Genomic DNA, 57671 nt, shown 5'->3' with positions numbered 1-57671 from the left:
CCGTGCCGCTGCCCTTCACGGTGCCGCGCGACGGCGGCGAGGCCTGGCTGACGCTGCGGGTGACGACGGCCGAGGACCTGCCGTGGGCACCGCGCGGGACGGAGATGTGCGTGCCGCAGGTGCGGCTGCGCGGGCCCTCCGTGTCCTGGGACGTGCCGGTGGAGGGTGTCGTACGGGTCGACGACGAGGGCCTGCTGCTCCATCCCCTGCTGACCGCCGGCCCCACGCTCTGCCTGTGGCGGGCGCCCACCGACAACGACGAGCTCGGCGGCACGGCCCCGCGCTGGCGGGCGTGGGGGCTCGACGCCCTGGTCCGCAAGGCCGTCTCGGTACGACGGGACGGCGGCCGGGTCACCGTGGACGCCGAGTACGCCGGAGCGGCCGGTGTCGTACGGCACCGGCAGGTGCTCACCCCGGTCGAGGGCGGCATCCTGGTCGGCGAGGAGGCGGAGCTGCCCGAGGAGTTCGACGACGTGGCGCGGGTCGGCACGGTCTTCGAGACCGCGGCGGGCCTCGACCTGCTGGAGTGGTTCGGGCAGGGGCCCTGGGAGTCGTACCCCGACCGCGGCGCGGGCGCGCCCGTCGGCCATCACGCCCTGCCCGTCGACGCGTTGTTCACCCCCTATCTGCGCCCGCAGGAGAGCGGCGGCCGGCACGGCGTACGGCACTTCACGCTGTCCGCGCCGGACGCGACCGGGCTCGCGATCGAGCTGGACGAGCCGCGCCAGGTCTCGGTGACCCGGTTCCGCGCCGAGGACCTGACCGCCGCCGCGCACCACGACGAACTGGTGCCGCGCCCGGGGTGCGTCGTGCACCTCGACGCGGCGCACCGGGGCCTGGGCACGGCGTCCTGCGGCCCCGACACCTCCGCCGCGTACCTGATCCGCCCGGGCGTCCACCGCTGGAGCTGGACGCTGCGCGTGCTCTGAGTTTCCCTGTTCCGCTCGCCCGAAGTCCCTGACGAGTCCTCTTCTCGACGTCCCTCACGGAGCACACGTGTGTACTGCGCATGACCACAGCCAGGGTGAGGCCCCGCAGGCAGGTGCCGGACGGCGCGGCTTCCTGCGGGCCACCGCGCTGCTGGGTGCCGCCGCCACCGCCGGCGTCGCGCTGCCGGCCACCGCCCAGGCCGCCTCGGAGAACAGGCGGCGCCCCGACACGGAGAGCCGGCGCTTCACCCTCGCCGTGATGCCCGACACCCAGTACCTCTTCGACGGGCCCAGCATCGACCCCGCCCCCGTCGAGGCGTCCCTGCGGTATCTGCTCGAGCAGGGCGGCGCGTCCGCGGACAACATCGTCTTCCTGTCCCATCTCGGTGACCTCACCCAGAACGGGGCCGAGGAGGAGTTCGCCGCCATCAGCGAGGCGTTCGGGCTGCTCGACCGGCGGGGTGTCGGCTACAGCGTGCTGGCCGGCAACCACGACGTCAGGTCGTCGACGGACGACCGGCGCGGCCCGTCGCCGTACCTGGACGCGTTCGGCCCGCAGCGCTTCAAGGGCCTGCCCACGTTCGGGGGCGCCTCCCCGGATGGCTACCACACCTTCCATCTCTTCCGCGCCGCCGGGCGCGAGTGGCTGGTGCTGGCGCTGGACTGGCGGCCGTCGGCGCAGGGGTACGCCTGGGCGAAGGACGTGCTCGCGCGCCACCCGAAGACCCCGGTCATCCTCACCACGCACGAACTCGTCGTCGGGGAAGGCCAGTTGTCCGACCACGGGCAGCAGGTGTGGGACGAGCTGGTCGACGGCCACGACCAGATCTTCCTCACGCTCAACGGTCACTACTGGCCCGCAGGCCGGGCGACGCGCACCAACGCGGCCGGCAACACGGTCCACCTCCATCTCACCAACTACCAGAACCGCTACTTCGGCGGCGCGGCGATGATCCGCCTCTACCACTTCGACCTGGACCGCGACGTCATCGACGTGGAGACGGTCTCGCCGTGGATCCTCGGCCGGGCGAAGAAGGGGCTCAACGCGCTGGAGCGGCAGGAGCTGGAGCTCAGCGGCGACGCGGACCGCTTCTCCGTCGGCATCGACTTCGCGGAGCGCTTCTCCGGCTTCGACCCCGAGCCGGCCCGCCCGGCACGGCCCGCCTCCGCGGTGCTCGTGCGCGGCACGGCCGCCTACTGGCGCTTCGACTCGGCCGTCTCCGGCACCGTCCGCGACCTGTCCGGTCACGGCAACGACCTCACCGTGGTCTCCGTCGGCGGCGGCACGCTCGGCTGGTCGCCGGACCACCACCCCGACCAACCGGGCCACGGCAGCCTGGAGTTCACGGGGTACAAGTCGCCGCTGAAGGGCGCGTATCTGCGCACGGTCGACGCAGCCCCGCTCAACTCGGCGACCTTCAGGGGCGGTTACACCATCGAGGCGTTCTTCCGGCTGCCCGCCGACTGGGATCCGGCCCACCACGCCTGGGCCGGCATCCTCGGCCGCGGCGGCACGGGCGGCGACGCGGGCAAGACCGCCGACGACCCCGACGAGCCCCTGGCCACGCTGTCGCTGTCCGACGACCGCGAGCCCCAGTGGGCGATGCGCCCGCTCAACCAGGAGGGCATCGCCACCAATTGGGGCCAGGAGACACCGCTGGAGACCTGGCGGCACCTCGCCGTCGTCAACGACGGACGGCACACGATCCTCTACGTCGAGGGCTGTCCCGTCGTCCGCAATCCGAAGGCCGCCGCGATCGGCATCACCTCCACCGGCCTGCCCTGGCTGCTCGGCGGCTACATGTACGCCGACACCATCGACCAGATCCTGCACGGCCGCCTCGGCGACGTCCGGATCGTCTCGCGGGCGCTGCCCGTCGCCTCCTTCATGACCCGCTGACCCCCATGCCGAGGATCACCATGACCGAGCAGCAGCTGCCCGCCTGGGCCGACCCCGCCGTCCCTCCCGCCGAGCTCGACGCCCAGGGCATGTCGCGACGCGGACTCCTGCGCCGCGCGGGCCTGTTCGGCGCGGCGTTCGCGCTCGGCGGCGCGGCGGCCACACCCGCCCTCGCCGCCGACCGGCGCGGCCTCGGCGGCGAGGACCCGCGCCTGGCCTACCTGGTCGGCGACCACCATGTGCACTCCGTCTACAGCCATGACGCGAAGTACACCTTCTCCCAGCAGGCGCGCGCCGCCGCCAAGTACGGCCTGGACTGGATGGTGTTCAACGAGCACGCCAACTTCGGGCACGCGCAGTACGGCGCGCGGCTGGAGCACGCCGAGATCGCCAGGGCCCGCCGGGAGAACCCGCGCCAGCTCATCTTCCAGGGCCTGGAGTGGTACATCCCGGCCGCCGAGCACGGCACCGTGTTCGCCGCGCCCGGCCCGCACGAGACCGACCTGCTCACACGGTTCGAGCTCGCCTACGACGGCAAGCTGCTCGGCTACGACAAGGGCGGCGCCGCCGACGCCGACACCGCCCGCAACGAGGCGCACGCCGTCAAGGCGGTCAAGTGGCTGGCGGAGCAGCGCCGTTCGGGCTACGTCGACGACGTGCTCGTCCTCGCCAACCATCCCCTGCGCCTGGGCATCGACTCCCCGCACGAGATGCGCGACTGGCGCGACGCGGCCCCCGAGATCATGATCGGCATGGAGGGCGCGCCCGGCGCCCAGGGCTCGGCGATCCCCGGCTGGCGCGGCAACACCTCCATCCGCGGCGAGTACGAGAACAAGCCATCCGCGCAGTCCTGGCCGGGCTACCCGGCCGACGCGTACCTCACCTACGGCGGCTTCGACTGGGCGACCGCGACCGTCGGCGGCCTGTGGGACGCGATGCTGTCGGAGGGCCGCCTCTTCACGATCACCACCAACTCCGACAACCACCGCACGGTCTTCGACACCTGGAGGAACGGCGACTGGCCGGCCGGGCAGAACTTCGACAACACCGGCAGGCTGCCCGACCCGGTGAACACCGACACCCCGCAGCCGGGCAGCGACTTCTGGCCCGGCCAGTTCAGCCGCACCCACGTCGGTGTGACGCGCTACGGTCACCGCGCGGTGATGGCGGGGCTGCGCGCGGGCCGCGTCTGGCTCGACCACGGGCATCTGCTCGACGGGCTCGACGTCCGCCTGAAGCGCGAGCGCGACCACGGGCGCGGCGTCACTCTGGGCGGGCGGCTGCGCGTCCGCGGGGGCGAGAGGATCACCCTGTCCGTGACGGTGACGACGGCCTCCCGGGCCAACCCCCGGGGAATCCTGCCCCGGTTGGCGCACGTGGACGTGATCCGCGGCGCGGTGCGCGGCCCGGTGAGCGACCGGGACACCTGGCGGGCGCCCGACACCAGGGTCGTCGGCACGCAGGACGTGTCCGGCCGCCGGGGCACGTTCACCCTGCGCGTCCCGCTGACCGCGGGCGAGGAGTCCTTCTACGTCCGGCTGCGCGGCAGCGACGGCAACCGGCACGGCGCCGGCTACCTCGGTGCCTCGGTCGACCCGCACGGGCCGATTCCGCACGAGCCCGGCGACGGTGACCCGTGGGCCGATACGTGGTTCTATTCCAACCCCATCTTCGTAGACGTGACAGGTGCCTGATGAAGCGTCAGCTCGCTGCTCTGGCCGCATTGACCTCCGTCCTGGCGCTCGGCGCCCCGAGCGCCTTCGCCTCTGGGCAGCCCCACTGGGCGCCGGCCGGTACGTCGTACACCGACTCGCTGGGCGGCGGGCAGGGCCTGGCGAGCCGCGCCGACGGCTCGCTGCTGTACCGGGGTCTCGCGGACATCCCGCTGAGCCTCAGAATCAAGGGATGGAACCACGTCGGTGACCCGGACGTGGCGCGCGGCTACACCTTCGACGCCTACCAGGGCGCCGACACGGCCACGTCGAAGATGTTCGCGGTCACCACGCCGGCCGGGAGGCGCTACGAGTACGTGCACCCGCTGAACCCGGGCGAGAAGGTCAACAACTCCTTCGCGGCCGTCTCGCCGGACGGGCAGTGGCTGGTGTCGGGCGAGTGGGGCGACCAGAACCGGCTCCAGGTCTTCCCGGCCCCCCTGCTCAACCCGTCCACCCCGCAGCAGGGCGGCGAGCTGAAGGAGGCGTGGCAGATCACCCTGGACAGGCCGGTGCGCGACATCCAGGGCTGCGACTTCGTGACGGACACCCGCCTGGTGTGCGCCTCGGACGACGCGTCGGGTCAGCTCTTCCCCGTCAGCCGCCCCCTCCTCCAGGTCGACCTGCCGCACCAGCTGGACGGGCAGCCGGTCACCGGCTCGGTCACGGCGCTGTTCGGCCTGCCGCAGCAGAGCCTGTGCACGGACGGCACGTTCGAGGCGGAAGGCGTCGACTACGACGTGAACAGCGGCACGCTGCGCGCGGAGGTCGTCCCCCCGGGGGTGTGCGCCGTGGCCACGACGGTGTACGCGTACCGGCAGACGACGAGCTGACCGGGGACGACGTACGGTGGCCGCATGACAGGTGAGGAGTCGCTGCGGCCCCAGTCCCTGCTGCTGACGTTCCTGGGCGACCAGGTGCTCGGGCGGGACGTCTGCGTGTACTCGGGCAGCGTGATCGACGTGTTCGAGCGCGCCGGAGTCGGCGAGCAGGCGACCCGCTCGACCCTGACCCGGATGGTCAACCGCGGGCTGCTGCGCCGCCAGCGCGAGGGCCGCCGGATGTACTTCGGCCTGACGGAGCACGCGCGGGCCGTGCTGCGGGACGGGGAGCTGCGCATCTGGCACACCGGCGCGGTCAACCGCGACTGGGACGGCACCTGGACCCTGCTCGGCTTCTCGCTCCCCGAGTCCTGGCAGCGGCAGCGGCACGACCTGCGCTCCAAGCTCACCTGGAGCGGCTTCGGCCCGCTGTTCAGCGGTCTGTGGATCGCGCCGGGCGAGGTCGACGTGGCGGAGCTCGTCGCCGAGCTCGGCCTGTCCGCCCACGTGAAGGTCTTCCGCGCGCACGCCGACGTCGGCATGGACATCGGCGCGATGATCGAGGAGACTTGGCAGCTGCCCGAACTGGCCGCGCGCTACGAGGAGTTCACGCAACGCTGGCAGGGCCGGGAGAGCCCGCGGCCGCAGCCCGAGGACGCCCTCGTACTGCGGCTGCGGCTGCACACCGAGTGGCTGCGGATCATCCGCGGCGACCCGCGCCTGCCGGTCAAGCACCTGCCGGACGACTGGCCGGCGGAGCGGGCCGAGAAGACGTTCCGGACGGTGCACGACCGGCTCACCCCGCTCGCGCGCGAGGCCGCGCGGCGCCTTCTCGACCTGGTGCCGGTCCGCTCCGATCAGGCGTAGAAGCGCGACAGGCTCTGCAGCACGGCGGCCGGCTTGGTGCCGCCCTCGATCTCGATCGTGCCGTCCACGGTGATCTGCACCCCGCCCGGCACGTCCTCGACCGCGGCGAGCCTGCCGGTCAGCCGGATGCGGGAGCCGGCCTTCACCGGTGCGGGGAAACGGACCCTGTTCAGGCCGTAGTTGACCTTCGTCGTCACGCCCTGGACGTCGAGCAGTTCGGTGAACAGGGGGATGAACAGGGAGAGGGTCAGACAGCCGTGCGCGATGGGCGCGCCGAAGGGGCCCTCCTTCGCCCGCTCGGGGTCCACGTGGATCCACTGGTGGTCGCCGGTGGCGTCGGCGAAGGTGTCGATGCGCCGCTGGGTGACCTCGATCCACTCGCTGGTGCCGAGGTCGCTGCCGGCGAGCTTCTTCAGCTCGTCGATGCCGTTGACGGTGACGCTCATGAGCAGCCTTGTTCCTTACGGGAGTCGGGGAGTGCCGTAGCGCTTGCGCACCCGGGACTTCAGGAGCTTTCCGGAGGCGGTGCGCGGGAGTTCGTCCGCGAGCGCCACCGATTTGGGGATCTTGTACTTGGCGAGGCGGCCGGACAGGGAGGCCAGCACCTCGTCGGGGTCGAGCTCGGCGCCCTCGCGCGCGACGACGACCGCGCGCGGCACCTCGCCCCATGTGTCGTCCGGCACGCCGATGACCGCGCACTCGACGATGTCCGGGTGGGCGAGGAGCAGGTCCTCGATCTCGGCGGGGTAGATGTTTTCGCCGCCGGAGATGATCATGTCCTTGATGCGGTCGACGATGCGGACGTAGCCGTCCTCGTCGACCTGGGCCGCGTCCCCGCTGCGGAACCAGCCGTCGGTGAAGGTGCGGGCCGTCTCCTCGGGCAGCCCCCAGTAGCCGGGCATGACGTGCGGGCCGCGGACCACCACCTCGCCGGTCTCGCCGGCGCCGACCGGGGTGAAGTCCGGCCGGACGACGCGGACATCGCTGAAGAAGTGCGGGACGCCGGCCGAACCCGCCTTGCTCACCGCGTGCTCGGCGTCCAGGAAGAGCGTGCCGGGGGACGCCTCGGTCATGCCGTAGCCCTGGAGGAAGGTCAGGCCCCGTTCCTGGTAGGCGGCGATCAGCGGGGTGGACACCGGGGAGCCGCCGCAGGTGAGGATGCGCAGGCTGGACAGGTCCGCGTCCGGCCAGCGCGGGTGCCGGGCCACCTGCTCGAACATGGTCGGCACCCCGAACATGAAGGTGATCCGGTGCCGTTCGATCAGGTCGAAGGTCGCCTCGGGGTCGAAGGCCTCCACCAGGACGCAGGTGCCGCCCTTGAGCAGCACCGGCAGCGTCAGCATGTTCAGGCCGGCCGTGTGGAACAACGGCGCGCTGACCAGGGCGCGTTCGTCGGCGATCAGGTCGGTGTCGACGAGGACGTTCAGCGCGTTCCAGGTGAGGTTGCCGTGGGTGAGCATCGCGCCCTTGGCGCGGCCGGTGGTCCCCGAGGTGTACATGATGATGCAGGTGTCGTCGGGTGCGACCGGTTCGTCGATCGGCTCGTCCGCCGCCCTGGCCGTCAACTCCTCGTACTCAGGGCCGACCTCGACGTAGGTCCGCACGTCGGTGTCGCCCGGCAGCCCGGCGACGAGGCCGGTGTGCGCGGGGCCGTGGACGAGGGCCTTCGCCCCGGAGTCGGCGAGCTGGAAGGCGATCTCCGGACCCGCGAGACGGGTGTTGAGCGGGACGAAGACCGCGCCGAGCGTGCCCGCCGCGAACAGGGTCTCCAGGTACGAGGGGTGGTTGGGGCCGAGGTAGGCGATGCGGTCGCCGCGCCGGATGCCGCGGGCGCGCAGCGCGTGGGCGAGGCGGGTGGTGCGGTCGTACAGCCGCGCGTACGTGAGCGAGGTGCCGCCGTGGATCAGGGCGGTGCGGTGCGGGGTCTTGCGGGCCCGGCGTGCGGGCCACGACCCCAGTCCCTCATTGCGCATCTACGGCCCCTTACGGCTTGGCCAGCCCGAGCAGGCGGGCGGCGTTCTCCTTGAGGATCTTCGGCCTGACCTCGTCCTTGATCGGCAGTTGCTCGAAGTCCTTGAGCCAGCGGTCGGGGGTGAGGACGGGGAAGTCGGAGCCGAAGAGGACCTTGTCCTTGAGCAGCGTGTTGGCGTACTGCACGAGCTGCGGCGGGAAGTACTTCGGCGACCAGCCGGACAGGTCGATGTGCACGCCCGGCTTGTGAGTGGCGACGGCGAGCGCCTCGTCCTGCCAGGGGAAGGACGGATGCGCCAGGATGATCTTCAGGTGCGGGAAGTCGGCGGCCACGTCGTCGACATGGAGCGGGTTGGAGTACTTGAGGCGGATGCCGCCCCCGCCGGGGACGCCGGCGCCGATGCCGGTCTGGCCCGTGTGGAAGAGGGCGATCGTGCCGGTCTCCTCGATCACCTCGTAGAGGCCGTACGCCACCGCGCGGTCGTCGGGGAAGAAGCCCTGGATGCTGGGGTGGAACTTGAAGCCCTTGACCCCGTACTCCTCGACCAGGCGGCGGGCCTGCCGCACGCCCGCCTTGCCGCGGAAGGGGTCGATGGAGGCGAAGGGGACAAGGACGTCGGAGTTGGCGGCGGCCGCCTCGGCGACCTCCTCGTTCGGGACGGGCGCGGTGCCGGTCGCGGACTCGGCGTCCACCGTGAAGATCACGGCGGCCATCTTCCGCTCGCGGTAGTACGCGGCGGTCTCCTCCAGGGTCGGCTTCCGCTTGCCCTCGACCTTGAAGTAGGCGGAGGAGGCGTCGTGCAGGTCGTCGTCCAGGGAGGAGTGGCCCTTGGAGGAGACCTCCGCGTGGGTGTGGACGTCGATCGCCACCAGGTCCTGGATGTCCATCACGCCACCGGGAGCTTGGGCGCGGGGATGCCGACCGTCTGGAGCTCGGCGCCCACGGACGTCGGGAAGGCGTCGGCCAGGGCGTCCGGAGTCCAGCCGCCGTCGGCGTACGCCGCCTTGACCTCCTGCGGATGGGACCAGAGTGCCACCTTGTCGCCGCCGATGCCGATGGCCTGGCCGGTGATGCCCCGGGCGGCCTCGGAGGCGAGGAAGGGAACCAGGGCCGCGCAGTCCTCGGGCGTGCCGAAGCCCTCGCCCTTGCGCAGGAAGTCCGGGAAGGGCTGCCCGTTCTTCAGTGCCTCGACGTACGGCGCGAAGGCGGGGATCGTCTCGGTCATCGCGGTCGCCGCGACCGGCACGATCGCGTTGACGGTGATGTTCGCGCGGCCCAGCTCCATCGACCAGGTACGGGCCATGGCGGCGATGCCTGCCTTGGCGGCGGCGTAGTTGGTCTGCCCGAAGTTGCCGCGCTGGCCGGCCGGGGAGCCGACCAGGATCAGCGTGCCGCCCTCGCCCTGCTCGCGCATACGGACGGCGGCGGCCCGGGCGCAGGTGAAGGTGCCCTTGAGGTGGGTGGTGATCACCGCGTCGAAGTCCTCGTCCGACATCTTCCACAGCACCTTGTCGCGCAGGATGCCGGCGTTGGTGACCAGGACGTCGAGCCGCCCGAACGCCTCGACGGCACGGGCCACCAGCCGGTCGGCGGCCTCGCTCGTGCCGACCGGGACCACCTCGGCCACGGCGCTGCCGCCCGCCTCGGTGATGGACTTCACGGCCGCCTCGGCCACGGCCTCGTCGACGTCGTTGACGACCACGGACGCGCCGTGGGCGGCCAGGGCGTGCGCGTAGGCGAGGCCGAGGCCCCGGCCGCTGCCGGTGACGACGGCGGCCTTGCCGGTGAGATCGATGCTGGGCACGGGTGGGTCCCTTCACTTCGACGTGCGGGTGCGGGGTGCGACTGCGAGATCGAAGCTAAGAGCAATAATTGTTGACGTCAATAGTTGTTGGCGACCCATGGGTGCGGCATGCTGGAATCTCGACCACGCACCGAGCCCAGGGAGCCCGCCATCACACGCCAGCACGCCGCCCCGCAGCCCATCGACGCGGACGAGCCGTGGATGCGCGGGCTCCACGCGGACACGGGCTACCTCCTGTACCGCCTGGGCCTGCGCTCCGGCCAGCTGTTCAACACGTTCCTCCAGGAGTCCGGACTGCGCCTGCGCCACTACGCGGTGCTGCGCTTCCTGGCCACCTCCGAGGGCGCGCTGCAGCGCGAGCTGAGCGCCCGGCTCGGGTACGACCCGAGCGCGATCGTCGGCCTGGTCGACGACCTGGAGAAGCTGGGCTTCGCCGAGCGCCGCCCCTCCCCCGACGACCGCCGCAGCCGCATCGTCGTCCTCACCGACGAGGGCCGCGCCTTCCTGCGCGACACCGACGAGGCGGGCCTGCGCGTGACGAACGACCTGCTCGGCCCGCTGGAGCCGGCCGAGCGTGCGGCGCTGCACGCGCTGCTGCTGCGCATCGCGGAGGACGGTCTGGCCTGAGGCCGCTGTCCCCGGCCCGCCGTCCCCGCCCGTCCCTGCCCCCTACGACCCGGCCCGCCGGAAGGACGCCCGCCCATGAACGCCCCCACCGCGCCCGATCGGTTGCTGGCCGTGCTCGCCGCCTTCGACCACGAGCATCCGGCGCTGTCCCTGACGGACATCAGCCGGCGGGCCGGGCTGAGCCTCACCACCGCGCACCGGCTGGTGGGGGCGCTCACCGACTGGGGCGCCCTGGAGCGGGACGAGTCGGGCGTCTACCACGTCGGGCTGCGGCTGTGGGAGATCGCGGCGCTCGCCCCGCGCGGACTCGCGCTGCGCCAGCTCGCCCTGCCGTACCTGGAGGACCTGTACGAGGCGACCCACGAGAACGTGCAGCTCGCGGTGCAGGACGGCGCCGAGGTCGTCTACACCGAGTGGATCTCGGGGCGTTCCGCGGTCGGGGTGCACATCCGCGTCGGCGCCCGCTGGCCGCTGCACGCCACCGGGGTCGGGCTCGTCCTGCTGGCGCACGGCGATCCGGACTTCCAGGAGCAGTACTGCGCGGGCACGCTCGCCTCCTTCACGCCGTACACCATCACCGACCCGGCGCGGCTGCGCCGGGTGCTGGCCGAGGTGCGGCACACCGGGGTCGCCGTGAGCAGTCGTCAGGTGACCGACGACGCCCTGTCGGTGGCGGCCCCGGTGCGCGGCCGCGGCGGGGCGGTGGTCGCCGCGGTGTCGGTGGTGGTGCCGCAGGCGGACGCACAGGTGCCGGTGCTGGCGCCCGCCGTACGGCTCGCGGCGCTGGGCATCTCCCGGGCGATGGGGTGGCGCCCGGCGAAGGAGCCGTGAGGCACGCTCGTCGGTCGCCGCTCGGCAGTTGCCGCCCGGCGGTGGTAGCCCAGCGGCCGCCGCCCAACAGTTGCCACTCGGCAGTTGCCGCCCTGCAGTCGCCGCTCGGCAGACGGCACCCAGCGGTCGCCACCCGGCAGACGCCACCCAGCAGTCGCCGCTCCGCGGTCGCCGCTCAGCAGGTGCCGCTCGGCAGACGCAGCTCAGCAATTGCCGCTCGGCGGTCGCCGCTCAGCAGACGCCACCCAGCAGTCGCCGCTCCGCGGTCGCCGATGAGCAGTTGCCGCTCGGCGGTTGTAGCCCAACCGCAGCCTCCCGGCAGACGCCACCCAGCACTTGCCGCTCCGCGGTCGCCGCTGAGGGTCACCGCTCGGCAGACGCAGCTCAGCAATTGCCGCCCGGCGGTTGTAGCCCAGCGGCCGCCGCCCAACAGTTGCTGCTCGGCAGTCGGCGCCCAACAGTTGCCGCCCAGCCGTCGCCGCTCGGCAGACGCCACCCAGTAGCCGTCGCTGAGCAGTTGCCGCTCGGCCATCGTGCCTCGGCGGCTGCGCCTCAGCAGTTGCCGCTCATCGGCCTGTTCGTGAAGCGGTCGCCGAGCCAGTTCACCGCGTCCGTGATCGACTGCGGATCGCCGGTGAGGTGGTCGCCCGCGTACGACACCCACCGGGTGTCGATCCCCGCGTCGCAGTACGCCCGCCGCGTGCTCCGGGCGGTCCCGGCCGGGATCACCTCGTCGAGCAGACCGCGGTACTGCAGCACCGGGAAACCGATCTCGTAGCGCGCCCCCGAGCCCGAAGTGCCCACGCCCACACCGAGTTTGTCGGTGTCGACGACCTCGCCCCAGCTGGTGCCGTCGGGTCCGCGCAGGGCGAAGAGCTGGTCCAGGGTGAGCCTGTCCCCGGTGTAGTTCGCGACGTGGGCGCCCGCGAAGCGCACGACCGTGCCGACCGCGCACAGCGACTCGGCGTCCTTGACCGCCTTGCGGCCGGCGTCGTTCAGCAGCGAGCCGAAGGGCATGTCCGGGTGGGTGACCGCCATGCCGATCACCGCGTCGACGAGGAACCCGGCGAACGGCCCGCCGTCGAGGGAGGTGCCGACCTGTCGCAGATCGCCGGGCACCCCGCCGGAGGCGACCCCCACCACCTTGAGCTCGGGCGCGTACGACGCGGCGAGCTGCGCGCCCCACAGACTTCCCGAGCCGCCTTCGGAGTAGCCCCAGATCCCCACCCTGGTGTCCGGACCGACCCCGCTGCCCGGCAGCTTCGACGCGGCCCGCACCATGTCCAGGACCGCGTGCCCGGCGTCGGCGCCGGAGACGTAGGGATGTACCTGGCCGTCGAGGTAGCCGGCGCCGTCGGTCGCCGCGACCGCGAAGCCCGCCTTGAGCAGGGCGGCGAGGTTCGGTCCCTCGTAGGCGTCCTGGTACGCGCCGGTGAGCTGTTTGGAGAAGGCGCACTGCGGGCCGATGCCGAGGGTGCCGGGCACGAAGGCGACCAGTGGCCGCTCGGCCGCCCCCTGCCACGCCGCGCGGGGCACGATCACCGTGCCGGCGACGGTGTCCTTCCTGCCCTGGCCGTCGGTGGAGCCGTACTGCACCTTCCAGGCGCTGACCTGCTTACCACTGCCGATCATCGGCAGGGAGTCGACCGTCCGGCAGGCGACGACCTCGCCCGGCGCGGCCTCGGGACTCTCCGGGGGCCGGTAGATCGCGGCGTCGGAGTCGGCGCACGACCCGCTCGTGCCGGCCGTCGCGGTCACGGCCGGGACGGCGAGCAGCCCGCCCAGCAGCACTCCGGCCGCGATCAGTGCGGCTCTTCGGTGGTGCGGCGTCTTCCTCGCGCTGTGCTTCATCACCTCGGAGCGTCCCTTCTGCGTGGTGACAGGAACCGCGAGGTTACGGATGCGTGGGAAAGCGCTGATAGTTCAAGGCCGACAAATCAGGGGGTGTTCGCTGCGCGCCACTGACTAGCCCCGGATATCCCTCTCACCGGCGAGGCCCGCCCGCGCGGCCGTCGTGATACTGGAGCTGCCCTTGCCCCGAGGAGCCGCCCATGTCCCCGCAGTCCTGGTTCGCGCGGGCCGCCGCCCGCCTGCGCACGGCCAATCCCCACGTCGTCGACACCGCACTCGCCGCACTCGTGCTGTTCGCGGTCTCCCTGCAGTGGATCTTCCCCGACGAGGGCGACGACCCCTTGAGCCCGCTGGGCTGGCTGCTGGGGGCCGCCACCGCCGTGCCACTGGTGTGGCGGCGGCGTCATCCCTTCGCCACGGCGTGGGTCGTCTCGGCCGCGACACCGGCGATGGCCGTCCATCACGCGCCCCCGCCGGACGTGGTCTGGGGCGGCCTGGTCGTCCTGTACACCCTGGCGGCCCGCTCCCCCGTCTGGCAGCGGCGGCTGATGCTGGCGGGCTGGCTCGCCGGCACCACCCTGACCATGCAGCACAAGGAGCACGCTCTCCCCTTCGAGTACGCCTTCCACCTGCTGACCGTCCTGTGCGCGTACGGTCTCGGGACGCTCGCCCGGGTCCAGCGTGCCTACACCACCGCCGTGGAGGACCGGGCCCGGCGACTGGAACGCGAGCGGGCCGCCGACACCGCGCGGGCCCTCGCCCAGGAACGCGCCCGTATCGCACGGGACATGCACGACGTCCTCGCCCACGCGGTGAGCCTCATGGTGGTGCAGGCGGAGGCCGGACCGGTGGTGGTGCGCAGCGATCCGGACCGTGCGGAGGCCTCGTTCGAGGCGATCGCCGCGGCCGGGCGGGACGCCATGGCGCAGCTGCGGCGCATCCTCGGCGTCCTCAAGGAGGAGCAGAGAAGCGGCACTTCGCCGCAGCCCTGCGTCGCCGGCCTGCCGGGCCTGGTCCGCCGGGTCGCCGAATCGACCGGTCTGGACGTCGAGTTGCGCACCAGGGGCGAGCCGTACGCCATGCCGCCGGACGCCGAGGTCGCCGCCTACCGGGTGACGCAGGAGGCCCTGACCAACACGGTCAAGCACGCGTACGCTTCCCGCGCGACCGTCGAACTCGACTGGGCGGAGGACCACTTGATCCTGACCGTGACGGACGACGGGCGGGGACCCACCACACCGGGCGGCGGGCACGGCCTGATCGGCATCCGGGAACGGGCCACCGCGTGCGGCGGCAGCGCCGAGACCGGGCCCGGGCCGGACGGCGGCTTCCGCGTCGTCGTGCGCCTGCCCGCCACCGCCGGCCGGCAGGCGGCCCTGGGGTGAGCATCCGGGTGGTGGTCGCCGACGACCAGGAACTGGTCCGCAGCGGCTTCAGCATGATCCTGGAGGCGCAGCGGGACATCGAGGTGGTCGCCGAGGCCGGCGACGGCACCGAGGCGGTCGCGGCGGTGCAGCGGCACGCGCCGGACGTGCTGCTCCTCGACATCCGTATGCCGGTGATGGACGGCCTGGAGGCGGCGCGCCGGGTGTGCGCGCAGTCCGCCTGCAAGGTGGTCATGCTGACCACGTTCGACCTGGACGAGTACGTCTACGAGGCGCTCCATGCGGGCGCCAGCGGCTTCCTGCTCAAGGACGTGCGCCGCGACGACCTGGTGCACGCCGTGCGCGTCGTGGCGGCCGGCGACTCGCTGCTCGCGCCGACGGTGACCCGGCGGCTGGTCGCGGACATCGTGCGGCGCCGCCGGGAGGAGGCCGCCACCGGGGTGCCCCCGCAGCGGCTGGACGCGCTGACCGCCCGCGAGGTGGAGACCCTGCGCATGCTGGCCCGCGGCCTGTCCAACGCCGAGATCGCCACGACCCTGTTCGTCAGCGAGCACACCGTGAAGACCCATGTCAGCAACGTGCTGAGCAAGCTCGGCCTGCGCGACCGCGTGCAGGCGGTGATCTGCGCGTACGAGACGGGGCTGGTTCAGCCGGGCTCCGCCTAGGGCGTGCCGAGCTCCTCGAAGAGGGTGAGCTGCAGTGCGCCCGGCGCCTCCAGCCGGGAGTTGAGCGAGTTCCACGGGGTCCGCGTCGGCTCCGCGATCACCTCGGCGCCCGCGGCGGCCAGCCTCGCCGTGGCGGCGGCCGAGTCGCCGACCTCGAAGGCGACCCGGATGTGCCCGGCCACACGGTGCCCCACCTCGACGTCGTCGATGAAGGCGGCGTGGCCCGGGTCGGTCAGCTCCAGCGTGGCGCGGCCCGCCTCGAGGAGGGTGACCCGTCCGTCGGGCGAGGAGTACGCGGCGCGCTCGGGCAGGCCCAGCACGTCGCGGTAGAAGCGCAGGGCCTCGTCGTAGTCGTCGGCCGTGACCACCAGGCGCAGTTCACGGACGGCCGGTGCGTCGGACATACGGGCTCCTCGGGATGCGCGGGTACGTGGCTGCGTCAACGGCGCCGGGGGTCCGCACGATTCCCCCGTTCTCCCCCTCAGGAGGGAGAAGGGCCGCGGTCTCCCTCGTACGGCCCAGGTCGTGAAACCGCTCCCTCCGGCGATCCGGGACCACCCCCGCCCGGACGAGCCTGGAGGCGTCGAGAACCGACCACCTGCCGGGAGGCACCGTGCTCTCCAGCCTTGCCCGGGCCGCGACCCGCCGCCCGCTGACCGTCATCCTTCTGTGGGTGCTCTTCCTGCTGCTCGGCTTCGGGCTGGGGACGGGCGTCTTCGCGCGGCTCTCCGACAACGTGCCCGAGGTCCCGGGCACCGAGTCGGAGCACGCCGCCCAGTACCTGGACCGCACCGACCCGACGGGTGAGTCGATCACCGGCGTCGTCGAGGGTGTCGCGGTCTCCGATCCCGCGCTGCGCCGCCAGGTCGAGCGAGCCGTGGCGGACGTGCGCGCCGTCGCCGGGGTCGCCGCGGTGCCGGACCCGTACACGACACGCGGCCTGACCGCCCGGGACGGGCAGGCGCTGATCCTCCCCGTCACGTTCAAGGGCGGCCTCGGCGACGATGCCGAGGAACGGGCCGTGGACGCGGCCCGCGACCGCATCAGGCAGATCGACGCGCCCCAGGTCCACGTCAGCGGCGGCCCGCTGCTGGGCACGCAACTCGGCGAACGCGCCCAGCAGGACGTCAAGAACGCCGAGTTGATCTCACTGCCCGTCGTACTGGCCCTGCTTCTCGTGGTGTTCGGCGGACTGCGCGCGGCCGCGCTGCCGCTGGTGATCGCGGTCAGCGGGGTCGCGGGCGCCTTCCTGGCCCTGTTCGGCTTCAGCCAGGTCACCGACATCTCCGTCTACGCGATCCAGGTGACCACCATGCTCGGCCTCGGACTGGCCGTGGACTACGCCCTGTTGATGCTGGTCCGCTTCCGCGAGGAGCGCCGGCATACGGCGGACGTGGTGGAGGCGGTGCACCGGACGGTCGCCGCGGCCGGGCGGACGGTCATGTTCTCCGGGCTCACGGTGGCCGTCAGCCTGACCGGGCTGCTGGTCTTCCCCAGCGTGTTCCTGCGCAGCATGGGGCTGGCCGTGGCGGCGGTCGTCGTCATCGACATGCTGGCCGCGGTGACGCTTCTGCCTGCGCTGCTGGTGAAGTTCGGCGCGAAGATCGCCCCGGCAAAGGAGCGCCCGGAGGGCGAGGAGGGCCGCTTCTTCGCGCGGGTCGCCCGTTTCGCGGCGCGCCGTCGTATCGCCGTGCTCGTCACCGTCGTACCGGCCCTGCTCGTCCTCGCGCTGCCCGTCACCGGCATGAGGATCGAGATCGGCGACGCCACCCAGCTCCCGGCCACCACGGAGGCACGGCAGTTGTACGACACCGTCGACGCGCACTTCCCGTCCGGTACCGGCGTCTCACCGGTCACCGTCCTCCTCGGGCCGGGCACCCCCAGCGCGACCGCGGACCGGATCCGCGCCCTGTCCCCGACCGCGCGATCCCGCGAACTGCCGGGCGGGGCAACGGTCGTACACCTGCAGCCGTCCGGCCGGGTCGACGGCGCACAGGCCACCGCGCTGGTCGAGAGGGTCCGCGACCTGCGCGGCGACGCGCCCGTCGAGGTGACCGGCCCGGCCGCCCGACTGGTCGACTTCCGCGCCATGCTCGCCGAACGGGCGCCCTGGGCCGCCGTGACCGTGCTGGCCGGCATCTTCGTGCTGCTCTTCGCCTTCACCGGGTCGGTGCTGATCCCGCTGCGCACCATCGTGACCACGCTGCTCAGCCTGGGCGCCGCCCTCGGCGTGGTGGTGTGGGTCTTCCAGGACGGCCATCTGGCCGGCGCGCTGGGCGCCGAGGGCCTGGGCGCCCTCAGCCTCACGGCACCCCCGCTGATCGTCGCGATCGCCTTCGGACTGGCCATGGACTACGAGCTGTTCATCCTGGCCCGGATGCGCGAGGCATGGCTCGCCACCGGCGACCACCAGGCGGCAGTGGTGACCGGACTGCGCCGCTCGGGCCGCGTCGTCACCTGCGCCGCCCTCCTCCTCGCCGTCGTCTTCGGCGCCTTCATGACGGGCGGCTTCTCCCCCATCCTCCAGATCGGCCTCGGCCTCACCCTCGCGGTCCTGATCGACGCGACGGTCGTCCGCATGCTGCTGGTCCCCGCCACGATGTCCCTCCTGGCCCGCCACGCCTGGTGGTCCCCCGAACCCCTCCGCCACGCCCACGAACGCTTCGGCCTGAGCGAGGGGGCGGTGGAGCGGGAACGGGTGACGACGTCCGCGTGAGCTCACGGTTGACGTCCGCGGCTCGGCCGTGGACGTCACCCTCGGGTCCACAGCCCGCGGGCCGCCTCACACCGCCAGACCCGCCCGCAACCTCAGATACTGTTCCGGCCGGGAGGTGGGGGACGCCATGCCATGACGCGGAACTCACCGGATACTCAGGGCCCCGGCCGGGCCGCTCGTACTCTGTTCACGAACCCCGGGGCCGGGACAACCGTGGTTTCAGGCCTTCCCGTGGTTTCAGGCCTTCCCACCCGCGGTTCCTCACAGGAATCTCAGGAATCGGCCCGTGGATTCAAAGGATCAACAAAGTTACGCGGCGCAGGATGCACCCGGAGAAGACGGACATCCCAGGAAGGCCTGCCGTGGGCGTTGCGCACATATCGAACCCGTCCGAGCCGCCGTCGCGGACGTGGTCCCGGCGCGGACTGCTGGCGGTGCTGGGCATCGCACCGGCCGCCGCGCTGACCGGGTGCAGTGGTTCGGCGGACGCCTCGCAGGGCGCGGTGCGGACCACCCCGAAGGCCGCGGCGAAGAAGCCCGCGATCTCCGTCACGCCCGCGGACGGCACCAGGAAGGCCGCCTTCTCCAGCCCCGTCGAGGTCACCGTCACCGACGGCACGCTCGCCTCGGTGAAGGTCACCGGGAACGACGGCTCTACGCTGGCCGGTTCCCTCAACGCGGCGAGGACCAGGTGGACTTCGACCGCAAACCCGTACTCGGGGACGAAGTACACGGTCTCGGCCACCCCCGAGGGCGGCGCGGCCGAGACCTCGACCTTCACCACGCAGTCACCCGGGGAGACCTTCGTCGGCTACTTCACCCACGAGGCGGACTCCACCTCCGGCGTCGGCATGCCCGTGTCGATCAACTTCACGCACGCCGTCGCGGACCGGGCCGCGGTCGAGAAGGCCATCACCGTCACCGCCGAGCCGGCCGTGGAGGTGGTCGGCCACTGGTTCGGCGACACCCGGCTGGACTTCCGCCCCGAGACGTACTGGGCGGCCGGCACGAAGATCACCCTCAGCCTGCGGCTGAAGGACGTCGAGGGCGCGGACGGCGTCTACGGCACGCAGTCCAAGGACGTCACCTTCCACATCGGCCGCGAGCAGATCAGCACCGTCGATCTGGCCGCCAAGGAGATGGTGGTGAAGCGGGACGGGGCGACGTACGCCACCTATCCGGTCTCCGGCGGCGACTCCGCGCACACCACCTGGTCCGGGATCATGGTGATCAGCGAGCGGTTCAAGCAGACCCGCATGGAGTCCTCGACCGTCGGGCTCGGCGACGAGTACGACATCTCCGACGTCCCGCACGCCCAGCGCCTGACCACCTCCGGCACCTTCGTGCACGGCAACTACTGGGCTCCCACGGCGGTGTTCGGGCACGAGAACACCAGCCACGGCTGTGTGGGACTGCACGACGCCAAGGGCGCGGACGACTCCTCGGTGGCGGGCTACAAGTTCTACAGCAGCTCGATGCTCGGCGACGTCGTGGTGGTCAGGAACTCGGGCGAGCGCACCGTCGAACCGGACAACGGGCTCAACGGCTGGAACCTGTCGTGGGCGCAGTGGAAGAAGGGCAGCGCCCTCTAGCACATATGCCGTTCATGGGGTGAACTCGCCTGCCGCAGAAGGACTTTGCCTGCTTCAACTCTTGACGACCGGAGTGACCGGGAGCACATTGGGGCCACCCTGAGAGCGCTCTCAGAACGTTCGGACCTCATGGCATCCAGCGCATCTCACTCCGTCCCCGGGAGGCACCCCGCATGAGTGACACCTCCGGCACGCAGCACAGACGGCGCCCGCTGCGGCGGGCCATCGTCGCCGCGGTCGGCACCCTCGGTCTGGTGGCGGCCGCCGCCACCATGACCACCCAGTCCGCCAGCGCGTCCGCCCCGACTCCCCCGTCGGGCTGGAACCAGGTCTTCCTCGACGACTTCAACGGCTCTGCCGGGACCGGCGTCAACACCTCCAACTGGCAGTACGACACCGGGACTTCGTATCCCGGCGGCGCCGCCAACTGGGGCACCGGCGAGGTCGAGACGATGACCAGCAGCACCAGCAACGTCGCGCTCGACGGCAGCGGCAACCTGCGCATCACCCCGGTGCGCGACTCCTCCGGCCACTGGACCTCCGGCCGCATCGAGACCACCCGCACCGACTTCCAGCCTCCGGCGGGCGGCAAGCTGCGCGTCGAGGCCCGGATCCAGATGCCCAACGTCACCGGCAACGCGGCCGCGGGCTACTGGCCGGCGTTCTGGGCACTCGGCGCGCCCTACCGCGGCAACTACCAGAACTGGCCGAGCGTCGGTGAACTGGACATCATGGAGAACGTCCAGGGCATCAACAAGGTCTGGGCGACCATGCACTGCGGCACCAACCCGGGCGGCCCCTGCAACGAGACGACGGGCATCGGCAACTCGGTCGCCTGTCCGGGCAGCACCTGCCAGTCCGGCTTCCACACCTACAGCATGGAGTGGGACCGCTCGGTCAGCCCGGAGGCCATCCGCTTCTACGTCGACGGCGTCAACTACCACACCGTGACGGCCGGTCAGATGGACGCGACGACCTGGGCCAACGCCACCAACCACGGCTTCTTCGTGATCCTGAACGTGGCGATGGGCGGCGGCTTCCCGGACGCCTTCGGCGGCGGCCCGACCAGCGCCACCGAGTCCGGACACCCGATGGTCGTGGACTACGTCCAGGTGCTCTCCTCCGGCAGCGGCGGGGGAACCACCCCGCCGCCCACCGGCAACCGCGACGCCTACAGCCCCATCCAGGCCGAGTCCTACGACAGCCAGTCCGGCGTCACCACCGAGAGCACCACGGACAGCGGCGGCGGACAGGACATGGGCTACCTCGCCAACGGCGACTGGGCGCTCTACAAGGGCGTCAACTTCGGCTCCACGGCGGCCACCCAGTTCAACGCCCGGGTGGCGAGCGGCGCGGCGAGCGGCGTCAGCGGTCTGGTCGAGGTGCGCCTGGACAGCCGCAGCAACGCACCGATCGGCAGCTTCGCGCTCTCCAGCACCGGCGGCTGGCAGACATGGAGAACCGTCCCGGCCAACATCGGCTCGGTGACCGGCACGCACGACGTCTATCTCACCTTCACCAGCGGCCAGCCGGCCGACTTCGTGAACGTGAACTGGTTCGACTTCGGTCACTGACCCGGCAGTTGACGATGCCCCGCGAGGACGAACCTCCTCGCGGGGCATCACGCGTGTCCGCGGGGCATCACGCGTGCCGGCCGCGTAGACCTACCGCAGCTCCGCCCGGAAGGCCGCCGGTGTCTGCTCCGTGTGCTGCTGGAAGAACTTCGAGAAGTTCGCGGCGTCGGGGAAGCCGATCGCCGCGCCGATCCGACCGATCGGCATGTCCGTGTGCGCCAGCAGCCGTTTCGCCTCCAGCACGACCCGCTTGTCGATGAACCCCTTGGGGGTCTCGCCGGTGGCGGCGCGGACCGCGCGGACGAGGGTGCGCCGGGAGTAGCCGAGGGAGTCGGCGTAGGCGCTGACGCTGTGGTTGGTGGCGAAGTTCCGCTCCACGGCGTCCCGGAAGAGGGTGAAGGTGGTGTCGGCCTGGCCGCGGGCCGCCTCCGCCGAGCTGGCCGCCAGATGCGCGAGCCGCAGCAGGAACGCCGTCAGGGAGTGCCGCAGGACCGCCGCGTGCAGGCTCGGCGGCAGCGTCTGCGTGTCCTCGTACTCGCGTCGCAGCTGCGCGAGCGAGGCGCGCAGGGCGGCGAGCCGGGGCGCGTCGGGGCGCAGCAGCGGCGGCTGGTCGTAGTGGTAGAGGCCGGTCGCCTCCACCGTCGCGCGCGGCAGGAAGCCGGGCTGCATGGTCAGCACGGTTCCGCGGTACTCGCCGGCTCGCGAGAAGCGGTGCACCTGGCCCGGCCGGATCCACAGCAGATCGCCGGCGGACGCCTCGTACTCGGCGAAGTCGATCATGTGGCGGACCGGGCCGCGGTCGAAGAGCATCACCACATGGAAGTCGATGCGGTGCACCCGCTCCAGCGGTGCCTCGGCATGCCAGGTGCGGCCCGCCTCCATGGGGCCGACCTGCATGCCGACTCCGCCCACGCTCAGCTCGACCGGGAAGGGGAACGTTCGGATGCCGTCCACCGCGCCGTCATCGCCCCCGCCTTGGATGGTTCTGCCCGCCATGTCCGTCTCGTGCCGCCTCAGTCGCGCCGCCGGTGTCCCACTTTCACCACAGGCTGACACACGGCGACCTTCCCGCTCAAAAGTCAGACTTTTAGATTTGAACGCGTCCCAGCCGCAGAACCGCTTCGATCGAGGACTTCTTGAAGATGAGTACGCAGACACCGGACCGCTTCGCATGGACCGAACTCGACCGGCGTGCGGTCGACACTGCCCGCCTGCTGGCGGCCGACGCGGTGCAGAAGGTGGGCAACGGCCACCCCGGAACGGCGATGAGCCTGGCGCCGGCCGCCTACACGATCTTTCAGAAGATGTTGCGTCACGATCCGGCCGACCCCGAGTGGACCGGCCGGGACCGTTTCGTCCTGTCCCCCGGACACACCTCGCTCACCCTCTACACCCAGCTCTTCCTCGCGGGCTACGAGGTCGGCCTCGACGATCTCAAGGCCTTCCGGACCCACGGCTCCAAGACCCCCGGCCACCCCGAGTACGGGCACACCGCCGGCGTGGAGACCACCACCGGACCGCTCGGCCAGGGCGTCGCCAACGCCGTCGGCATGGCGATGGCCGCCCGCTTCGAGCGCGGCCTGTTCGACCCCGAGGCCCCCGAGGGCACCTCCCCCTTCGACCACACCGTCTGGGCGATCGTCTCCGACGGCGACCTGGAGGAGGGCGTCTCCGCCGAGGCCTCCTCGATGGCCGGCCACCAGAAGCTCGGCAACCTGGTCTTCCTCTACGACGACAACCACATCTCCATCGAGGGCGACACCGCGACGGCCTTCTCCGAGGACGTCCTCGCACGCTACGCGGCCTACGGCTGGCACACCCAGCGCGTCGAGCCCACCCAGGACGGCGACGTCGACGTGCCCGCGCTGCACGCGGCGCTGACGGCCGCGCAGGCCGAGACCGGCCGCCCCTCGATCATCGCGATGCGCACGATCATCGCCTGGCCCGCCCCGAACGCGCAGAACACCGAGGCCTCCCACGGCTCCGCGCTCGGCGCCGAGGAGATCGCCGCCACCAAGCGCGTCCTCGGCTTCGACCCCGAGCAGTCCTTCCAGGTCGACGCCGACGTGCTCGCCCACGCCCGTGAGGCCCTCGACCGCGGCGCCGAGGCGCACGCCGCCTGGGACAAGCAGCTCGACAAGTGGCGCGGCGCCAACCCCGAGCGGGCCGAGCTGTTCGACCGGATCGTGGCGGGCCGGCTGCCGGAGGGCTGGCAGGACGCCCTGCCGGTCTTCGAGGAGGGCAAGGCCGTCGCCACCCGGGCCGCCTCCGGCAAGGTGCTGCAGGCGCTCGGCGGGGTGCTGCCCGAGCTGTGGGGCGGCTCCGCCGACCTGGCCGGCTCCAACAACACCACCATCGACAAGACCTCGTCCTTCCTGCCCGAGGGCAACCCCCTGCCCGAGGCGGACCCGTACGGCCGCACCGTCCACTTCGGCATCCGCGAGTTCTCGATGGCCGCGGAGATGAACGGCATCGCGCTGCACGGCAACACCCGCATCTACGGCGGCACCTTCCTGGTGTTCTCCGACTACATGCGCAACGCCGTCCGCATGTCCGCCCTGATGCAGCTGCCGGTGACGTACGTCTGGACGCACGACTCGATCGGTCTCGGCGAGGACGGACCGACCCACCAGCCGGTCGAGCACCTGGCCTCGCTGCGTGCCATCCCCGGCCTGAACGTGGTCCGGCCCGCCGACGCCAACGAGACCGCGATCGCCTGGGCCGAGATCCTGCGGCGCCACTCCACCAAGCCCGCTCCGCACGGCCTCGCGCTGACCCGCCAGGGCGTGCCCACCTACGCGCCCAACCCCGGTGCGGCGAAGGGCGGTTACGTCCTCGAGGAGTCCTCGACCGCCACGCCGGAGGTGATCCTGATCGCCACCGGTTCCGAGGTCCATCTCGCCGTCGCCGCCCGCGCGCTGCTGGAGGCCGAGGGCACCGGCACGCGCGTGGTGTCCATGCCGTCCGTGGAGTGGTTCGAGGAGCAGCCGCGCGAGTACCGCGAGAGCGTCCTTCCGCCCTCGGTGAAGGCCCGCGTTGCGGTGGAGGCGGGCATCGGCCTGACGTGGTACCGCTTCACGGGTGACGCAGGACGCATCGTCTCCCTCGAGCACTTCGGCGCCTCCGCCGACGCCAAGACCCTGTTCGCCGAGTTCGGTTTCACCCCCGAGAACGTCGCCGCCGCCGCCCGGGAATCCCTGGCCGCCGCCCGCGGTTGATCCGATCGCCAGAAAGAAGATGATCACTGTGACCGAAGCAACCGCGACCGCGGTGGGAGCCCTCGAACGCCTCAGCGGCGAAGGAGTCTCCATCTGGCTGGACGACCTCTCGCGCAGCCGTATCGCATCCGGCAACCTGGCCGAACTCGTCCGGACCAGCCATGTGGTGGGCGTGACCACCAACCCCTCCATCTTCCAGGCCGCCATCGGCTCCGACGCGGGCTACGAGGAGCAGCTCGCCGACCTCGCCGTGCGGGGCGTCACCGTCGACGAGGCGGTGCGGATGATGACCACCGCCGACGTGCGCGCCGCCGCCGACATCCTGCGGCCGGTGTACGACGCGACCGGCGGCCGCGACGGCCGGGTCTCCATCGAGGTCGACCCGCGCCTCGCGCACAACACCAAGGCCACCGTCGCCGAGGCCAAGCAGCTCGCCTGGCTGGTGGACCGCCCCAACGTCATGATCAAGATCCCGGCGACGAAGGCCGGCCTCCCGGCGATCACCGAGGTCGTCGGCCTCGGCATCAGCGTCAACGTCACGCTGATCTTCTCGCTGGAGCGCTATCGCGAGGTCATGGACGCCTACCTGGCCGGCCTGGAGAAGGCGCAGGCCAGGGGCCTGGACCTGAGCACGATCCACTCCGTCGCCTCCTTCTTCGTCTCCCGCGTCGACGCCGAGATCGACAAGCGCCTGACGGTGCTGGGCACCGACGAGGCGCTCGCCCTCAAGGGCAGGGCCGCGCTGGCGAACGCTCGGCTCGCGTACGAGGCTTATGAAGAGGTGTTCGGCTCCGTCGCCGGCCCGACGCGGCCGACGGCGCGCTGGACCGCCCTCGCCGGTGCGCGGGCCAACGCGCAGCGCCCGCTGTGGGCCTCCACCGGGGTGAAGGACCCGGCGTACAAGGACACCCTGTACGTCGACGAGCTGGTCGCGCCCGGCACCGTCAACACGATGCCGGAGGGCACGCTGAACGCCACCGCCGACCACGGCGGCATCACCGGTGACACGGTGACCGGCGGCTACGACCGGGCCCGCACGGACCTGGCCGCCGTCGAGGCGCTCGGCATCTCCTACGACGAGGTCGTCCAGCAGCTCGAGGACGAGGGCGTCGCCAAGTTCGAGACGGCCTGGCAGGACCTGCTGAACACCGTGACGAAGTCCCTGGACAGCAAGGGGGTCGACGCAGAATGACCGAGCAGGCTGCACCCGAGGCGGATCTCGACTGGACCAATCCGCTGCGCGACGAGCGCGACCGGCGGCTGCCCCGCATCGCGGGCCCGTCCGGCCTCGTCATCTTCGGCGTCACCGGCGACCTGTCCCGCAAGAAGCTGATGCCGGCCGTCTACGACCTCGCCAACCGCGGCCTGCTGCCGCCGGGCTTCTCGCTCGTCGGCTTCGCCCGCCGGGACTGGGAGGACCAGGACTTCGCGCAGGTCGTGCACGACGCGGTGCGCGATCACGCCCGCACCGAGTTCCGCGAGGAGGTCTGGCAGCAGCTCGCCGAGGGCATGCGGTTCATCCCGGGCGACTTCGACGACGACACGGCGTTCGAGCTGCTGCGCAGCACCGTCGACGAGCTCGACAAGGCGCGCGGGACCAACGGCAACTTCGCCTTCTACCTCTCCGTACCGCCGAAGTTCTTCCCGAAGGTCGTCCAGCAGCTGAAGAAGCACGGACTGGCCAAGGCCTCGGGGGATGCCTGGCGGCGGGCGGTCATCGAGAAGCCGTTCGGGCACGACCTGGCGAGCGCCCGCAAGCTGAACGCGCTGCTGCACGACGTGTTCGAGCCGGACCAGGTCTTCCGCATCGACCACTACCTGGGCAAGGAGACCGTCCAGAACATCCTGGCGCTGCGCTTCGCCAACCAGATGTACGAGCCCATCTGGAACCGGTCGTACGTCGACCATGTGCAGATCACCATGGCCGAGGACATCGGCATCGGCGGCCGGGCCGGCTACTACGACGGCATCGGCGCCGCCCGCGACGTCATCCAGAACCACCTGCTGCAGCTGATGGCGCTGACCGCGATGGAGGAGCCCATCGCCTTCGACGCCGAGGCGCTGCTCACCGAGAAGCTCAAGGTGCTGAAGTCGGTGCGGCTCCCCGACGACCTGGGCAGGAGCACTCTCCTCGCGCAGTACGCCGAGGGTTGGCAGGGCGGCGAGAAGGTGGCCGGGTACCTCCAGGAGGAGGGCATCGACCCCAAGTCGAAGACCGACACCTACGCGGCGGTCAAGCTCGGGATCGACAACCGCCGCTGGGCGGGCATCCCCTTCTACCTGCGCACCGGCAAGCGCCTGGGCCGCCGGGTCACCGAGATCGCGGTCGTCTTCAAGCGGGCACCGCACTCCCCCTTCGACTCGACCGCCACCGAGGAGCTCGGCGAGAACGCGATCGTGATCCGCGTCCAGCCGGACGAGGGCATGACGGTCCGCTTCGGCTCCAAGGTGCCGGGCACCTCGATGGAGATCCGGGACGTGTCGATGGACTTCGCCTACGGCGAGTCCTTCACCGAGTCCAGCCCGGAGGCGTACGAGCGGCTCATCCTGGACGTACTGCTCGGTGACGCCAACCTGTTCCCCCGTCACCAGGAAGTGGAAGAGTCCTGGAAGATCCTCGACCCGATCGAGAAGTACTGGGCGGACCACGGCAGGCCCGCGCAGTACGCATCGGGATCGTGGGGACCCGAGGAAGCCGACGAGATGCTCGCACGAGACGGACGGAGCTGGCGCAGGCCATGAAGATCGACCTGACCGACACCACGGCAAGCAAGATCAACAAGGCGCTGGTGCAGGGCCGCCGCGCCCTCGGCACGCCCGCCGTGGGCATGGTCCTGACGATGGTGATCGTCACGGACGAGGAGAACGCCTACGACTCGATCAAGGCCGCCGAGGAGGCCTCGCACGAGCACCCCTCGCGCACCCTGGTCGTCATCCGGCGCCAGGCGCGCACCCCGCGCGACCGCGTCGCCTCCAAGCTGGACGCCGAGGTGCGGGTGGGCTCCGACGCCGGCACCGGCGAGACGGTCGTGCTGCGCACCTACGGCGAGGTGTCCGACCACGCCGACTCCGTCGTCCTGCCGCTGCTGCTGCCGGACGCCCCGGTCGTGGTGTGGTGGCCGGTGGACGCGCCCGACGTGCCCGCCAAGGACCCGCTCGGCGCCCTCGCCCAGCGCCGGATCACCGACCTGTACGCCGTCGGGGACCCGCTGGTGGCGCTGGAGCAGCGGGCCCGCTCCTACGCGCCCGGCGACACCGACCTCGCCTGGACCCGGCTGACGCCGTGGCGCTCGATGCTGGCCGCGGCCCTGGACCAGGCCCGCACGAAGATCGTCTCGGGCGCCGTCGAGGCCGAGGCCGAGAACCCGGCCGCCGAACTGCTCGCGCGGTGGCTGGAAGCCCGGCTGAACGTGAAGATCGACCGCGTGGTCACCGACGGCCCGGTGGTCACGGCCGTCCGCCTCGGCACCGCCGGCGGCGACATCGTCATCGACCGCCCCGAGGGCCCGCTCGCCACGCTGACCCTGCCGGACCAGCCCCCGCGCACCCTCGCGCTGAAGGTCCGCACCATGTCCGAGCTCATCGCCGAGGAACTGCGCCGCCTCGACGCCGACGAGATGTACGCCGTCGCCCTGCGGGGCGAGGCCACCAAGGAGACCGTCTGACATGTCCGACTCTTCGGCCGACTCACCCCGGCTCACCCGGCGCCCCGAGTGGACCGCTCTGGAGGACCACCGCGCGCAGGCGCTGCAACGCCCGCGGCTGCGTGAGCTGTTCGCGGCGGACCCCGCCCGCGCCGAGCGGTACGTCGTGCGCGTCGGCGACCTGCGCATCGACTACTCCAAGCACCTGATCAACGACGAGACCCTCGCCCTGCTGCAGGAACTCGCCACCGCCACCGACGTGTTCGGGCTGCGCGACGCCATGTTCCGCGGTGAGCGGATCAACGTCACCGAGGACCGCGCGGTGCTGCACACCGCGCTGCGGGCGCCCCGTGACGCCGTGATCGAGGTCGACGGCGAGAACGTCGTGCCCCAGGTCCACGCCGTGCTGGACAAGATGAGCGACTTCGCGAACCGTGTCCGCTCCGGCGCCTGGACCGGCCACACCGGCAAGCGCATCAGGAACGTCGTCAACATCGGCATCGGCGGCTCGGACCTCGGTCCCGCGATGGCGTACGAGGCCCTGCGCACCTTCACGGCACGGGAGTTGACGTTCCGCTTCGTCTCCAACGTCGACGGCTCCGACCTGCACGAGGCGGTCCGCGACCTGGACCCGGAGGAGACGCTGTTCATCGTCGCCTCCAAGACGTTCACCACGATCGAGACCATCACCAACGCCACCTCCGCCCGCTCCTGGCTGCTGGCCGGGCTCGGCGGCGAGGAGAAGGCGGTCGCCCGGCACTTCGTGGCGCTGTCGACGAACGCGGAGAAGGTCGCCGGCTTCGGCATCGACCCGGACAACATGTTCGAGTTCTGGGACTGGGTCGGCGGCCGCTACTCGTACGACTCGGCGATCGGCCTCTCGCTGATGATCGCCATAGGCCCGGACCGCTTCCGCGAGATGCTCGACGGCTTCCGTATCGTCGACGAGCACTTCCGCAGCGCGCCCGCCGAGGCCAACGCCCCGCTGATCCTGGGCCTGCTGGGCATCTGGTACGGCAACTTCTTCGGCGCCGAGTCCCACGCCGTGCTGCCGTACAGCCACTACCTGTCGAAGTTCACCGCCTATCTGCAGCAGCTGGACATGGAGTCCAACGGCAAGTCGGTGGACCGCGACGGCCAGGTGGTGGGCTGGGCGACCGGCCCGGTGGTGTGGGGCACGCCCGGCACCAACGGCCAGCACGCCTACTACCAGTTGATCCACCAGGGCACCCGGCTGATCCCCGCCGACCTGATCGGCTTCGCCCGTCCCGCGCCCGAGCTGAGCGACGAACTCAAGGCGCAGCACGACCTGCTGATGGCCAACCTGTTCGCGCAGGGCCAGGCGCTGGCGTTCGGCAAGACGGCCGAGGAGGTGCGCGCGGAGGGCGTGTCCGAGGCGCAGGTGCCGCACCGCACCTTCCTGGGCAACCACCCCACCACCACGATCCTTGCCCGCGCGCTGACCCCGTCGGTCCTCGGCCAGCTGATCGCCCTCTACGAGCACAAGGTGTTCGTGCAGGGCGCCGTCTGGAACATCGACTCCTTCGACCAGTGGGGCGTCGAGCTCGGCAAGGTCCTCGCCAAGCGCGTCGAACCCGCCCTGACCGAGGGCACGGACGTCCCCGGTCTCGACCCCTCCACCACCGCTCTCGTGGCCGCGTACCGCGAGCTCAAGGAAGTGAAGTGACATGCAGCTCGGTCTCATCGGTCTCGGCAAGATGGGCGGCAACATGCGCGAGCGGATCCGCCGCGCCGGCCACACCGTCATCGGCTACGACCGCAACCCCGACGTCTCCGACGCGGAGAGCCTCGCCGACCTGGTGAGCCGGCTCGAAGCGCCGCGCGTGGTCTGGGTGATGGTGCCGGCCGGCGCCGCCACCCAGTCGGTCGTCGACGAGCTCGGCGGGCTGCTCTCCTCCGGCGACACCGTCGTCGACGGCGGCAACTCCCGCTGGACGGACGACGAGAAGCACGCCGAGGAGCTCGGCACCAAGGGCATCGGCTTCGTCGACGCCGGTGTCTCCGGCGGTGTGTGGGGCCTGGAGAACGGCTACGCGCTCATGGTGGGCGGCGACGAGAAGCACGTCGAGCGGCTGAAGCCGATCTTCGAGGCGCTGAAGCCGGAGGGCCCGTACGGCTACGTCCACGCCGGCAAGGTGGGCGCCGGGCACTTCTCCAAGATGGTCCACAACGGCATCGAGTACGCCATGATGCAGGCCTACGCCGAGGGCTGGGAGCTGCTGGAGAAGGTGGACTCCGTGGACAACGTCCGCGAGGTCTTCCGCTCCTGGCAGCAGGGCACCGTCATCCGCTCCTGGCTGCTGGACCTCGCGGTCAACGCCCTGGACGAGGACGAGCACCTGGACAAGCTCAAGGGCTTCGCACAGGACTCCGGCGAGGGCCGCTGGACGGTGGAGGCCGCCATCGACCACGCCGTGCCCCTGCCCGCGATCACGGCCTCCCTCTTCACCCGGTTCGCGTCCCGCCAGGACGACTCGCCGCAGATGAAGATGATCGCCGCGCTGCGCAACCAGTTCGGCGGGCACGCCGTCGAGTCCAAGTAGGCCCGCCGTGGGGGACCTTCTCCTGGTCCGCCACGGCGAGACGGAGTGGAGCGTCTCGGGACAGCACACCAGCTTCACCGACCTGCCCCTCACCGAGCACGGTGAGGGGCAGGCCAAGTCCCTCGCTCCGCTCCTCTCGCAGCGGACCTTCGCACTCGCCCTGACCAGCCCGCTCGGCCGCGCGATACGCACGGCGGATCTTGCCGGCATCACCGGCACATCGGTCGAACCCGACCTGCACGAGTGGGACTACGGCGCCTACGAGGGCGTCACCACCGTCGAAATCCACCGCACCCGCCCCGGCTGGGACCTGTGGACCGACGGCGTGCCGCCCGGTCCCGACGGCCACCCCGGGGAGACGCCCGAGCAGATCGGGCGGCGCGCCGACCGGGTGCTGTCCCGGGTGGACGCGGCCCTCCCCGGCGGCGACGTGATCCTCGTGGCCCACGGGCACTTCCTCCGGGTCCTGACGGCCCGCCGGCTGGGGCTCGCACCGGCGGACGGACGCCTCTTCCAGCTGGCGACGGGCACCGTCAGCCGGCTGTCGACCGAGCACGACCGCCCGGTGATCGCCGAGTGGAACACCCGGCCCTAGCGGACCGACCGGACGGCCCGGGCTACAGCACGTCTCCGAACTCGCTCAACACCCCTGGTGGCGCGAGAGCGTTGACGTAGTGGCCCGGGCCGTGGTCGTCGAAGGAGTACTTGAAGGGGATGGTGCGGGTCAGCGCCAGGCGGGTGGCGAAGAAGGCCAGCGGCGCCACGAGGGCGAGCCCCGCGAGGCTGTCCATCTGCGGGTAGTGCAGGCCCGGTTCGTCGATCTCGGTCCAGCCGCCGCCCCCGCCGCCGCGCAGCAGGGGCCGTACCGACCGGCGCGCCCCTTCCGTGATCCGCAGCAGCAGCCCGTCCCAGTCCCGGCCGGCGGCCGCGCGCACCACGTCGCTCGGCAGGGTCAGCGCCTCGATCGCCGAGTCGGCGGCGAAGGTGAGCGTCGCGTCGACGGGACCGTGCCGCCTGCGGTAGTGGAACTCGCGGCCGAAGGGGGCGTAGGGGCCGACCGGCCGGGGCGGCAGGGCGGGCACCACGTCCCGGTCGAAGATGTAGCGCAGCAGCCGGTCACGCAGCAGATACGTGCCGCGCGGCCCGGGCGTCTCCTCGCAGGCACGGGCCAGGTCCGGGCCGCCGACCATGGGCTGGCCGAAGGTGTAGACGCCCTTGAGCCGCTCGGCGATGTGACGGTAACGCGGCTCGTGGACGAGCGTGACCGCCATGATCGCAGCCATCGCCGCGCCGAGGCTGTGTCCGGTGATGTAGAGGGCCTCCAGGCCGTCTCCACGGGAGCCCTCCTCCTCGGGGTTCAGGGACTCGCCGCGCACGGCCCGCTCCAGGGCCTCGACCACTAGGGACCGCGTGGCGCGGACGTTGCGGTAGAAGCCGGCGTGCACCTCGTAGCGGCGGCCCTCCAGCTCGACCGCGAGCATCTCCGGCCGTACGTCGGCGTCGGTGAGGATGCTGATGATGTCCTCGGGCTGGGTGCCGCGGTAGCAGAGGATCGCGACCCGGCGGTCCTTGTCGAGGATCAGATAGGCGGCCGACGCGATGTACATGGCGTCGACGCGCTGCTCGAAGACCCGGACCTCGTTCTCCTCCAGGCCGAGCCGCGCCATGATCGTGGCGACGGTGCCCGGGTCGCTGTGCTGCTCGAACCCGGCGTAGGCGTACGCCGAGCAGGTCGCCAGGACGTGCGGGAGGACTCCCTCCGGGTCGGGGTGGTGCTTGTCCTCGACGAGCCGTTCCACCAGGTCGGGGTAGACGGGGAAACTGCTCGGATCGGTCTCCGGCTTGCACGGGCGCAGCGCGCTGTACGCGGGCCCTTTGACGTATGCGTCCCGCATGTGGGACCTCCCCCGGAACGGTGCGGGTGGTGAGCACACCACCGCCCCCGGGGGCCGTCAACCGGCGGGGAGTCGTTCCCCGGCCACGGCGGGGGCGGCGGATGGTGCTGCTGGGGAACGCAGGCGCGCGCGGTGCGGCCACGGGTCGTCACGGCCGCCGTCGCCATCCGGCTGACCGGCCCGGACGCCCGGCGCCATCCGATTGCGCGCATCGTGCGCAAGATGGCGCACAACGGCGCGAACCGTCGCTGTCAGTCCCCCCGGCCGCCGGTAGCGTGCAGGGCCCTGTCCCGTACGTATCCGTACGTGAGGAAATGACCGATGGCCGAGACCGGGCAGCAAGAACCGCAATACGAGCGGTACGAGGGCGGCAGTCCCGAAGCGGAACGGCTGGTGTTCGAGCAGCTCGCCGCCGAGTTGATGAAGGTGCAGGTCAAGAACGCTCGGGCCGGGGGCGGCGGCGTCGCCCGGACCTTCCACGCCAAGGCACCGGTGGCCGTGGAGAACGCCCGGCTGCGCTTCCACGACGACCTCCCCGCCGCGCTGCGCGTCGGCTTCGCCCAGCCCGGCGCCGAGTACCCGGCGCAGGTGCGGCTGTCCAACGCGAGCGGCATCCGGCAGGGCGACGGCTCACCCGACCTGCGCGGGGCGGCCGTACGGGTGCAGGTGTCGCAGGAGGAGAGCCACGACCTGCTGGCGACGAGCTATCCGGTCTCCCACGCCCGCGACGCACGGGAGTTCGTGGCCTTCGCCAAGGCGATGGCCGGGGCCCGCAGTCCCCTGCGGAAGGCGTTCGGGCTGCTGGTGAAGCTGCCGCTCGCGGTGGGTCTCGGCACCGCGAACCGGATGCGCCGCAACGTCCAGGCGGCCACCCGGCACACGGTCAACTCCCTTGCCAACGAGACCTTCTGGAGCCGCGGCGCGATCCTGTGGGGTGATGCCGGACCGGTGCGGTACCTGCTGCGGCCCGCGCCCGGCACCCCGTCCGCGCCCGCGCCGGACCGCCGCGACCCGGACGCCCTGCGCCGCGAGTTCACGCACCGGCTGGCCCAGGGCGACGTCAGCTACGACCTGTGCGTGCAGCGGTTCGTGGACGAGCGGCGCACCCCGGTCGAGGACGCCTCGATGGAGTGGAAGGACGCGGTCTCGCCCGCGATCGCGGTGGCCCGGCTCACCCTCTTTGCGCAGGACCTGACCACCGCCGAGGCCCGCGCGGCCGCCGGACGGATCGAGGACCTCGCCTTCAACCCCTGGTACACCACGGACGACTTCCGCCCGCTCGGCAACATCAACCGGGCCCGCAAGGCCGCCTACCAGGCCGCGAGCGCCCATCGGCTCGGGCTGCGGTTCGTCACCGAGGAGCCGCTGCGCAACCGCGTGCTCGGCCGCCCGATGGAGGCGGGCTTCGCCCTGCTGAACCGGTATGTGCCCTGGCACCGGCTGCCGTTGCAGCTGAGCCTGCTGAACCTGGTGTTCCTGCGCAAGGTGCTGCGCCGGCTCAACCTGATCGACAGCGAGCCGCGCGAGGCCCCGCCGAAGGCGCAGCGGGTCCCGGCGCCGATCCCCGAACGGCTGCGCGGCGAGCGGTCCTACGACGGGACGTACAACGATCTGTCGGCCCCGGGCATGGGCGCGATCGGCGCCGCCTTCGGCCGCAACCTCAAGCCGGACTACCGGCCCGACCTCTTCGACACCCCCAACCCGGTCACCGTCAGCCGCCAGCTCCTGTACCGCGAGGACTTCGTGCCCGCGACCTCGCTCAACGTGCTGGCCGCGGCCTGGATCCAGTTCCAGGTGCACGACTGGGTCAACCACCGCCGCCACAAGCCCGGCGAGCGCAGTGTCGAGGTGCCGCTGCCGCCCGGCAGCACGCCCTGGCACAACACCCCCGGCGGGCCCGGCGAGAACGTGATGCGGTTCGCCGAGAACGAGGGCATCGAGGTGCCCGGCCGCCCGCCGATCCTGTTCGGCAACACCGCCTCGCACTGGTGGGACGGCTCCGAGGTGTACGGCGAGGACGAGCAGACCTCCCGCTTCCTGCGCGAGGCCGACGGACGCGCCGAACTGCGCCTGGAGGACGGCCATCTGCCCGGCGGCGGAAACGGCCACATCCCGCTGACCGGCTTCAACGAGAGCTGGTGGATGGGCCTGAGCTGCATGCACACCCTCTTCGCCCGCGAGCACAACGCGGTGTGCGAGGCGCTGCGCGACCAGTACCCCACGATGAGCGAGGAGCGGATCTACCACACGGCGCGGCTCGTCGTCTCGGCGCTGATCGCCAAGATCCACACGGTGGAGTGGACGCCGGCGATCCTCGCCACCGAGGCGATCGACATCGCGCTGAAGACCAACTGGCAGGGCCCGCCGAGGAAGTGGCTCAACCAGCTGGGCCTGTGGCTGTTCGAGGCGCACTCGCTGACGGGCATCCCGAAGACCCTGCCGGACCATCACACGGCGCCGTACTCGCTGACGGAGGACTTCGTCACCGTCTACCGCATGCACCCGCTCGTCCCCGACGACTTCGAGCTGCGCGAGCACCACTTCGGGCAGCGCCTGGAGACGGTCGGCTTCCCGGACATCCAGGGCGGCGCGGCGGAGACGCAGATCCGCAAGACGGGCCTGGCGAACACCCTGTACTCGTTCGGCATCGCCCACCCGGGCGCGATCACCCTGCACAACTACCCGCGCGCGCTCCAGCACTTCGAGCGGGACGGGGAGATCATCGACCTGTCGGTGGTGGACCTCGCCCGGACGCGGCGGCGGGGCGTGCCGCGCTACAACGACTTCCGCGCGGGCCTGCACAAGGAGCGCATCCGCTCCTTCGAGGAGCTGACCGAGAACGCGGAGACCCTCGCCCGGCTCAAGGACGTCTACCGCTCGGTCGACGAGATCGACACCGTGGTGGGCCTGTTCGGGGAGAACCCGCCGACCGGGTTCGGCTTCAGCGACACGGCGTTCCGCATCTTCATCCTGATGGCGAGCCGGCGGCTCCAGTCCGACCGCTTCCTCAACGTCGACTACCGGCCCGAGGTGTACACACCGCTGGGCATCGACTGGGTGGAGCGGGGCGGCATGAACTCGGTGATCCTGCGGCACTGCCCGGAGCTGGCGGCGCTGCTGCCGCGCGGGGCGAGCGCGTTCGCGCCGTGGCGCACCGTGCGGCCGACCGGCGACGAGGGCCTCGACGGAGGCCGTGGATGAGCACGGCCGACGGACACCCGGGGCTGGCCGACCTGTTCGGCCGGCCCCTGCTGGACACGCTCTGGCACCGGCGCACCCACCGCGTCAGCCGGGGTGCCTCGGTGCCGGCGGGCTCGATGAGCTACCGCTCCACGCACACCCAGCAGCCGCTGTCGGAGCTGGAGGAGGCGGTGCTGGTCGCGATCACCGGCTGCACGGGCCTGACCATGCCGGACCGCCCCTTCGAGGACCCGCGCGACGGCACGCCCATCATGGCCAAGCCCAACCTGACCATGGCGGGACGGACCGCGGGCAGCCCCGACAACGCGCAGGGCACCCACTTCTTCATGATCAACGACACCGGGACGTACTACCTGCGCAAGCTGGAGCCCGCGCCCCAGGAGCCCTTCGACGCCGGGACGTTGGTGGCACGGGCGGACCGGGCCAAGGTGAAGGTGCTCGACCACCGGCTCGACGTACCGCAGAACAAGCGGGACTTCCCGGCCTACCTGGACTCCAACCGCTTCCTGTCCAACCTCACCGGGACCACGGTGTTCTTCCCGGTGGTGGACCTCTCGCACCAGTACATCAACGCGCTGATGTACCTGCTGACCCAACCCGACGGCGCCCGGCCGACGTTGGTGGACGACCGCAACTTCTACCGTCCGGCCGGCGTGAAGAAGTGGGTGGACAACGGCTTCCTCAACGGCGATCTGAAGCTGCCGCTCGGCGCGCTCGGCCCGATGCGCACGCAGATCGAGGCGGACCTGCTGCTGCAGAACCTGATGCTGACGGCGGAGGCCATGGGCCTCGGCGCCTGGATCCACGCGTCGATCAACCCGCAGATCGCCCTGGGCGACCCGAAGTTCTCCCGCGCCTACGGCAGGATGCTCGGCTTCACCTTCGTCACCCCGCGCTGGCGGCTCGCCGACATCTGGCGCTGGCACGTCCCGCTGCCGAAGTACGCGACGCTGCGCTCGCACCCGGTGGGCCTCACCTCGCCCGAGGGCGAACCGCTGATCGCGGCCGCGTGCCCGCCGGCCCACACGTCGATGTCGGACGCGGTCGACGCGGTGATCCGCGCCAAGTTCGGCACCGGCGGCACCTACACGGACAAGGACGTCTTCACCCGGATCTACCGGGAGGACTACGGGCAGCGCTATCTCGCCGAGGCGAGCGAGTACGAGGAGCGGGTGATCGACTGCGCCCGCGACATCTGCGAGTACGTCATCCGCACCCACCGCCGCTTCCCGGCGCACACGGACGCGATCCATGTGCCGGGGATCTGGCTCCAGGCGCACCACGTGGAGCGGGAGTACTACGAGCGGTTCTTCGTGCACGGTCTCACCGAAACCCACCGGCGGCACGCGGAGTTGTGGGACTAGAGTTCCCGGTTTGTGGAGATCAACGATCTGACGCCGGCCGAGCAGCGGGTGTGGCGGGCGTTCGCGACGGGGGCGGCGGTCGACTTCGGCACGCGGACCGCCGAGGACGAGCCGGACGTGAGCGACGGCGCGGACTGGGGGCCGGAGCGCTCCGTCCGCGCACCCGTCCTGCGCCACCTGCTGCTCAACGGGCCGCAGGAGCCGGGCGAGATAGCCGCCCTCAAGCTGTCCGGCGCGCGCGTCACCGGCGAGCTCGACCTGCGGTACGCGCAGACCGACCACGCCGTACGGCTCAGTGGCTGCCACTTCGAAGAGGTGCCGCAGCTGTACGGCTGGCGGGTGCGCCAACTCAACCTGAGCGACTCGGTGCTGCCCGGTCTGACAGCCGCCACGATCCGTGTGGAAGGTGTGCTGCGGCTGACGGACTGCCGGTTCCGCGGACCGGTGCGGCTCGGCGGGGCGCACATCGCCGGAGCGCTGTTCATGGACCGCGCGTGCTTCGAGGCGCCGGACGCCGGTGAACCGGCCCTGCAGCTCAACCAGGTCGAGATCGGCGACGACCTGTGGGCGCCGGGGCTGCGGGCCCGCGGCCAGGTCCGGCTCACCGGCGCGTCCGTCGCCGGGGCGGTCAACTTCCGCGACACCGCGTTCGAGCTGCCGTCCGGCACCGCGCTCGACGCCCAGAACCTCACCGTGGGCTCCGACGTCCGGGCCCCCTGCCTCACGGCACGCGGCCGGGTCGAGTTCCGCGGCTCGCGCATACCCGGCTGCCTCGACCTGCTGCACTCCCGCCTCTCCGAGCCGGGCGGCACCGCACTGCGGGCCAGCAGCTGCGTCATCGGCGAACTGTGGCTGCGCCCCGACGAGCGCATCGAGGGCGCCCTGAACCTGCGGCGCTCCCAGATCGACCTGCTCACCCTGGAGCCGGCGACCCTGCCCGACCAGGTCTACGTCAACGAGCTCACCTACACCGCCCTCACCCCGCACGTGCCGGCCGAGCGCCGCCTGAGCATGCTGGAACGCGACCCCGAGGGCTATGTCCCCTACGCCTACGAGCAGTTGACCGCCGCCTACCGCCGCGTCGGCGACGACTACGCCGCCCGCCTGGTCCAGCTCGCCAAGCAGCGCCGCCTGCGCGCCACCCGCACCTGGTACGGCCGCGTGTGGGGCTACGTCCAGGACGCCACCGTCGGCTACGGCTTCCGCCCGCTGCGCGCCGCCGTCTGGCTGCTCTCCCTGCTGGCCGTCGGCTCGATCGCCTACGCCCTGCACCACCCGCACCCGCTCAAGGCGTCCGAGGCCCCGCACTTCAACCCGGTCTTCTACACCCTGGACCTGCTCCTGCCGGTGATCTCCTTCGGCCAGGAGGAGGCCTTCGCACCGGACGGCTGGTACCAGTACCTCGCCTACGCCCTGATCATCACCGGCTGGATCCTGGCCACGACGGTCGTCACCGGCGTGACCCGGAGCGTCAGCCGGCAGTGACGTGCTGGGCGGCCAGCCGGACGGGCGCGTTCTGGGCGCCGTAGCCGCGATGGCCGCCGTCGCGCTGGACCAGTTCGAAGAAGACGCGGCCGACGGTGCGGGTGTAGCAGTGCCGGAACTCCCCGTGCGCGTCCCGGTCGTAGAGGATGCCGAGTTCGCGGAACGTCTCGAGCTCCCCGTCGGCGAACTCGTACCGGGCGGCCAGGTCGTCGTAGTAGTTCGCGGGGATCGGCAGCAGCCGGCCGCCCGCGGCGAGGAAGCGGCGGGCCGCGGCCACCACGTCGTGCGTGGCCAGGGCGATGTGCTGCGCGTGCACGGTGTCGTCGTGCGGGGCCGCGCCCACGGACAGCGCGATGCGCACGCTGCCGTCGGCGTTGCTGACGGCCCGGCTGCGCAGCAGCCCGTACGGATCGGCGACGTCCACGCTCTCCTGCGCGGCCAGCCCGAGGACGCTGCGGTGGAAGAGGGCGGCCTCGTCGAAGTGGTGCCAGGGCTGGACCAGGGCCAGATGGTCGATCCGGGTCACGCCGCGGTCCGCCGCGGTGTGTGCGACGGGCTCGAAGTCCGTGCGCCAGTCCGGGAGTTCGGGCCGGCCCGTGGCGCAGAAGAACAGCTCCGTGCCGTCGGAGGCCGCCACGGCGTCCAGCGGCACGTCGTCCGCCGCGCGGCGGCGCGGCAGCACCGGCGCCAGCAGGGCCTCGGCCCGGCGGGCGGCGCCGGCCGGGTCCGGTGACTCCAGGCCGATGGCGGCGAGTCCGGTGCCGTCGCGGCGCGCCGCCGGCCCGGTGTTGACGAGAACGCGTGCCTCGCCCTGCTGCCACAGGTCGACGGGCTTGCCGCGATGCCGCGCGATCCGGGCGAAGCCCAGCGCGCCGAGCACCTCGGAGACCGGCTCGGCGTCGGGCGTGACCAGTTCGGCGAAGGCCACCCCGGTGGGCACGACGGGCTCCGGCAGCCCGGCCGGCCCCACCGCCTCCTGGAGCACCAGCAGCGAGCGGTGCGCGTCCACGGCCGTGGGACCGGCCTCGGCCTGGCGGAAGACGTCGTTGAAGACCTCCAGCGAGAGCGGCCCGTCGTAGCCCGCCCGCAGCACATGCCCCACGAGCCCGGCGACGTCGAAGCCGCCCTGGCCCGGGAAGCAGCGGTAGTGACGGCTCCACTGCAGGACGTCCATCGCGAGCAGGGGCGCGTCCGCGAGCTGCAGGAAGAAGATCTTCTCGCCGGGGATGTCCTGGATCCCCTTGGGGTCGGACCCCCGGGAGAGGATGTGGAAGCTGTCGAGACAGGTCCCGAGCGCGGGATGGTCCGCCCGCTCCACGATCCGCCAGGCATGGTCGTACGTGCTGACGTGCCGCCCCCAGGCGAGTGCCTCGTAGGCGACGCGGATGCCGAACTCCTGTGCCAGATCGGCGAGTTGCCCCAGCTGCCCGGCGGCGAGATCGTCGTCGTCGACGGCGAGCGGATGCACGCTGGAGCAGACGAGCACCGTGTCCGCACCGAGCCGCCGCATCACCTCGAACTTGTGCCGCGCCCGCCGGAGGTTGCGCCCGAACTCCTCCTCGGGCACGGCCTCGACGTCCCGCATCGGCTGATAGAGGTCGATGCTCAGGCCGAGATCGGCACACCGCTCCCGGATCTCCTCGGGGGTGAGCCGGCTGGCCAGCAGATCGTTCTCGAAGATCTCCACACCGTCGAATCCGGCCCGTGAGGCGGCGGTCAGCTTCTCGGTGAGCGACCCGCTGAGCGAGACGGTGGCGATAGAGGTACGCACGGCACGACTCCTTCAACATGCGTGACGGCAGCGCCCCGTCAGGGACGCGGGGGACTGCGCGAGCGACCACGACCAACCCGCGGCCGCCCCCGGCCTACCGAACCGAGCTCTCCGCGGCCCCGGCCAACCCGGCGATGTCCGCCAGCATCAGCGAAGCGTCCGGCTCGCGCCCGGTGAACAGCCTGAACGCGTCCGCGGCCTGGAACACGGCCATCCCGCCCCCGTCCAGCGTGGCGCAGCCGGCCGCCCGGGCGGCCCGCAGCAACTCGGTCTCCAGCGGCCGGTAGACGACCTCGGCCACCCACAGCTCGGGCCGGAGCAGGTCGGCCGCGAACGGCAGGCCGGGGTACGCGGCCATTCCCATGGGCGTCGCGTGCACGACACCGTCGGCGGACGCCAGCAGCCCCGCCAGCCGGTCCGGCGAGGCGGCGGCGGCGCGCCCCTCCCCGAAGTGCTCGTTCAGCTGACCCGCCAGGGCGACCGCCCGGTCGGCCAGCGCGTCCACCACGGTGACCCGTTCCGCGCCGAGCGTGAGCGTCGCATGGGCGACGGCCGCCCCCGCGCCGCCGGCGCCGAGCTGCACCACCCGCTCCAGCGAGGCGTCGGGCAGCCCGCGCGCGAACGACGCCGCGAACCCGGTGACGTCCGTGTTGTGCCCGACCGCGCGGCCGTCCTCGAAGACCACGGTGTTCACCGCGCCCAGCGCCCGGGCCTGCGGGGCGAGCGCGTCCAGGTGCCCGATGACGAGCTGCTTGCAGGGGTGGGTGATGTTCAACCCGTCGAAGCCCAGGTCGCGGGCGGCCCGCACCAGGTCGCCGACCGCCTGCGCAGGGAGCCCGAGCCCGTCGATGTCGATGAGCCGGTACAGGTAGCGCAGACCCTGCCGGTCCGCCTCCCGCTCGTGCAGCGCCGGGCTGAGCGACGGGCCGATGCCCGCACCGATCAGTCCGACGAGATACGAGTCCTTGGTCACGCGGACCTCCTGAGCCGAGCGCTAATGTACGAACCAGTACGTTAGCTATATCAGCCGGACCGTTCCCTGGGAAGCCCCGGACCACCTGCCGGGCGGGCCTCGCCGCGGCGCCAGGTCCGCCTTCTACAATCTGCGGCACTGGCCGTACTCCCGAAGGAACCCGATGACCAGCGTCGACGAACCGGCACGACCGAACGGGCGGATCCGTGACGCCGCCCGCACCCAGGCCGAGATCCTCGACGTCGCCACGCAGGAGTTCGCCCGGGCCGGGTACGACGGCGCCCGCGTCGACGAGATCGCCGCCCGCACCCGCACCACGAAGCGGATGATCTACTACTACTTCGGCGGCAAGGAGCAGCTGTTCACGGCCGTCCTGGAGCGGGCGTACGGCGTGATCCGCGAGGCCGAGCAGGAGCTGGACGTCGAGCACCTGGACCCGGTCGCGGCCATCCGGCGCCTGGCGGAGCTGACCTTCGACCACCACGAACAGCACCCCGACTTCATCCGCCTGGTCAGCATCGAGAACATCCACGGCGCCGCGCACATCGCCGGCTCCGAGAAGCTCGGCAAGATCGGCTCGCCCGCGCTCGACGTGATCCGCCGCATCCTCGCCACCGGGCAGGAGTCCGGCCTGTTCACGGCCGACGTCGACGCGGTCGACCTGCACGCGATGATCAGCTCCTTCTGCTTCTTCCGGGTCGCCAACCGGCACACCTTCGGCGCCCTGTTCGGCCGCGACCTGGTGGACCCGGCGCAGCGCGAGCACTACCGCGCCATGCTCGGCGACATGGTGATCGCCTACCTGACGGCGGAGCGCGCCGCGGACTGAGCCCCGCGGCCGAGGCCGCACGGCGGCCCCCCTTGACACGCGCGAAACGGCGGCGCAACATCCCTACCCACCGGGACTAACTACCCAGTGGGTTAATTAAGCCGAGATCCGGCTCCTCGATCGGCCCTCTGCCCCCCACTCTCCGCTTCCCCCTCCCGCTCACTCCGCCTACGTTGGAGTCCCCTCGAAGGAGCACGCCGTGTCGCACTCCGTCGCACCCCGCGACCCTGCCGAAGCCGGCGGGCAACCGAAAAAGGCCGCGGCAGCCGCCTGGATCGGCAGCGCCCTGGAGTACTACGACTTCTTCATCTACGGCAGCGCCGCCGCGCTGATCTTCCCGAAGGTCTTCTTCGACGAGTCCGACCCGGCCACCGCGACCCTGCTGTCGCTGGCCACGTTCGGCGTCGCGTACGCGGCCCGGCCCGTCGGCGCGCTCTTCCTCGGGCACTTCGGCGACAAGATCGGCCGCAAGAAGGTCATGATCTTCACGCTGCTCCTGATGGGCCTGTCGACCTTCCTGATCGGCTGCCTGCCCACGCGCGCCCAGGTCGGCACCGCGGCCCCGGTGCTGCTGGTGCTGTGCCGGGTCCTGCAGGGCATCTCGGCCGCCGGTGAGCAGGCCAGCGCGAACTCCATGACGCTGGAGCACGCGCCGTCGAACCGGCGCGGCTTCTTCACCAGCTTCACCCTCGGCGGCACCCAGGGCGGCCAGCTCATCGCCACCCTGGTCTTCATCCCCGTCGCCGCGATGCCCGACCACCAGTTGCTGACCTGGGGCTGGCGGATCCCGTTCTGGGCGAGCGTCGTGGTCGCCGCGGTCGGCTGGTTCATCCGCCGCCGGCTGGAGGAGACGCCGGCCTTCGCCAAGCAGGCGGCCACCGAGGGTGTGGCCAGGCTGCCGCTCGCGGTGCTGGTGCGCGAGCACTGGGCCGATGTGCTGCGGGTGATCGGGGGCGCGCTGGTCGCCTCGGTCTCCACGATCTTCACGGTATGGGCGCTCGCCTACGCCACCAGCGACTCCGTCGGCATGTCCCGGTCCTCCATGCTGTGGGTGGGCGCGCTCGCGAACCTGGTCGCGCTCGCCGCGATCCCCCTGTGGGCCTCGCTGTCGGACCGCATCGGCCGCCGCCCGGTGTTCCTGGCCGGCGCCGCCGGCAGCGCGCTCGCGATGTTCCTCTACCTGTGGGCGATCTCTACGGGCAACTACCCGCTGACCCTGGTCCTCGGCATCGTCGCCTTCGGCGTGGTCTACAGCGCCGCGAACGGCGTCTGGCCGTCCTTCTACGGCGAGATGTTCTCCACCCGCGTCCGCCTGTCCGGCATGGCGATCGGCACCCAGATCGGCTTCGCCGTGGCCGGTTTCGCGGTCACCTTCGCCGCGCAGATCGCGGGCCCCGACGGCACCGACTGGTCCTCGGTGGCCCTGTTCACGGCGGCCCTGTGCGTCCCGCCGGTCATCGCCGCGCTCTCGGCCCGCGAGACCCACAAGATCCCCACGGAACACCTGGGCGAACACGCCCCCACGAAATCGTCCCGACCCGAAACGGTAACGGCCTGACCGGCCCCAGCCCCCACAACCACCCCGGCCCCCGGCTGCCCTGCGGCACCCGGGGGCAGGTCTTTGCCACCGCCGGCCCCGGCCCCCGGGATGCACCGGCTACGGCTCCGGCCACCCGGGGTGCGGGTGGCGACCACGGCCTCGGCGGCCGACTGACCGCGGGTCCGCGGCCTGGTCCTCCGGCTCCGGCTCCGGCTCCGGCCGCCGGGGGCGCCGATCACGGCTCGGCCGGGCGGGCGTTCGCCACCTCCGGCACCCGCGGTCTTGGTTCTCCCACGGCGGCCCCGAGACGGGAGTTCCAGGGCCCTGCCCCGGCGCCCTTCCTTCGCCGGCTCCGACTCCGGCGGCCGGTGTTCACCCGTTCCGGCTCCAGCCACCGGCGTTCACCGGCTGCGGCTTCGGCCGCCCGCCTTCGCCGGCCACGCCTTCCGAGCCGGCGTTCGTCCGTTCCGGGTCCCGGCCGTCGGGGGCCCGCTACGGCGTCGGGTGTCTCGGTTCGTACAGGCCGATCTCGCCGCCGCCCGGGAGGCGGAAACCGGTCAGGCGGCCCCAGCGGGCCTCCTGCAGGGGGCGGGTGAACTCCACGCCCCTGTCGGTGAGTTCGGCGGTCGTCGCGTCGAGGTCGTCGCACATCAGCATCAGTTCGTGCGACGGCTCGCCGTCGGCCGGGTGGAAGGCGACCTCGGCCGGCGGCGCCTTGAAGATCAGCCACCCGTGCCCGGCATCGACGTGCTCCCAGCCGAGGACGTCCCGGAAGAACGCCCGGTCCGCCTCGGCGTCATTGCTGTAGATCACCACATGGGCCCCATTGATCACGCGCGGAGAGTATGCGCGCGAACCGCCCGCGGCAAGCACCGCGGGAGCTATGCGTTGGACCAGCCCCGCTCGCACAGCACCAGCCGGTACCCGTCCGGGTCCTCGACCGTCACCCCCCACCGGTTCCAGTACGGGTTCGGCGACGCCACCCGCTTGCCGCCGTGTTCCTCCAGCCGGGCGACCAGTTCCTCCGGCACGGGCCCGTCGACGTAGACGACGAGGAGGTCCTCCTCGGTGGGCCGCGGCTCCACGGGCCGCCCGGGCTCGTGGACGAGTTCCAGGTGCCAGCCCGCGTCCGGCCAGCCGGCCATCAGCAGATCGTGCTCGCCCGGTTCCGTCCCGCCCTCGGTCCGCCACACCACGCTCAGTCCCAGCCCGCCCACCCAGAACCGCTCCGCGGCCGCGAGGTCGCGGGAGGGGCGGGCGACACGGATGTGACTGCGGCCGTCGACAGGCATGCTGACCTCTTTCCGAGCTGCGGATTCGACCCTCGCAGCCTAGGCAGCCGGTGATCCCCGGACCATCGGCCATCCGCCCTGCGCCCCGGGTCCTAGGTCTCCGTCAAGCCCCCCTCCCCCGTTGACAGATGACGTTTTGAGCAAGAACATCGGCCGGAACGAGCAGAAATGAACAGCACTGCGGCACGGCACGGCACAGCAACCCCACGGCTCCCCCCTCTTCCGCAGAAGGACACGAGTGGTGCGCATCCTTTCCCGCAAGTCCGGCTGTCTCCTCGCCGCCACCCTGACGGTGGCGCTCCTCCCGTCCACGGCCCACGCCTCCGCCACCTCACCCGGCCCCCGCGTCGCGCAGTCCGCGAACGCCGTCACCCTCGACGTGCCGGCCACCCGCGACTCCCCCGGCTACACGGTCTCCGTCCCGAAGAGAGGCCAACTCGCCCTCACCACCCGCAGATCCGGGCACACCGTCCTCGCCACCGGCACCGACGCCCTCCGCTTCCGGGCGGGCGACGCCTGGCAGCACGCCACCGGGCTCACCGGCTGGAGCTGGCGCGACGGCGTGCTCACCCTGACCGCGGACACGACCCTCGCCGGGACCAGCATCGAGGCCCGGGTCACCCCCACCGCCGACCGCTACCAACTGGACTGGGACGTCCGGGGAGTTCAGGCCACGTCGCTCGGCCTCACCTACGGCCTGGACAGCGCCGGGCACTGGTACGGCCACGGCGAGACGACCACCCCCTCGGGCGGCCCGTACACCGACCAGCCCTGGCCGCTGGACGCCGGGCAGGTCGAGCAGGACGACTTCAGCGCGGCCTCGTACCAGATGGTCGATCCCTTCTGGTACACGCAGAGTTCGGCCGGGCTGTACGTCGACACCGGCGACACCATGGACGTCGCCCTCAACAGGTCCGGCGACGGCCTGGGCCGCTTCACGGTCGAGTCCGGGAGCACGTACAAGGCGACCGTCTTCGTCGAGTCGACGCCGCGCGCCGTCTACCGCGACTACATCGGCATCGTCGGCACACCGCAGAAGAGCGACGCGACCTACGAGCAGTACGCCGAGCCGCTGTGGAACTCCTGGGCGCAGTTCTACACGAACGTCGACCAGGAGAAACTGCTCAAGTACGCGACCGACCTGCACGCCAACGGGATCGACGGCCACACCATCCAGCTCGACGACAAGTGGGAGTCGAACTACGGGAACATGACCTTCGACCCGAAGGCGTACCCCGACCCGAAGGCGATGTCGGACCAGATCCACGCCATGGGCTACGACTTCGGCCTCTGGGTCACCCTGTGGATCAACCTCGACTCGGCCAACTACCAGTACGCGGCGGACCACGACTACCTGCTGCACGACGCCGCCGACCCCACCAAGCCCTGCACGGTGACCTGGTGGAACGGCACCGCCGGCATCGTCGACCTCGCCAACCCCGAGGCCAGGGCCTGGTACCAGGGCAACCTGAAGAAGCTGATGGACACCTACGGCGTCGACGGCCTGAAGTTCGACACCCGCTTCTTCGACGACCACTGCGCGGGCCGTGACGGCAGCACGCGGACCGACTACCAGCGCCTGGGTTCCGAACTCGCCGACTCCTACGACCTCCAGGGCGCCGGCATCCGGGTCCACTGGGGCAGCGCCGCGCACCGGGCGGGCTTCGTCATCCGCCAGATCGACAAGGGCACCGGCTGGGACTCACTGCGGGCCGCCGTCTCGCAGAACCTCGCCCTGTCCACGATCGGCTACCCGTTCGTCGAGACCGACATGATCGGCGGCTCCAGCGGACAGCCCGCGCCGACGAAGGAGGTCCTGGTCCGCTGGGCGCAGACGGCGTCGTACATGCCGCTGATGTACGCCTCCACCTCCCCCGTGGACACGGTCGACGCGACGACCGGACAGAAGGTGGACTACGACCAGCAGACCGTCGACCTGTACCGCGCGGCGATCGCCCGCCACGAGCGGCTCGCGCCGTACATCTGGGAGCAGGTGCAGAACACTCTCAGGACCGGCGACCCGATCGTCCGGCCGCTGTTCTTCGACTTCCCGCAGGACAAGGCCGGTTACACGGTCGGAGACGAGTGGATGCTCGGCCCGGCGGTGCTCTCCGCGCCCAACCTGACGTCAGCGGCCTCGCGGGACATCCATCTGCCGCCCGGCAGGTGGTACGACGTCAGCCGCCGCACGACGATCGACGGCCCGACGACCCTGAAGGGGTACGCCACCCCGCTCACCGTCACCCCGGCCTTCGTGAACCTTCACGCGAAGGGCGCCGTTGAGGCATTGCGCGCACTGCGGTAATCATGGGGTAACGGCGCGTGCTCCGGCCGGATTCAGGGGCGGCCGGAGCACGTGGTCCGGGGCTGCACCGGGGCTGCCCTCAGCCCCGGTCGGCCCCCTTCGGCATGCCGTACGCGTGCTCCACCTTCAGCCGCACCACCAGCCGCCCGTCGCGGACCATCGCGGCGCGGTAGTCGTCCCAGTCGGGGTGCTCGCCGACGACGTCGCGGTAGAGCCGGACCAGCTCCTCGACGGTGTCGTCGTGCGGGTCCTTCGCCACGGGTGAGAGGTCGGCCGTGCCCTCGACCACGGTGTACGCCCAGCGGTCGGCGGTGGTGACGTGGTACGACGCGCGCGGGTCCCGGCGCAGGTTGCGCGTCTTGGCGCGGTCGTCGGTGACCGAGATCCGGACGACCCGTTCGTCGGGGTAGTAGTGATGGCTGACGTTCGACAGCTGGGGCCGGCCGTCGCGCTTGAGGGTGACCAGCACCCCGCCACGCCCTTCGGAGAGCAGCTCGAGCAGTGCGTCCTGAGTCATACCTGGATCAACCCGTCCGGCGGAGCCGCGCATTCCCCCATGGCCAGGACCGGTAGACACTGTCTACGCACGGCTGGTAGACAGTGTCTATGCAGGCATCGAGCACGAGCACGGACACGGACGCCTCCGCGGACACCGGGCTGCGGGCGCGGCTCGTCGACGTCGGGGTGGAGCTGGTCGCCGACGAGGGCGTGCAGGCGCTGACACTGCGGGAGATCGCCCGCCGCGCGGGCGTCTCCCACGGCGCGCCCCGCCGCTACTTCCCCACCCACCTGGAGCTGCTGTCCGCCATCGCGCGCCGCGGCTTCGCCGCACTGGCCGAACGAACGGCGGAGGCGGCCGGCGACGGCACGGCGCCCCCGCGCGAACAGCTCACCGCCCTGGGCCGCTGCTATCTCCAGTTCGCCCTGGACCACCGGGGCATGTACGAGCTGATGTTCCGTCACGACCTGCTGGAGAGCGGCCATCTGGGCCTGCGCGACACCAGCCTGCCCCTGTTCGGGCGCCTGGTGGAACTCGTCGGGCGGGTCCGGCCGGACACGGACGCCCGGCTCGTCGCGGGCGCACTGTGGGCCAACCTGCACGGCATCGCCCAGCTGTGGGGCTGGGGCAGCCTCCAACTCGCCACCGGTGCCCACGACTTCACACCCTTGCTGCGGTCGGCCCTCGACGCGCACCTCGGGGACGCGGCATGAGCCTCCACCGCACCTGGACCCTTGTGAGCAGCGTGGCCGGGGCCGTGGTCGTCGCCCTGGACGGCACGGCCCTCACCGTCGCCCAGCCCGCCCTGCGGCGCGACCTGGACGCCTCCGTGGCGCAGGTCCAGTGGACCAGCACCGGCTATCTCGTCGCGGTGGCGGGCCTGTTGGTGTTCTGCGGACGGCTCGGCGACCGGTACGGCCATCAACGGCTCTTCGCCGTCGGCATGGTGGGCTTCGGGCTCACGTCGGCGGGGATCGCGCTGGCGCCCGGCATCGGCTGGGTGATCGGCCTGCGGGTCGTCCAGGGCGTGTTCGGGGCGCTGCTGCAGCCCGCCACGCTCGGGATGCTGCGGGCCGCGTACCCGCCCGGCCGGCTGCGGATGCCGATCGCCGTGCGCACCGGGGCGATCGGGCTGGCAGCCGCGGCCGGTCCCGTGCTGGGCGGCGCGCTGGTCGCGGGGCCGGGCTGGCGGGCGGTGTTCTTCCTCAACGTCGTACCGGCCCTCGTCCTCGGCCCGCTCGCCCTCGCCCTGCGCGGCCCGCGTCCCCGGACCGCCCCCGCCCGCCTGGACCTGCCCGGCGCGGTGCTGCTCGCGGTGACCCTGGCCTGCCTGGTCCATGTCCTCGCCGGGCTGCCGGCGTACGGCTGGACGGCGGTGAGCGGGGCGGGCCTGGCCCTGGCCGTCCTCGCGGGCGCCGTGTTCGTACGGCACGAGCGGCGGACCGCGAGCCCGCTGGTCCCCGCGGACGTCGTGGGCGCGGTAGCCGCCGGCCCGGCGCTCGCGATGCTGGTGTCCGCGTCGGCGGCCCTGCACGGCACGCTCTTCGTCGCGACCTTCCTGCTCCAGGACGCCCTCGGCCACGACCCCCTGCACATGGCCCTGCTCGGTCTGCCGCTGGCGGCGCTGATGATCCTGGCGGCCCCGGGCTCCGCGCTGCTGCTGCGCCGGTTCGGGGCGCGCCGCACGACGGTCACGGCGATGACCGTGCTGGCCGCCGGGATCGTGGTGCTGGGCCGCAGCGCGGGCACGGTCGCGCTGTGCACCGGGTTCGCGCTGCTCGGGGCCGGGTTCGGCACGGTGATGGTGGCGGGCACCCATGTCGTCGTACACCGGGCCGCGGCCGGGTCGGCCGGGGTGGCGGGCGGCCTGCAGCAGACCGCGCTGAACGTCGGGCCGGCGCTCGGCGTGGCCCTCGCGGCCACGCTGCTGGGCCCGGGGCGCGGGTACGGGCCGGCGCTGTGGGTGCTCGCCCTCGTGGCCGGGGCGGGAGCGGTGGCGGGCCGCGCGCTGCCGAAACGTTCCACTCAAACGATCAATCGTGACCCGGAGGGGTCCCAGGTCCGGGTTCCTGCGCGACGATGAGGTCTGAGGCAGTCCGGGCGGGGGTACCGCCGGACCACACCTCGCACGAGCGCATTCGAAGGAGAGCGATGGCAACGCTGCGGCAAGAGGTCGAACCGGACGAGGCCGGGCTGGACGTGAAGGCACTGGACCGGCTCGACCAGGCCTGCGCGCACTTCGTGGACGAGGGACGCCTGCCGGGTTTCCTGGTCGCCGTGGCCCGCGGCGGCCGCGTCGCGCACCTCACCACGTACGGCCGGCGTGACGTCGCGGCGGACCTGCCGGTCGAGGCCGACACCCTGTGGCGGATCTACTCCATGACCAAGCCGGTCACCTCGGTCGCCGCGCTGATGCTCGTGGAGGAGGGCCGGCTGTCGCTCGACGACCGGCTCGGCGACCATCTCCCGGCCTTCGCCGACGCGCGCGTGTACGAGAGCGGCGAGGGCGCGGACGTACGGACGCGCCCGGCCGGCGGGCCCATACGGATCCGCCATCTGCTGACCCACACCTCGGGCCTGACCTTCGGCTTCTACCACAGCCACCCCGTCGACGCGCTGTACCGCGAGGCCGGCCTGGAGTCCTCGGTGGTACCGGGCACGGACCTGGCCCACACGGTCGACGTGTACGCGCGGATGCCGCTGCAGTTCGAGCCGGGCACGCAGTGGAACTACTCGGTCTCCACCAATGTGCTGGGCCGGGTGATCGAGGTCGTGTCCGGGCAGCCGCTCGACGCGTTCTTCGCGGACAGGATCCTCGGGCCGCTCGGCATGACGGACGCCGGGTTCCACGTGGGCGACGAACAGGCGCACCGGCTCTCCGAGTTGTACGGCGAGAGCGACGGCGGCGGCATCAAGCCCGTGCCGGGGCTGCCGTTGCGCGGCGGGCGGCCCCGCCTGCTGTCCGGCAGCGGCGGCATGGTGGCCTCCGCGTACGACTTCCACCGGTTCATGGAACTGCTGCGCCGCCGCGGCGAACTCGACGGCGTCCGGCTGCTCGCGCCCGAGACGGTGGACCTGATGACCCGCAACCACCTTCCCGGCGGCGCCGACCTGCGCGCCCACGGCAGCCGCCCGGCCCACGACGAGCCCAACAACGACGGCATCGGCTTCGGCCTCGGCGTCTCGGTCGTCGTCGATCCGGAGCGCACCCTGTCGCCTTCGGTCGCCGGCACCTTCGGCTGGAGCGGCGCGGCGACGACGACCTTCTGGGTCGACCCCGTGCGCGACCTGACCGTGCAGTTCATGACCCAGGTCCGCCCGACGACCTCGCTCGGGGTCATCCCGGAGCTCAGGCGCCTGGTGCACGAGGCGGTCACCGGGTAGGCACCGCGAAGGCCACCGGCCACCTCGCCGACGGTGGATTCCCCTGCAGACACCGGCGGCGAGGTGGCGGGCCCGCGCTCAGGACAGGTGCGCCACCGCGTCCAGGTGCGGCAGGACGTGGTCGAGCCGCTCCCGCTTGGTGCGCAGGTAGGTGATGTTGCTCTCGCACGGCGGGATCAACAGCGGTACGGTCTCGGCCACTTCGATGCCGTGCTGCACCAGCGCCTCGCGCTTGCGCGGGTTGTTGGACATCAGCCGCACCGAGTTCACGCCCAGGTCCTGGAGGATCCCGGCGGCCACGCCGTAGTCGCGGGCGTCCACCGGCAGCCCGAGCGCCAGGTTCGCCTCGACGGTGTCCAGGCCCTCCGCCTGCAGTGCCATCGCCCGCAGCTTGGCCAGCAGACCGATGCCGCGGCCCTCGTGGCCGCGCAGGTAGACGACGATGCCGCTGCCCTCGGCGACCACCGCCTTGAGCGCGGAGGCCAGTTGGTCCCCGCACTCGCAGTGCTGCGAACCGAACGCGTCACCGGTCAGGCACTCGGAATGCAGCCGGGTGAGAACGCCCTCGGAGCCGATGTCACCGTGCACGAGGGCCACTTGCTCGTCACCGCGATCGTGATCCAGGTAACCGACCGCGCGGAATTGGCCGTACACCGTGGGCAAGGGCGCATTCACGATTCGTTCCACGCCCGTGCGCTGCAGGGACTTCTTGCCGAGGACGCCGATTTTTTCTGTCATGATCTGATTCCTAAGCAGAGACGAAAGGCCGTGAAGAAATGAGTGTTTCGGGCGCGCGTACGGCGGCGGACGGACTGGTGCCGGCGGACACTACGGAAGAGGTACGGACCAGGGGCGCGGGTGTCTCAACGCAGGTCGCGGTGCTTCCCGTCGGAAGCTTCGAACAGCACGGTCCGTTCCTCCCCCTGGCGACCGACACGCTCGTCGCGTGCGCCGTGGCCCGGGAGATCGCCGCGGCGTACCCGGTGCACCTCCTTCCCCCGGTGACGATCTCCTGCTCGCACGAGCACGCGGCGTGGCCCGGTACGGTCAGCATCTCGTCGGTGACCCTTCATGCGGTGGTGTCGGACATCGCCGCCTCGCTCCGCCGCTCCGGCGTCGACGCCCTGGTGGTGGTCAACGGGCACGGCGGAAACTACGTACTGGGCAACGTCGTTCAGGAATCCTCCGCCCGCGGCGAGCACATGGCGCTGTTCCCGGCCGCGGAGGACTGGGAAGCGGCGCGGCAGCGGGCGGGGGTGACCACCTCGCTGCTGACCGACATGCACGCGGGAGAAATCGAGACCTCCATCCTTCTGCACGCTCACCCGGAATTCCTCCGGCCCGGTTATGAGACCTCCGATCTCGTCGCGGACGACCGGCGTCATCTCCTTACCCTCGGTATGTCCGGCTATACCGACTCGGGCGTCATCGGACGCCCTTCGCTGGGTTCCGCGGAAAAGGGGAAGGAACTGCTGGCGAGCCTCGCCGATTCCTTCGGCGCGTATTTCTCGCTCCTCACCTCGGCGGACGGGCGGGCGTAGCGGGCGGCGGGTTCCGGGGCCGCCGCGGCCGTCCCGGAGCCCGTGCGCAGGCCGGTGTACCAGCGGGCGACGAGCACGACGGCGCCGGGCAGCGCGGCCACGAAGCTGAGCACGCCGTACACCACGGCGACCGCCACGCCACTGCCGGCGCCGAGGCCCGCGGCGCCGAACGCCCAGGCGGTGACGCCCTCGCGCGGCCCGAAGCCGCCGACGTTCAGCGGCAGTCCCATGGCGACCAGGGCCAGCACGGCCAGCGGCAGCAGGACGGCGACGGAGGCACCGGAGCCCGCGACCCGGGCGGCGAGCACGAACAGCGCGAAGTGGCCGGCCAGGATCAGCAGCGACGAGAGGGTCACGCCCGGCCAGTTGCGGCGCGAGAGCAGCCCCTCGCGCGCCTCGCTGAGCGTCGCGCGCAGCGCCCGTCCGCGGCGGGACGGCGCCTTGTTCATCCGCAGCGCGACGACGACGGCGAGCGCACCGAGGGCGGCCAGCCCCGTCAGCGGGGCGAAGTGGCGCACCTCGGCCCGCACCGGCGACTCCATCGTCAGCAGCATCGCCGCCCCGACGACCGTCAACGCGACCTGTCCGGCGACCCGTTCGAGCACCACCGACCGCACACCGCGGCCGATGTCGCCGGCGTTCTGCCCGGACCGCACCGCACGGTGGACGTCCCCGAGGACGCCGCCGGGCAGGGCGGCGTTCAGGAACAGCGAGCGGTAGTAGTCGCCGACGGCCGTCCCGAGCGGCAGCCGGATCTTCAGACCGCGCGCGACCAGCGCCCAGCGCCAGGCGCTGAGCACGGTGGTCACCAGGCCGACGGCGAGCGCGAGCAGCAGCGTCGTCGCGTCGATGCGCCGCAGCCCGTCCAGCAGCACCCCGGTGCCGAGGCGCCACAGCAGGCCGCCGAGGATGGCCACGCCGGCGACCGAGCCGAAGTGGGTGCGCACGGCCGGGGAGTTGAGCAGGGCCAGGGCCTTGCGCCGGCGGGGCGCGGCCGGCGCGGGCGTGTCGGTCCGCGCCTCGCCGTGCGCCTCGCGCCGCACCACCGGCGCCGGAGCCGTCTCCACGCTCATGACGCCCCGCCCGTCGGCCGGGACAGCGCCAGCAGGTCGCTGTGGTGGACGGTGACGCGCAGTTCGCCCGCCTCGCAGGCGGCCAGGCGCTCGCGCAGATACCGTTCCGCGGGCGCCTTCAGCTCGGGCCGCTGCGCGACGGCCGCGCCCACCCAGCCGCGCAGCCACTGGGCGGTCAGCGCGGCCTCGTCGGGCCCGAGCCGCCACAGGCTCGGGTCCACCCGGACGGTCGCGCCCCGCTCCGAGAAGGCCTCGACCGCCGCCGTCACCGCGTCCGGCCCGAGCAGGCCGTCCCGGCGCTGGTGGGCGTTGAACGCCTCGGCGATCTCCTCGTCCAGCGGGTCGGCGGGCGCGAGTTCGACGCGTCCGGCGACGGAGAGGGTGAGCAGCGCCGGGCAGCCCGCTTCGGTGCAGGCGTCCGCGAAGGTCTCGATCTCCTCACGGGTGAGGACGTCGAGCAGCGCGGAGGCCGTCACCAGGGAGGCGCCGCGCAGGGCGTCCCCGGTGAGCCGGGCGATGTCGCCGCGCCGGGTCTCCACGCTGACCCTGCTGCCGTCGGCGGCGGAGCGCGGGGAGGCGACGGCCGCGAAGTGCAGCAGGTAGGGGTCGCGGTCGTGCAGGACCCAGTGCTGGGCGCCGTCCAGCCGGGGCGCGAGCCAGCGGCCCATGGAGCCGGTGCCGCAGCCCAGGTCGTGGATGACGAGACCGCTCCTGCCGGGCAGGTTGGCCAGCCGGATCCGCAGCGGGTCGAGCAGGTCGTGGGCGCGCGCGGCGGCGTCGGCGCGCTCACGCAGCTCCAGCCACTCGGGCGCGTACCGGGCCGGCTCCTCGGGTCCGTTGTCCCGCAGCCGTACGGTGGCGCGCTCCCCGGGGGCGGGGCCGGCGCCGGGGATCACGGAATCCGTGGGTTCGGGGCTGCGTGTCATGGGGTCCGCCGGTTCGGAGTCGTGGCGGGGCCCGGGCTGCGCCGGGACCTTTCCGCCGATCTCTGCGGTCCTGTTCATGCCGCCCTCCTGGGTTCGCTCGGCAGCCGGCCCAGTACTCCGGCGAGGCTGCGGGCCGTGGTCGCCCAGCCGTCCAGGGCGGCCCGCCGGCCCCGGGCTGCGGCCTTCAGCCGGCGTCGGACGTCGGCCTCGCCGAACCAGCCGCGCAGTTCCGCGGCGAGCGCTGCCGGGTCCTCCGGCGGCACGAGGATGCCGGGCACGCCGCCGTCGGGGGCGCGTCCGACCGCCTCCGGCAGCCCGCCGACGTCCGTGGCCAGCACGGGGATGCCGCGCGCCAGGGCCTCGGTCACCGCCATCCCGTACGTCTCCGCGTACGAGGTGAGGACCATCAGGTCGGCGGCGGCGTAGCTGGCGTCGAGCACGGCGCCGGCCTGCGGGCCGGCCAGCTCGATGCGGTCCTCCAGGCCGTTCTCCTTGATGAGCAGCCGCAGATGGGCGACGTACTCGGGGTCGTGCCCGAGGCCGCCGACGCACACGCAGCTCCACGGCAGGTCGGCCGCCGCGGCCAGCGCCTGCACCAGCCGGTGCTGCCCCTTGCGGGGCGTCACGGCGGCCACGCACAGCAGCCGGGAGACACCGTCGGTACCGGAGGCGAGGGGCGCGATGTCGGCACCGGGAGCGGCGACATGGACCCGCTCGGGCGCGAGGCCGTGGTGCGAGACGAGGCGCCGTACCGCCCAGTCGCTGGTGGCGATCACGGCGGGCACCGCCCGCAGCACGTCCCGCTCCTTGGCGTCCAACTCGGCCGCCACGGCGGGCTCCAGGCCCGTCTCGTCGCCGAGCGGAAGGTGCACCAGCACGGCCAGGCGCAGGCGTTCGGCCTCCGGGACGACCACCTCGGGGACGCCGCAGGCCACGATGCCGTCCATCAGGACGACCGAGCCGTCCGGCAACTCACCGAGCGTACGGGCGAGTTCGGCGCGGGCCGCGGCCGAGGGCCGGGGCCACTCACCGGGCACGGCGTGCGGGTGGACCTGCCAGCCGAAGCCGGGCAGATCGAGGCTGACGCGCCGGTCGTAGGCGTTGCCGCCGCTCGGGGCGGCCGGGTCGTCGACGCCGCCCGGCAGGACGAAGTGCACGGAGCGCAGGGACATGGGGATGATCTCGGCGTTCTTCAGGGCGGAGTGCTGGACGGGCACGTAGCCGAGCGTCGCCGGCTCCGCCGCCTGCCGGCCCTTCGCCGTCTTCTCCAAGGTCACATGGGTCACAGGGCACGCTCGTAACTCGCCCAGGCGATGTGCGACTCGTGCAGGGTCACGCTGATCCCCGCGATGCCCTTGGCGCCCTCGCCGAGCGCGCCCTTCTCGATCCGGGCGGCGAGCCGGTCGGCGACGACCTTCGCCAGGAACTCCGTCGAGGTGTTGGTCCCGGCGAACTCCGGCTCGTTGTCGAGGTTTCTGTAGTTCAGCTCGGCGACCACGGCACCGAGCTCCTGCGTGGCCAGTCCGATGTCGACGACGATGTTGTCGTCGTCCAGCTGCTCGCGCCGGAACGTGGCGTCCACCAGGAACGTCGCTCCGTGCAGGCGCTGCGCGGGCCCGAAGACCTCGCCGCGGAAGCTGTGGGCGATCATGATGTGATCGCGGACGGTGACACTGAACAACGGACGACCCTCCAGGTGCGGCGCGTCTGGCCCCCCGGCTGACTCCCTGCCGGGGATGCCCTTAGTACGGCTCTTCGCTTCCCCGTGTTCAGCGTTCTCAGACTCTTTTCTCAGGTCAGGCCGTTTCGGGGTACCTCACACGGTGGCACAGGGCGGGGATCTCGCCGGAGGCCAGCTTCGGCATCACCTGCGGCAACTCCTCGAACGCGCTCTCCCCCGTGATGAGGGCGTCGAGCGCCGGATCGGCCAGCAGATCGAGGGCGAGGGCGAGCCGGTCGGCGTAGCTGCGGCTCGCGCGGGCCGGGGAGACGGTGCCGACCTGGCTGCTGCGGATGGTCAGCCGCCGGGAGTGGAAGGCCTCGCCGAGCGGAAGGCTCACCTTCCGGTCGCCGTACCAGCTCAGCTCCACGACGGTGCCCTCGGGCGCCAGCAGCTCCATGGCCCGGGTGAGGCCCTGCTCGGTGGCGCTGGCGTGCACGACGAGGTCGCGGCCGCCGAGCGCGTCGGCGGGCGAGGCGAAGTCGACGCCGAGTGCGTGGGCGATCTTGGCGCGGCCGGGATCGGCGTCGACGAGCTGCACGCGCACGCCCGGGAAGCGGGCCAGCAGGGCCGCGACCGAGCAGCCGACCATGCCGCCGCCGACCACGGCGATCCGGTCGCCGACCAGCGGTGCGGCGTCCCAGAGCGCGTTCACTGCGGTCTCGACGGTGCCCGCGAGGACGGCCCGCTCGGCGGGCACGGTGTCCGGTACGACGGTGACGGCGGCGGCCGGCACGACGTACCGGGTCTGGTGCGGATACAGGCAGAAGACGGTCCGTCCGGCCAGCTCCGCGGGTCCCTCCTCGACCACCCCGACGTTGAGGTAGCCGTACTTCACGGGTGCGGGGAAATCGCCCTCCTGGAAGGGTGCCCGCATGGCCGCGTGCTGGCTCTCCGGGACCCCGCCGCGGAACACGAGGGTCTCCGTGCCGCGGCTGATCCCGGAGTAGAGCGAACGCACCAGAACTTCGCCCTCGGCGGGTTCGGGCAGGTCGGCGGTCCGTATCTCGCCCAGACCCGGACGACTGAGCCAGAACGCTCGGGCGATGTGGTTCATCGGGTGTCCTCCTGAACGATCGGGAAGCCGTTCACGTACCGAGGTGTGCACAGGCCGCGCACAGTACGCGGCGTTGATCGACTCTGTCATACGGCCGGAGGGTGTGCGGTGGCCCTGAACAACACTTACGACGCAAGGCTGGTC

General features: G+C 72.1%; 48 protein-coding genes and 1 pseudogene (2 of these 49 cut by a window edge). 30 read left to right on the top strand and 19 right to left on the bottom strand.

Features of this window, described 5'->3' with window-relative positions; all coding sequences use genetic code 11:
* The 5 genes from ACFU97_RS26825 to ACFU97_RS26805 all read left to right on the top strand — a co-directional run.
* Positions 1–929 carry the final stretch of a glycoside hydrolase family 2 TIM barrel-domain containing protein gene (locus ACFU97_RS26825; RefSeq protein ID WP_384261202.1) on the top strand. It extends 1990 nt beyond the left edge of the window, so only the last 929 of its 2919 coding nucleotides appear in the window; the start codon falls outside the window, past its left edge; the stop codon is at positions 927–929.
* 67 nt (positions 930–996) lie between these two features.
* Positions 997–2829, top strand: coding sequence for a LamG-like jellyroll fold domain-containing protein (locus ACFU97_RS26820; protein WP_384261201.1), 1833 nt, complete (start codon positions 997–999; stop codon positions 2827–2829).
* A 20-nt stretch (positions 2830–2849) separates the two neighbouring features.
* Positions 2850–4523, top strand: a complete 1674-nt coding sequence (locus ACFU97_RS26815) for a histidinol-phosphatase (RefSeq protein ID WP_384261198.1) — start codon at positions 2850–2852, stop codon at positions 4521–4523.
* Complete coding sequence (locus tag ACFU97_RS26810) at positions 4523–5374, top strand: hypothetical protein (protein WP_384261196.1); 852 nt, start codon at positions 4523–4525, stop codon at positions 5372–5374. Before ACFU97_RS26815 ends, ACFU97_RS26810 begins: the two co-directional genes overlap by 1 nt.
* A gap of 24 nt (positions 5375–5398) precedes the next feature.
* Positions 5399–6229, top strand: coding sequence for a PaaX family transcriptional regulator C-terminal domain-containing protein (locus tag ACFU97_RS26805; RefSeq protein WP_384261194.1), 831 nt, complete (start codon positions 5399–5401; stop codon positions 6227–6229).
* Here the strand turns inward: ACFU97_RS26805 and ACFU97_RS26800 are convergent.
* Genes ACFU97_RS26800 through ACFU97_RS26785 form a run of 4 tightly spaced genes read right to left on the bottom strand, consistent with a single transcriptional unit; the run spans position 6220 to position 10005 of the window.
* Positions 6220–6675, bottom strand: coding sequence for a MaoC family dehydratase (locus tag ACFU97_RS26800; RefSeq protein WP_384261192.1), 456 nt, complete (start codon positions 6673–6675; stop codon positions 6220–6222). The two genes, ACFU97_RS26805 and ACFU97_RS26800, sit on opposite strands and share 10 nt — an antisense overlap.
* A 15-nt stretch (positions 6676–6690) precedes the next feature.
* Positions 6691–8202 (bottom strand): long-chain fatty acid--CoA ligase, encoded by a 1512-nt coding sequence (locus ACFU97_RS26795; RefSeq protein ID WP_384261190.1) that lies wholly within the window; start codon positions 8200–8202, stop codon positions 6691–6693.
* A 10-nt stretch (positions 8203–8212) separates the two neighbouring features.
* Positions 8213–9088 carry an amidohydrolase family protein gene (locus tag ACFU97_RS26790; protein WP_384261187.1) on the bottom strand — a complete coding sequence of 292 codons (876 nt, stop codon included), beginning with the start codon at positions 9086–9088 and terminating at the stop codon, positions 8213–8215.
* Entirely contained in the window at positions 9088–10005 is a 918-nt protein-coding gene (locus ACFU97_RS26785) for an SDR family NAD(P)-dependent oxidoreductase (protein ID WP_384261185.1), read from the bottom strand. Before ACFU97_RS26785 ends, ACFU97_RS26790 begins: the two co-directional genes overlap by 1 nt.
* Before the next feature lie 201 nt (positions 10006–10206).
* On the opposite strand from ACFU97_RS26785, the gene ACFU97_RS26780 reads away from it, so the two are divergent.
* Positions 10207–10632 carry a MarR family winged helix-turn-helix transcriptional regulator gene (locus tag ACFU97_RS26780; RefSeq protein ID WP_384261330.1) on the top strand — a complete coding sequence of 142 codons (426 nt, stop codon included), beginning with the start codon at positions 10207–10209 and terminating at the stop codon, positions 10630–10632.
* Positions 10633–10707: 75 nt separating this feature from the next.
* Complete coding sequence (locus ACFU97_RS26775) at positions 10708–11463, top strand: IclR family transcriptional regulator (RefSeq protein ID WP_384261183.1); 756 nt, start codon at positions 10708–10710, stop codon at positions 11461–11463.
* 552 nt (positions 11464–12015) lie between these two features.
* Here the strand turns inward: ACFU97_RS26775 and ACFU97_RS26770 are convergent.
* On the bottom strand, positions 12016–13314 hold the full coding sequence (locus tag ACFU97_RS26770) for a lipase family protein (protein WP_384261181.1): 1299 nt from the start codon (positions 13312–13314) through the stop codon (positions 12016–12018).
* A 200-nt stretch (positions 13315–13514) separates the two neighbouring features.
* Here ACFU97_RS26770 and ACFU97_RS26765 point away from each other — a divergent pair, with 200 nt between their 5' ends.
* Positions 13515–14699: a sensor histidine kinase gene (locus ACFU97_RS26765; RefSeq protein WP_384261178.1), complete on the top strand. Its 1185-nt coding sequence runs from the start codon at positions 13515–13517 to the stop codon at positions 14697–14699.
* The gene (locus ACFU97_RS26760) at positions 14696–15364 is read left to right on the top strand and encodes a response regulator (protein WP_384261176.1); all 669 of its coding nucleotides are present in this window, start codon (positions 14696–14698) and stop codon (positions 15362–15364) included. Before ACFU97_RS26765 ends, ACFU97_RS26760 begins: the two co-directional genes overlap by 4 nt.
* Here the strand turns inward: ACFU97_RS26760 and ACFU97_RS26755 are convergent.
* Positions 15361–15768, bottom strand: a complete 408-nt coding sequence (locus tag ACFU97_RS26755; RefSeq protein WP_384261174.1) for a VOC family protein — start codon at positions 15766–15768, stop codon at positions 15361–15363. The genes ACFU97_RS26760 and ACFU97_RS26755 overlap by 4 nt on opposite strands.
* Before the next feature lie 209 nt (positions 15769–15977).
* Here ACFU97_RS26755 and ACFU97_RS26750 point away from each other — a divergent pair, with 209 nt between their 5' ends.
* The 3 genes from ACFU97_RS26750 (at position 15978) to ACFU97_RS26740 (ending at position 21246) form a co-directional block, all read left to right on the top strand.
* Positions 15978–18080: an MMPL family transporter gene (locus tag ACFU97_RS26750; RefSeq protein ID WP_384261171.1), complete on the top strand. Its 2103-nt coding sequence runs from the start codon at positions 15978–15980 to the stop codon at positions 18078–18080.
* A gap of 362 nt (positions 18081–18442) precedes the next feature.
* The gene (locus tag ACFU97_RS26745; RefSeq protein ID WP_384261169.1) at positions 18443–19672 is read left to right on the top strand and encodes an Ig-like domain-containing protein; all 1230 of its coding nucleotides are present in this window, start codon (positions 18443–18445) and stop codon (positions 19670–19672) included.
* A gap of 173 nt (positions 19673–19845) precedes the next feature.
* Entirely contained in the window at positions 19846–21246 is a 1401-nt protein-coding gene (locus ACFU97_RS26740) for a glycoside hydrolase family 16 protein (RefSeq protein WP_384261167.1), read from the top strand.
* Positions 21247–21336: 90 nt separating this feature from the next.
* Here the strand turns inward: ACFU97_RS26740 and ACFU97_RS26735 are convergent, their stop codons facing one another.
* Positions 21337–22242 carry a helix-turn-helix domain-containing protein gene (locus ACFU97_RS26735; protein WP_384261165.1) on the bottom strand — a complete coding sequence of 302 codons (906 nt, stop codon included), beginning with the start codon at positions 22240–22242 and terminating at the stop codon, positions 21337–21339.
* A 146-nt stretch (positions 22243–22388) separates the two neighbouring features.
* Here ACFU97_RS26735 and tkt point away from each other — a divergent pair, with 146 nt between their 5' ends.
* From tkt to ACFU97_RS26700, 7 genes are read left to right on the top strand one after another with little or no spacing between them, the layout of a single operon-like run.
* Positions 22389–24464, top strand: coding sequence for a transketolase (gene tkt / locus ACFU97_RS26730; protein WP_384261162.1), 2076 nt, complete (start codon positions 22389–22391; stop codon positions 24462–24464).
* Positions 24465–24483: 19 nt separating this feature from the next.
* Positions 24484–25656 (top strand): transaldolase, encoded by a 1173-nt coding sequence (gene tal / locus ACFU97_RS26725; RefSeq protein ID WP_384261160.1) that lies wholly within the window; start codon positions 24484–24486, stop codon positions 25654–25656.
* Entirely contained in the window at positions 25653–27206 is a 1554-nt protein-coding gene (zwf, locus tag ACFU97_RS26720; RefSeq protein WP_384261158.1) for a glucose-6-phosphate dehydrogenase, read from the top strand. The genes tal and zwf overlap by 4 nt, the downstream gene beginning before the upstream one ends.
* Positions 27203–28129, top strand: a complete 927-nt coding sequence (opcA, locus tag ACFU97_RS26715) for a glucose-6-phosphate dehydrogenase assembly protein OpcA (protein WP_384261155.1) — start codon at positions 27203–27205, stop codon at positions 28127–28129. The genes zwf and opcA overlap by 4 nt, the downstream gene beginning before the upstream one ends.
* A 1-nt stretch (position 28130) precedes the next feature.
* Positions 28131–29795 (top strand): glucose-6-phosphate isomerase, encoded by a 1665-nt coding sequence (pgi, locus tag ACFU97_RS26710; RefSeq protein WP_384261153.1) that lies wholly within the window; start codon positions 28131–28133, stop codon positions 29793–29795.
* 1 nt (position 29796) lies between these two features.
* Positions 29797–30672, top strand: coding sequence for a phosphogluconate dehydrogenase (NAD(+)-dependent, decarboxylating) (gene gnd, locus ACFU97_RS26705; protein ID WP_384261150.1), 876 nt, complete (start codon positions 29797–29799; stop codon positions 30670–30672).
* A gap of 7 nt (positions 30673–30679) precedes the next feature.
* Positions 30680–31267 carry a histidine phosphatase family protein gene (locus tag ACFU97_RS26700; protein ID WP_384261148.1) on the top strand — a complete coding sequence of 196 codons (588 nt, stop codon included), beginning with the start codon at positions 30680–30682 and terminating at the stop codon, positions 31265–31267.
* Between the two features lie 22 nt (positions 31268–31289).
* On the opposite strand, the gene ACFU97_RS26695 is transcribed toward ACFU97_RS26700, so the two are convergent.
* Positions 31290–32567, bottom strand: coding sequence for a lipase family protein (locus ACFU97_RS26695; protein ID WP_384261145.1), 1278 nt, complete (start codon positions 32565–32567; stop codon positions 31290–31292).
* A gap of 321 nt (positions 32568–32888) precedes the next feature.
* Between ACFU97_RS26695 and ACFU97_RS26690 the strand changes: the two genes are divergently transcribed.
* The 3 genes from ACFU97_RS26690 to ACFU97_RS26680 are packed head-to-tail and all read left to right on the top strand — an operon-like array spanning position 32889 to position 38617.
* Positions 32889–35768: a peroxidase family protein gene (locus ACFU97_RS26690; RefSeq protein WP_384261143.1), complete on the top strand. Its 2880-nt coding sequence runs from the start codon at positions 32889–32891 to the stop codon at positions 35766–35768.
* The gene (locus ACFU97_RS26685; protein WP_384261141.1) at positions 35765–37132 is read left to right on the top strand and encodes a hypothetical protein; all 1368 of its coding nucleotides are present in this window, start codon (positions 35765–35767) and stop codon (positions 37130–37132) included. The genes ACFU97_RS26690 and ACFU97_RS26685 overlap by 4 nt, the downstream gene beginning before the upstream one ends.
* A gap of 12 nt (positions 37133–37144) precedes the next feature.
* Positions 37145–38617, top strand: a complete 1473-nt coding sequence (locus ACFU97_RS26680) for a membrane-associated oxidoreductase (RefSeq protein WP_384261139.1) — start codon at positions 37145–37147, stop codon at positions 38615–38617.
* Here ACFU97_RS26680 and ACFU97_RS26675 read toward each other — a convergent pair.
* Together ACFU97_RS26675 and ACFU97_RS26670 are read right to left on the bottom strand one after the other, a co-directional pair.
* Positions 38604–40388, bottom strand: coding sequence for a bifunctional sugar phosphate isomerase/epimerase/4-hydroxyphenylpyruvate dioxygenase family protein (locus ACFU97_RS26675; protein ID WP_384261137.1), 1785 nt, complete (start codon positions 40386–40388; stop codon positions 38604–38606). The genes ACFU97_RS26680 and ACFU97_RS26675 overlap by 14 nt on opposite strands.
* Before the next feature lie 94 nt (positions 40389–40482).
* A complete protein-coding gene (locus ACFU97_RS26670) occupies positions 40483–41361 on the bottom strand; it encodes a shikimate dehydrogenase (RefSeq protein ID WP_384261134.1) in 879 nt (292 codons plus the stop codon).
* A 163-nt stretch (positions 41362–41524) separates the two neighbouring features.
* On the opposite strand from ACFU97_RS26670, the gene ACFU97_RS26665 reads away from it, so the two are divergent.
* Together ACFU97_RS26665 and ACFU97_RS26660 are read left to right on the top strand one after the other, a co-directional pair.
* Entirely contained in the window at positions 41525–42190 is a 666-nt protein-coding gene (locus tag ACFU97_RS26665; protein ID WP_016431569.1) for a TetR/AcrR family transcriptional regulator, read from the top strand.
* A 199-nt stretch (positions 42191–42389) separates the two neighbouring features.
* Positions 42390–43748, top strand: a complete 1359-nt coding sequence (locus ACFU97_RS26660; protein ID WP_384261132.1) for an MFS transporter — start codon at positions 42390–42392, stop codon at positions 43746–43748.
* Positions 43749–44222: 474 nt separating this feature from the next.
* On the opposite strand, the gene ACFU97_RS26655 is transcribed toward ACFU97_RS26660, so the two are convergent.
* Positions 44223–44564 (bottom strand): VOC family protein, encoded by a 342-nt coding sequence (locus ACFU97_RS26655; RefSeq protein WP_384261129.1) that lies wholly within the window; start codon positions 44562–44564, stop codon positions 44223–44225.
* 47 nt (positions 44565–44611) lie between these two features.
* Positions 44612–45022, bottom strand: a complete 411-nt coding sequence (locus ACFU97_RS26650; protein WP_384261127.1) for a VOC family protein — start codon at positions 45020–45022, stop codon at positions 44612–44614.
* A gap of 241 nt (positions 45023–45263) precedes the next feature.
* Between ACFU97_RS26650 and ACFU97_RS26645 the strand changes: the two genes are divergently transcribed.
* Complete coding sequence (locus ACFU97_RS26645; RefSeq protein WP_384261124.1) at positions 45264–47327, top strand: glycoside hydrolase family 31 protein; 2064 nt, start codon at positions 45264–45266, stop codon at positions 47325–47327.
* 79 nt (positions 47328–47406) lie between these two features.
* Here the strand turns inward: ACFU97_RS26645 and ACFU97_RS26640 are convergent, their stop codons facing one another.
* Positions 47407–47844 (bottom strand): PPOX class F420-dependent oxidoreductase, encoded by a 438-nt coding sequence (locus ACFU97_RS26640; protein ID WP_384261121.1) that lies wholly within the window; start codon positions 47842–47844, stop codon positions 47407–47409.
* Between the two features lie 89 nt (positions 47845–47933).
* On the opposite strand from ACFU97_RS26640, the gene ACFU97_RS26635 reads away from it, so the two are divergent.
* The 3 genes from ACFU97_RS26635 to ACFU97_RS26625 all read left to right on the top strand — a co-directional run bounded on the left by ACFU97_RS26635 (position 47934) and on the right by ACFU97_RS26625 (position 51210).
* Complete coding sequence (locus ACFU97_RS26635; RefSeq protein ID WP_384261118.1) at positions 47934–48539, top strand: TetR/AcrR family transcriptional regulator; 606 nt, start codon at positions 47934–47936, stop codon at positions 48537–48539.
* Entirely contained in the window at positions 48536–49909 is a 1374-nt protein-coding gene (locus tag ACFU97_RS26630; protein ID WP_384261116.1) for an MFS transporter, read from the top strand. Before ACFU97_RS26635 ends, ACFU97_RS26630 begins: the two co-directional genes overlap by 4 nt.
* Before the next feature lie 68 nt (positions 49910–49977).
* Positions 49978–51210: a serine hydrolase domain-containing protein gene (locus ACFU97_RS26625; RefSeq protein WP_384261113.1), complete on the top strand. Its 1233-nt coding sequence runs from the start codon at positions 49978–49980 to the stop codon at positions 51208–51210.
* A 78-nt stretch (positions 51211–51288) separates the two neighbouring features.
* On the opposite strand, the gene ribA is transcribed toward ACFU97_RS26625, so the two are convergent.
* Positions 51289–51948 (bottom strand): GTP cyclohydrolase II, encoded by a 660-nt coding sequence (ribA, locus tag ACFU97_RS26620; protein WP_384261110.1) that lies wholly within the window; start codon positions 51946–51948, stop codon positions 51289–51291.
* Between the two features lie 38 nt (positions 51949–51986).
* Here ribA and ACFU97_RS26615 point away from each other — a divergent pair, with 38 nt between their 5' ends.
* Positions 51987–52751, top strand: a complete 765-nt coding sequence (locus tag ACFU97_RS26615) for a creatininase family protein (protein WP_384261107.1) — start codon at positions 51987–51989, stop codon at positions 52749–52751.
* Between the two features lie 95 nt (positions 52752–52846).
* On the opposite strand, the pseudogene ACFU97_RS26610 reads toward ACFU97_RS26615, so the two are convergent.
* From ACFU97_RS26610 to ACFU97_RS26590, 5 genes and pseudogenes are all read right to left on the bottom strand, one after another.
* Positions 52847–53824 (bottom strand): annotated as a pseudogene (locus ACFU97_RS26610) (lysylphosphatidylglycerol synthase transmembrane domain-containing protein); the annotation flags it as partial.
* The gene (locus tag ACFU97_RS26605; protein WP_384261327.1) at positions 53821–54750 is read right to left on the bottom strand and encodes a class I SAM-dependent methyltransferase; all 930 of its coding nucleotides are present in this window, start codon (positions 54748–54750) and stop codon (positions 53821–53823) included. The pseudogene ACFU97_RS26610 and the gene ACFU97_RS26605, both read right to left, overlap by 4 nt.
* A gap of 74 nt (positions 54751–54824) precedes the next feature.
* Complete coding sequence (locus tag ACFU97_RS26600; RefSeq protein WP_384261105.1) at positions 54825–56036, bottom strand: glycosyltransferase family 4 protein; 1212 nt, start codon at positions 56034–56036, stop codon at positions 54825–54827.
* Positions 56033–56431, bottom strand: coding sequence for a 6-pyruvoyl tetrahydropterin synthase family protein (locus ACFU97_RS26595; protein WP_384261102.1), 399 nt, complete (start codon positions 56429–56431; stop codon positions 56033–56035). The genes ACFU97_RS26600 and ACFU97_RS26595 overlap by 4 nt, the downstream gene beginning before the upstream one ends.
* A gap of 115 nt (positions 56432–56546) precedes the next feature.
* Complete coding sequence (locus tag ACFU97_RS26590; RefSeq protein WP_384261100.1) at positions 56547–57527, bottom strand: dehydrogenase; 981 nt, start codon at positions 57525–57527, stop codon at positions 56547–56549.
* A 108-nt stretch (positions 57528–57635) separates the two neighbouring features.
* Here ACFU97_RS26590 and ACFU97_RS26585 point away from each other — a divergent pair, with 108 nt between their 5' ends.
* Positions 57636–57671 carry the start of a CDP-alcohol phosphatidyltransferase family protein gene (locus tag ACFU97_RS26585; RefSeq protein WP_384261097.1) on the top strand. It continues 741 nt past the right edge of the window, so the window shows 36 of its 777 coding nt (coding positions 1–36); its start codon is at positions 57636–57638; the stop codon falls past the right edge of the window.

It is taken from the genome of Streptomyces sp. NPDC057616 (assembly GCF_042800575.1).
In the GTDB taxonomy this organism is placed as follows: domain Bacteria; phylum Actinomycetota; class Actinomycetes; order Streptomycetales; family Streptomycetaceae; genus Streptomyces.
This window is presented reverse-complemented; position numbering and strand designations above follow the sequence as displayed.

Coding starts and splice junctions, on each gene's coding strand:
- ACFU97_RS26735 (WP_384261165.1), bottom strand. CDS start 22,242: ATGGCGGGCAGAACCATCCAAGGCGGGGGCGATGACGGCGCGGTGGAC.
- tal (WP_384261160.1), top strand. CDS start 24,484: ATGATCACTGTGACCGAAGCAACCGCGACCGCGGTGGGAGCCCTCGAA.
- ACFU97_RS26780 (WP_384261330.1), top strand. CDS start 10,207: ATGCGCGGGCTCCACGCGGACACGGGCTACCTCCTGTACCGCCTGGGC.
- ACFU97_RS26630 (WP_384261116.1), top strand. CDS start 48,536: ATGAGCCTCCACCGCACCTGGACCCTTGTGAGCAGCGTGGCCGGGGCC.
- ACFU97_RS26690 (WP_384261143.1), top strand. CDS start 32,889: ATGGCCGAGACCGGGCAGCAAGAACCGCAATACGAGCGGTACGAGGGC.
- ACFU97_RS26685 (WP_384261141.1), top strand. CDS start 35,765: ATGAGCACGGCCGACGGACACCCGGGGCTGGCCGACCTGTTCGGCCGG.
- tkt (WP_384261162.1), top strand. CDS start 22,389: ATGAGTACGCAGACACCGGACCGCTTCGCATGGACCGAACTCGACCGG.
- ACFU97_RS26775 (WP_384261183.1), top strand. CDS start 10,708: ATGAACGCCCCCACCGCGCCCGATCGGTTGCTGGCCGTGCTCGCCGCC.
- ACFU97_RS26640 (WP_384261121.1), bottom strand. CDS start 47,844: ATGACTCAGGACGCACTGCTCGAGCTGCTCTCCGAAGGGCGTGGCGGG.
- ACFU97_RS26590 (WP_384261100.1), bottom strand. CDS start 57,527: ATGAACCACATCGCCCGAGCGTTCTGGCTCAGTCGTCCGGGTCTGGGC.
- ACFU97_RS26800 (WP_384261192.1), bottom strand. CDS start 6,675: ATGAGCGTCACCGTCAACGGCATCGACGAGCTGAAGAAGCTCGCCGGC.
- ACFU97_RS26625 (WP_384261113.1), top strand. CDS start 49,978: ATGGCAACGCTGCGGCAAGAGGTCGAACCGGACGAGGCCGGGCTGGAC.
- ACFU97_RS26770 (WP_384261181.1), bottom strand. CDS start 13,314: ATGAAGCACAGCGCGAGGAAGACGCCGCACCACCGAAGAGCCGCACTG.
- ACFU97_RS26665 (WP_016431569.1), top strand. CDS start 41,525: ATGACCAGCGTCGACGAACCGGCACGACCGAACGGGCGGATCCGTGAC.
- ACFU97_RS26815 (WP_384261198.1), top strand. CDS start 2,850: ATGACCGAGCAGCAGCTGCCCGCCTGGGCCGACCCCGCCGTCCCTCCC.
- ACFU97_RS26755 (WP_384261174.1), bottom strand. CDS start 15,768: ATGTCCGACGCACCGGCCGTCCGTGAACTGCGCCTGGTGGTCACGGCC.
- ACFU97_RS26650 (WP_384261127.1), bottom strand. CDS start 45,022: ATGCCTGTCGACGGCCGCAGTCACATCCGTGTCGCCCGCCCCTCCCGC.
- ACFU97_RS26695 (WP_384261145.1), bottom strand. CDS start 32,567: ATGCGGGACGCATACGTCAAAGGGCCCGCGTACAGCGCGCTGCGCCCG.
- ACFU97_RS26790 (WP_384261187.1), bottom strand. CDS start 9,088: ATGGACATCCAGGACCTGGTGGCGATCGACGTCCACACCCACGCGGAG.
- ACFU97_RS26810 (WP_384261196.1), top strand. CDS start 4,523: ATGAAGCGTCAGCTCGCTGCTCTGGCCGCATTGACCTCCGTCCTGGCG.
- ACFU97_RS26805 (WP_384261194.1), top strand. CDS start 5,399: ATGACAGGTGAGGAGTCGCTGCGGCCCCAGTCCCTGCTGCTGACGTTC.
- ACFU97_RS26605 (WP_384261327.1), bottom strand. CDS start 54,750: ATGACACGCAGCCCCGAACCCACGGATTCCGTGATCCCCGGCGCCGGC.
- ACFU97_RS26795 (WP_384261190.1), bottom strand. CDS start 8,202: ATGCGCAATGAGGGACTGGGGTCGTGGCCCGCACGCCGGGCCCGCAAG.
- zwf (WP_384261158.1), top strand. CDS start 25,653: ATGACCGAGCAGGCTGCACCCGAGGCGGATCTCGACTGGACCAATCCG.
- pgi (WP_384261153.1), top strand. CDS start 28,131: ATGTCCGACTCTTCGGCCGACTCACCCCGGCTCACCCGGCGCCCCGAG.
- opcA (WP_384261155.1), top strand. CDS start 27,203: ATGAAGATCGACCTGACCGACACCACGGCAAGCAAGATCAACAAGGCG.
- ACFU97_RS26765 (WP_384261178.1), top strand. CDS start 13,515: ATGTCCCCGCAGTCCTGGTTCGCGCGGGCCGCCGCCCGCCTGCGCACG.
- ribA (WP_384261110.1), bottom strand. CDS start 51,948: ATGACAGAAAAAATCGGCGTCCTCGGCAAGAAGTCCCTGCAGCGCACG.
- ACFU97_RS26635 (WP_384261118.1), top strand. CDS start 47,934: ATGCAGGCATCGAGCACGAGCACGGACACGGACGCCTCCGCGGACACC.
- ACFU97_RS26615 (WP_384261107.1), top strand. CDS start 51,987: ATGAGTGTTTCGGGCGCGCGTACGGCGGCGGACGGACTGGTGCCGGCG.
- gnd (WP_384261150.1), top strand. CDS start 29,797: ATGCAGCTCGGTCTCATCGGTCTCGGCAAGATGGGCGGCAACATGCGC.
- ACFU97_RS26740 (WP_384261167.1), top strand. CDS start 19,846: ATGAGTGACACCTCCGGCACGCAGCACAGACGGCGCCCGCTGCGGCGG.